At 72.4% G+C, this 57,204-nt stretch carries 53 protein-coding genes, 1 tRNA gene and 2 pseudogenes (1 of these 56 only partly in view); 30 read left to right on the top strand and 26 right to left on the bottom strand.

What is annotated here, in order from left to right; translation table 11 throughout:
- From BGP03_RS34720 to BGP03_RS34695, 6 genes are all read right to left on the bottom strand, one after another.
- Nucleotides 1–760 carry the 5' portion of an alpha/beta hydrolase gene (locus BGP03_RS34720; protein WP_298799197.1) on the bottom strand. It extends 161 nt beyond the left edge of the window, so the window shows 760 of its 921 coding nt (coding positions 1–760); it begins with the start codon at nt 758–760; the stop codon falls past the left edge of the window.
- A 1-nt stretch (nt 761) separates the two neighbouring features.
- The gene (locus BGP03_RS34715) at nt 762–1,262 is read right to left on the bottom strand and encodes a phage holin family protein (RefSeq protein ID WP_296376669.1); all 501 of its coding nucleotides are present in this window, start codon (nt 1,260–1,262) and stop codon (nt 762–764) included.
- Between the two features lie 69 nt (nt 1,263–1,331).
- Complete coding sequence (gene nhaA / locus BGP03_RS34710) at nt 1,332–2,567, bottom strand: Na+/H+ antiporter NhaA (RefSeq protein ID WP_298799196.1); 1,236 nt, start codon at nt 2,565–2,567, stop codon at nt 1,332–1,334.
- 85 nt (nt 2,568–2,652) lie between these two features.
- Complete coding sequence (gene arfB / locus BGP03_RS34705) at nt 2,653–3,081, bottom strand: alternative ribosome rescue aminoacyl-tRNA hydrolase ArfB (protein ID WP_296376666.1); 429 nt, start codon at nt 3,079–3,081, stop codon at nt 2,653–2,655.
- A gap of 28 nt (nt 3,082–3,109) precedes the next feature.
- Nucleotides 3,110–5,083, bottom strand: a complete 1,974-nt coding sequence (gene acs / locus BGP03_RS34700) for an acetate--CoA ligase (RefSeq protein ID WP_296376664.1) — start codon at nt 5,081–5,083, stop codon at nt 3,110–3,112.
- Nucleotides 5,084–5,224: 141 nt separating this feature from the next.
- A complete protein-coding gene (locus tag BGP03_RS34695; protein WP_298799195.1) occupies nt 5,225–5,869 on the bottom strand; it encodes an acetate uptake transporter in 645 nt (214 codons plus the stop codon).
- Nucleotides 5,870–6,176: 307 nt separating this feature from the next.
- Between BGP03_RS34695 and BGP03_RS34690 the strand changes: the two genes are divergently transcribed.
- Nucleotides 6,177–6,950: an oxidoreductase gene (locus tag BGP03_RS34690; protein WP_298799194.1), complete on the top strand. Its 774-nt coding sequence runs from the start codon at nt 6,177–6,179 to the stop codon at nt 6,948–6,950.
- A gap of 346 nt (nt 6,951–7,296) precedes the next feature.
- On the opposite strand, the gene BGP03_RS34685 is transcribed toward BGP03_RS34690, so the two are convergent.
- Nucleotides 7,297–8,118, bottom strand: coding sequence for an HAD family hydrolase (locus tag BGP03_RS34685; RefSeq protein ID WP_296376658.1), 822 nt, complete (start codon nt 8,116–8,118; stop codon nt 7,297–7,299).
- Between the two features lie 390 nt (nt 8,119–8,508).
- Between BGP03_RS34685 and ssd the strand changes: the two genes are divergently transcribed.
- The 7 genes and pseudogenes from ssd to BGP03_RS34650 form a co-directional block, all read left to right on the top strand.
- The gene (gene ssd, locus BGP03_RS34680; protein ID WP_296376656.1) at nt 8,509–9,633 is read left to right on the top strand and encodes a septum site-determining protein Ssd; all 1,125 of its coding nucleotides are present in this window, start codon (nt 8,509–8,511) and stop codon (nt 9,631–9,633) included.
- Nucleotides 9,630–10,802 carry a TadA family conjugal transfer-associated ATPase gene (locus BGP03_RS34675; protein WP_296376653.1) on the top strand — a complete coding sequence of 391 codons (1,173 nt, stop codon included), beginning with the start codon at nt 9,630–9,632 and terminating at the stop codon, nt 10,800–10,802. The genes ssd and BGP03_RS34675 overlap by 4 nt, the downstream gene beginning before the upstream one ends.
- Nucleotides 10,799–11,599, top strand: a complete 801-nt coding sequence (locus BGP03_RS34670; protein WP_296376651.1) for a secretion system protein — start codon at nt 10,799–10,801, stop codon at nt 11,597–11,599. Before BGP03_RS34675 ends, BGP03_RS34670 begins: the two co-directional genes overlap by 4 nt.
- Nucleotides 11,596–12,321, top strand: coding sequence for a type II secretion system F family protein (locus BGP03_RS34665; protein WP_296376649.1), 726 nt, complete (start codon nt 11,596–11,598; stop codon nt 12,319–12,321). The genes BGP03_RS34670 and BGP03_RS34665 overlap by 4 nt, the downstream gene beginning before the upstream one ends.
- A 32-nt stretch (nt 12,322–12,353) precedes the next feature.
- Nucleotides 12,354–12,542 (top strand): DUF4244 domain-containing protein, encoded by a 189-nt coding sequence (locus tag BGP03_RS34660; RefSeq protein ID WP_296376647.1) that lies wholly within the window; start codon nt 12,354–12,356, stop codon nt 12,540–12,542.
- Entirely contained in the window at nt 12,542–12,955 is a 414-nt protein-coding gene (locus BGP03_RS34655; protein WP_296376645.1) for a TadE family type IV pilus minor pilin, read from the top strand. The genes BGP03_RS34660 and BGP03_RS34655 overlap by 1 nt, the downstream gene beginning before the upstream one ends.
- Nucleotides 12,952–13,287, top strand: a pseudogene (locus BGP03_RS34650) (Rv3654c family TadE-like protein); the annotation flags it as partial. The gene BGP03_RS34655 and the pseudogene BGP03_RS34650, both read left to right, overlap by 4 nt.
- Nucleotides 13,288–13,806: 519 nt before the next feature.
- Here BGP03_RS34650 and BGP03_RS34645 read toward each other — a convergent pair.
- Together BGP03_RS34645 and BGP03_RS34640 are read right to left on the bottom strand one after the other, a co-directional pair.
- A complete protein-coding gene (locus tag BGP03_RS34645; RefSeq protein WP_298799192.1) occupies nt 13,807–16,221 on the bottom strand; it encodes a DEAD/DEAH box helicase in 2,415 nt (804 codons plus the stop codon).
- 30 nt (nt 16,222–16,251) lie between these two features.
- Nucleotides 16,252–16,926, bottom strand: coding sequence for a hypothetical protein (locus BGP03_RS34640; RefSeq protein ID WP_298799191.1), 675 nt, complete (start codon nt 16,924–16,926; stop codon nt 16,252–16,254).
- A gap of 509 nt (nt 16,927–17,435) precedes the next feature.
- Between BGP03_RS34640 and BGP03_RS34635 the strand changes: the two genes are divergently transcribed.
- From BGP03_RS34635 to topA, 4 genes are all read left to right on the top strand, one after another.
- Nucleotides 17,436–19,799 (top strand): sodium-translocating pyrophosphatase, encoded by a 2,364-nt coding sequence (locus BGP03_RS34635; RefSeq protein ID WP_296376689.1) that lies wholly within the window; start codon nt 17,436–17,438, stop codon nt 19,797–19,799.
- Between the two features lie 115 nt (nt 19,800–19,914).
- The gene (locus BGP03_RS34630; RefSeq protein ID WP_298799190.1) at nt 19,915–20,511 is read left to right on the top strand and encodes a hypothetical protein; all 597 of its coding nucleotides are present in this window, start codon (nt 19,915–19,917) and stop codon (nt 20,509–20,511) included.
- Nucleotides 20,512–20,573: 62 nt separating this feature from the next.
- Nucleotides 20,574–21,167, top strand: coding sequence for a hypothetical protein (locus BGP03_RS34625; protein WP_296376635.1), 594 nt, complete (start codon nt 20,574–20,576; stop codon nt 21,165–21,167).
- 338 nt (nt 21,168–21,505) lie between these two features.
- Entirely contained in the window at nt 21,506–24,268 is a 2,763-nt protein-coding gene (gene topA, locus BGP03_RS34620; protein ID WP_298799256.1) for a type I DNA topoisomerase, read from the top strand.
- A gap of 64 nt (nt 24,269–24,332) precedes the next feature.
- Here the strand turns inward: topA and BGP03_RS34615 are convergent, their stop codons facing one another.
- Nucleotides 24,333–24,803 (bottom strand): GatB/YqeY domain-containing protein, encoded by a 471-nt coding sequence (locus tag BGP03_RS34615; RefSeq protein WP_296376633.1) that lies wholly within the window; start codon nt 24,801–24,803, stop codon nt 24,333–24,335.
- Between the two features lie 35 nt (nt 24,804–24,838).
- Between BGP03_RS34615 and BGP03_RS34610 the strand changes: the two genes are divergently transcribed.
- Together BGP03_RS34610 and BGP03_RS34605 are read left to right on the top strand one after the other, a co-directional pair.
- Nucleotides 24,839–25,780 (top strand): metallophosphoesterase, encoded by a 942-nt coding sequence (locus tag BGP03_RS34610; protein ID WP_296376631.1) that lies wholly within the window; start codon nt 24,839–24,841, stop codon nt 25,778–25,780.
- A 35-nt stretch (nt 25,781–25,815) separates the two neighbouring features.
- Nucleotides 25,816–25,892, top strand: a tRNA-Pro gene (locus tag BGP03_RS34605).
- Between the two features lie 518 nt (nt 25,893–26,410).
- Here BGP03_RS34605 and BGP03_RS34595 read toward each other — a convergent pair.
- The 5 genes from BGP03_RS34595 to BGP03_RS34575 are packed head-to-tail and all read right to left on the bottom strand — an operon-like array spanning nt 26,411 to nt 30,046.
- A complete protein-coding gene (locus tag BGP03_RS34595; protein ID WP_296376627.1) occupies nt 26,411–26,734 on the bottom strand; it encodes a putative quinol monooxygenase in 324 nt (107 codons plus the stop codon).
- A 52-nt stretch (nt 26,735–26,786) separates the two neighbouring features.
- Nucleotides 26,787–27,122 carry a DUF1636 family protein gene (locus tag BGP03_RS34590; protein ID WP_296376625.1) on the bottom strand — a complete coding sequence of 112 codons (336 nt, stop codon included), beginning with the start codon at nt 27,120–27,122 and terminating at the stop codon, nt 26,787–26,789.
- A gap of 7 nt (nt 27,123–27,129) precedes the next feature.
- Complete coding sequence (locus tag BGP03_RS34585; protein ID WP_296376623.1) at nt 27,130–28,371, bottom strand: amidohydrolase family protein; 1,242 nt, start codon at nt 28,369–28,371, stop codon at nt 27,130–27,132.
- Entirely contained in the window at nt 28,368–29,159 is a 792-nt protein-coding gene (locus tag BGP03_RS34580; RefSeq protein ID WP_296376621.1) for an alpha/beta hydrolase, read from the bottom strand. The genes BGP03_RS34585 and BGP03_RS34580 overlap by 4 nt, the downstream gene beginning before the upstream one ends.
- Entirely contained in the window at nt 29,156–30,046 is an 891-nt protein-coding gene (locus BGP03_RS34575) for a fumarylacetoacetate hydrolase family protein (RefSeq protein ID WP_298800980.1), read from the bottom strand. The genes BGP03_RS34580 and BGP03_RS34575 overlap by 4 nt, the downstream gene beginning before the upstream one ends.
- A 105-nt stretch (nt 30,047–30,151) precedes the next feature.
- On the opposite strand from BGP03_RS34575, the gene BGP03_RS34570 reads away from it, so the two are divergent.
- A complete protein-coding gene (locus BGP03_RS34570) occupies nt 30,152–30,808 on the top strand; it encodes an FCD domain-containing protein (RefSeq protein ID WP_296376685.1) in 657 nt (218 codons plus the stop codon).
- A gap of 13 nt (nt 30,809–30,821) precedes the next feature.
- Here BGP03_RS34570 and BGP03_RS34565 read toward each other — a convergent pair whose 3' ends face one another.
- On the bottom strand, nt 30,822–31,391 hold the full coding sequence (locus tag BGP03_RS34565; protein ID WP_298800978.1) for a TetR/AcrR family transcriptional regulator: 570 nt from the start codon (nt 31,389–31,391) through the stop codon (nt 30,822–30,824).
- 91 nt (nt 31,392–31,482) lie between these two features.
- Between BGP03_RS34565 and BGP03_RS34560 the strand changes: the two genes are divergently transcribed.
- Nucleotides 31,483–32,340 carry an LLM class flavin-dependent oxidoreductase gene (locus BGP03_RS34560; RefSeq protein WP_296376615.1) on the top strand — a complete coding sequence of 286 codons (858 nt, stop codon included), beginning with the start codon at nt 31,483–31,485 and terminating at the stop codon, nt 32,338–32,340.
- Here the strand turns inward: BGP03_RS34560 and BGP03_RS34555 are convergent.
- A complete protein-coding gene (locus BGP03_RS34555; RefSeq protein WP_298800976.1) occupies nt 32,330–32,497 on the bottom strand; it encodes a DUF1479 family protein in 168 nt (55 codons plus the stop codon). The genes BGP03_RS34560 and BGP03_RS34555 overlap by 11 nt on opposite strands.
- 29 nt (nt 32,498–32,526) lie before the next feature.
- Nucleotides 32,527–33,600, bottom strand: a pseudogene (locus BGP03_RS34550) (YbiU family protein); the annotation flags it as partial.
- 87 nt (nt 33,601–33,687) lie between these two features.
- Here BGP03_RS34550 and BGP03_RS34545 point away from each other — a divergent pair.
- Nucleotides 33,688–34,836 (top strand): ROK family protein, encoded by a 1,149-nt coding sequence (locus BGP03_RS34545; RefSeq protein WP_298800975.1) that lies wholly within the window; start codon nt 33,688–33,690, stop codon nt 34,834–34,836.
- Between the two features lie 21 nt (nt 34,837–34,857).
- Here the strand turns inward: BGP03_RS34545 and BGP03_RS34540 are convergent, their stop codons facing one another.
- Complete coding sequence (locus BGP03_RS34540) at nt 34,858–35,904, bottom strand: alpha/beta fold hydrolase (protein ID WP_296376610.1); 1,047 nt, start codon at nt 35,902–35,904, stop codon at nt 34,858–34,860.
- The gene (locus tag BGP03_RS34535) at nt 35,901–37,529 is read right to left on the bottom strand and encodes an NAD(P)/FAD-dependent oxidoreductase (protein ID WP_298800973.1); all 1,629 of its coding nucleotides are present in this window, start codon (nt 37,527–37,529) and stop codon (nt 35,901–35,903) included. Before BGP03_RS34535 ends, BGP03_RS34540 begins: the two co-directional genes overlap by 4 nt.
- A 180-nt stretch (nt 37,530–37,709) precedes the next feature.
- Here BGP03_RS34535 and BGP03_RS34530 point away from each other — a divergent pair, with 180 nt between their 5' ends.
- Nucleotides 37,710–38,597 carry an AraC family transcriptional regulator gene (locus tag BGP03_RS34530; RefSeq protein ID WP_296376606.1) on the top strand — a complete coding sequence of 296 codons (888 nt, stop codon included), beginning with the start codon at nt 37,710–37,712 and terminating at the stop codon, nt 38,595–38,597.
- A 1-nt stretch (nt 38,598) separates the two neighbouring features.
- Here BGP03_RS34530 and BGP03_RS34525 read toward each other — a convergent pair whose 3' ends face one another.
- On the bottom strand, nt 38,599–39,021 hold the full coding sequence (locus BGP03_RS34525; RefSeq protein ID WP_296376604.1) for a TOBE domain-containing protein: 423 nt from the start codon (nt 39,019–39,021) through the stop codon (nt 38,599–38,601).
- A 215-nt stretch (nt 39,022–39,236) separates the two neighbouring features.
- Here BGP03_RS34525 and BGP03_RS34520 point away from each other — a divergent pair, with 215 nt between their 5' ends.
- The 6 genes from BGP03_RS34520 (at nt 39,237) to BGP03_RS34495 (ending at nt 44,442) form a co-directional block, all read left to right on the top strand.
- On the top strand, nt 39,237–41,072 hold the full coding sequence (locus BGP03_RS34520; protein WP_298800972.1) for a biotin/lipoyl-binding protein: 1,836 nt from the start codon (nt 39,237–39,239) through the stop codon (nt 41,070–41,072).
- The gene (locus BGP03_RS34515) at nt 41,069–41,830 is read left to right on the top strand and encodes an ABC transporter ATP-binding protein (RefSeq protein ID WP_298800971.1); all 762 of its coding nucleotides are present in this window, start codon (nt 41,069–41,071) and stop codon (nt 41,828–41,830) included. Before BGP03_RS34520 ends, BGP03_RS34515 begins: the two co-directional genes overlap by 4 nt.
- Nucleotides 41,827–43,173 carry an ABC transporter permease gene (locus BGP03_RS34510; protein WP_298800970.1) on the top strand — a complete coding sequence of 449 codons (1,347 nt, stop codon included), beginning with the start codon at nt 41,827–41,829 and terminating at the stop codon, nt 43,171–43,173. The genes BGP03_RS34515 and BGP03_RS34510 overlap by 4 nt, the downstream gene beginning before the upstream one ends.
- A 13-nt stretch (nt 43,174–43,186) precedes the next feature.
- Complete coding sequence (locus BGP03_RS34505; protein WP_298800969.1) at nt 43,187–43,747, top strand: DUF5666 domain-containing protein; 561 nt, start codon at nt 43,187–43,189, stop codon at nt 43,745–43,747.
- 13 nt (nt 43,748–43,760) lie between these two features.
- Complete coding sequence (locus tag BGP03_RS34500) at nt 43,761–44,159, top strand: hypothetical protein (protein WP_298800968.1); 399 nt, start codon at nt 43,761–43,763, stop codon at nt 44,157–44,159.
- A 124-nt stretch (nt 44,160–44,283) separates the two neighbouring features.
- Nucleotides 44,284–44,442 (top strand): DUF6307 family protein, encoded by a 159-nt coding sequence (locus tag BGP03_RS34495; protein WP_296376593.1) that lies wholly within the window; start codon nt 44,284–44,286, stop codon nt 44,440–44,442.
- Nucleotides 44,443–44,502: 60 nt separating this feature from the next.
- Here the strand turns inward: BGP03_RS34495 and BGP03_RS34490 are convergent, their stop codons facing one another.
- Nucleotides 44,503–45,327, bottom strand: a complete 825-nt coding sequence (locus BGP03_RS34490; protein ID WP_298800967.1) for an acyl-CoA thioesterase domain-containing protein — start codon at nt 45,325–45,327, stop codon at nt 44,503–44,505.
- A 453-nt stretch (nt 45,328–45,780) separates the two neighbouring features.
- Nucleotides 45,781–45,960, bottom strand: coding sequence for a hypothetical protein (locus tag BGP03_RS34485; RefSeq protein WP_296376587.1), 180 nt, complete (start codon nt 45,958–45,960; stop codon nt 45,781–45,783).
- 28 nt (nt 45,961–45,988) lie between these two features.
- On the opposite strand from BGP03_RS34485, the gene BGP03_RS34480 reads away from it, so the two are divergent.
- On the top strand, nt 45,989–47,827 hold the full coding sequence (locus BGP03_RS34480) for a prolyl oligopeptidase family serine peptidase (protein ID WP_296376585.1): 1,839 nt from the start codon (nt 45,989–45,991) through the stop codon (nt 47,825–47,827).
- Nucleotides 47,828–47,842: 15 nt separating this feature from the next.
- Here BGP03_RS34480 and BGP03_RS34475 read toward each other — a convergent pair whose 3' ends face one another.
- Complete coding sequence (locus tag BGP03_RS34475; protein ID WP_296376583.1) at nt 47,843–48,265, bottom strand: organic hydroperoxide resistance protein; 423 nt, start codon at nt 48,263–48,265, stop codon at nt 47,843–47,845.
- A 120-nt stretch (nt 48,266–48,385) separates the two neighbouring features.
- Between BGP03_RS34475 and BGP03_RS34470 the strand changes: the two genes are divergently transcribed.
- Nucleotides 48,386–49,426, top strand: coding sequence for a GNAT family N-acetyltransferase (locus tag BGP03_RS34470; protein ID WP_298800965.1), 1,041 nt, complete (start codon nt 48,386–48,388; stop codon nt 49,424–49,426).
- Nucleotides 49,427–49,560: 134 nt separating this feature from the next.
- On the opposite strand, the gene ugpC is transcribed toward BGP03_RS34470, so the two are convergent.
- Entirely contained in the window at nt 49,561–50,646 is a 1,086-nt protein-coding gene (ugpC, locus tag BGP03_RS34465; RefSeq protein WP_296376579.1) for a sn-glycerol-3-phosphate ABC transporter ATP-binding protein UgpC, read from the bottom strand.
- A 96-nt stretch (nt 50,647–50,742) separates the two neighbouring features.
- The gene (locus BGP03_RS34460; RefSeq protein ID WP_296376577.1) at nt 50,743–51,795 is read right to left on the bottom strand and encodes a LacI family DNA-binding transcriptional regulator; all 1,053 of its coding nucleotides are present in this window, start codon (nt 51,793–51,795) and stop codon (nt 50,743–50,745) included.
- A 265-nt stretch (nt 51,796–52,060) separates the two neighbouring features.
- On the opposite strand from BGP03_RS34460, the gene BGP03_RS34455 reads away from it, so the two are divergent.
- The 4 genes from BGP03_RS34455 (at nt 52,061) to BGP03_RS34440 (ending at nt 56,976) form a co-directional block, all read left to right on the top strand.
- Nucleotides 52,061–53,335, top strand: a complete 1,275-nt coding sequence (locus tag BGP03_RS34455; RefSeq protein ID WP_296376575.1) for an ABC transporter substrate-binding protein — start codon at nt 52,061–52,063, stop codon at nt 53,333–53,335.
- A gap of 111 nt (nt 53,336–53,446) precedes the next feature.
- Nucleotides 53,447–54,415, top strand: coding sequence for a sugar ABC transporter permease (locus BGP03_RS34450; RefSeq protein WP_299738882.1), 969 nt, complete (start codon nt 53,447–53,449; stop codon nt 54,413–54,415).
- Nucleotides 54,412–55,311 carry a carbohydrate ABC transporter permease gene (locus BGP03_RS34445; RefSeq protein WP_296376571.1) on the top strand — a complete coding sequence of 300 codons (900 nt, stop codon included), beginning with the start codon at nt 54,412–54,414 and terminating at the stop codon, nt 55,309–55,311. Before BGP03_RS34450 ends, BGP03_RS34445 begins: the two co-directional genes overlap by 4 nt.
- On the top strand, nt 55,312–56,976 hold the full coding sequence (locus tag BGP03_RS34440) for a glycoside hydrolase family 13 protein (protein ID WP_296376569.1): 1,665 nt from the start codon (nt 55,312–55,314) through the stop codon (nt 56,974–56,976).
- Nucleotides 56,977–57,204 lie beyond the last annotated feature (228 nt).

The raw sequence follows: 57,204 nt of genomic DNA, 5'->3' as shown, positions 1-57,204 counted from the left end.
GCAGGCACGGGTCGTCGGCGCCGTGGATCTGCAGCACCGACACCTCCGGCGGGCGCGCGACGGCGGCCGCGAACCGGCGTCCCTCGATCCGCACCTGCGACCGGAACGCCCAGCGGTAGTACTCCATCGCGCCGTACGCGACCCCGGGCAGCTGGATCGCCCGCCGGTTGTGCTCGACGGCCGCCGCGAAGTCGTCCGAGTCGATCCAGCCCGGTCCGGCCCAGTCGCGCATGATCGTCTCGATCCGCGCCCCGTCGTGGGCCCGCAGGGAACGCTCGGGCCAGCGGGGCAGCTGGAACCCCACCGCGTAGGACGAGGCGACGAGCTGTCCGCGGGGATCGTGCAGCAGCGCCGACCGGACGGCCAGCGGGTGCGGCGCCGCGAGCACCGCAAGTGACCGCACGAGCCGCGGGTGCAGCGCCGTGAGCGTCCAGCCGATCAGTCCGCCCCAGTCGTGCCCGACGACGTGCGCGCGCGGCTCACCGAGCGCGCGGATCAGCCCGGCGACGTCCCCGGCGAGGGTCCACAGGTCGTAGCCGCGCGGTGGCTTGTCTGACTCACCGTAGCCGCGCAGGTCCACCGCCACGGTCCGGTAGCCGTGGTCGGCGAGGGCGGTGAGCTGGTGGCGCCACGACCACCAGAACTCGGGGAACCCGTGCAGCAGCACCACGAGCGGCCCCTCACCGCACTCGGCGACGTGCAGCCGGATGCCGTTGGCCGAGATCTCGCGGTGGGCCCAGGGCCCCGGCGGCCGCACCACGTCAGTTGAGGCTGTGGCCGTTCAGGTCGGGTGAGGTGGCCCCACGGCCGCGCTGCGACAGCACCTGCGCGGAGTCCTTGAGGCTGGAGATGGTGCGCTCGGGCTTGCGGATCTTGCGCACCCGCAGGTAGCCGAGGAACCCGAACAGGCCCGCCACCAGGAGCATCAGGGCGAACGTGATGCCGAACGCCGCCGATCGTGGCAGCCAGATGGCGATCACCTCGGCGATCGTGAAGAACAGGTAGAACAGGCTGAACAGCGCGATCACGAGCGCGACGATGAAGAAGATGCTGCCCTGCAGCCCCTTCTTGACCTCGGCGGTGACCTCGGCGCGGGCGAGCTCGACCTCCGCGCGCACGAGCGTGGAGACGTGCGCGGTGGCCTCCTTGACGAGGCCTCCGATGGACTGCTCGCCCACGGGGGTGACCGGCTCCTTGGAGAGCGGGATCGAGGGCAGCACCGGAGGGACCTCCGCGCCGCCTGCGCTGGTCGGGGTGGCCACAGTGGTCCTCCTTCTCGCTGCTCAGGTGATCGCTACGCATCCTTCCACGGCCGTCCAGCGGACGCCCGGTCAGGCGGCGGCGCGCCCGGGTTCTCCACCGGACGTGTGGTCGTCGGCCAGCGCCGCGTGCACCCGGCCCCGCCGCACGAGCATCGCCGCCCCGAGCAGTGACGCCACCGCCGACGCGATGAGCACCGCCGCCTTCGCGGCGTCCAGGACCGAACCGGTCAGCGACAGCTCCGCGATGAGCAGGCTCACGGTGAACCCGACGCCGCCGAGCATCGACACGGCCGCCATGTCCCGCCAGCCCAACCCCCTGGGCCGGCAGGCGGGCGTCAGCCGGATCGCGAGCCAGGACGCCCCGAGGATGCCCACGACCTTGCCCACCAGCAGCCCGACGATCACCGCCAGGGGCACCGGGTTGCCGACCACCTCCCGCAGCGCCGACGGCCCCACCGGCACGCCCGCGGCGAACAGCGCGAACACCGGCACGCACACCCCGGCCGACCAGGGCTGCAGCCGGTGCTCCAGGCGCAGCGCGGGGGCGAACCGCTCGTCGTCGTCCGGGCGGACGCGGGTGAGCAGACCGAGCAGCACCCCGGCGACGGTGGCGTGGATGCCCGCGTCGTGCACGGCGATCCAGACCGCGACGCCCAGGGGCACGTAGATCCACCAGGCCCGGACGCGCCGGCGCTGCAGCCACCAGTACAGGAGCGCGCCCGCCGCGGCGACGCCGAGCGCGAGCAGGTTCAGCCCACTGCTGAAGACGATGGCGATGACGGCGATCGCCCCCAGGTCGTCGGCCACCGCCAGCCCGAGCAGGAACACCCGCGCGGTGACGGGCAACGCCGAGCCGGCCAGGGCGAGGACGCCGAGGGCGAACGCGATGTCGGTGGCCACGGGGATGGCCCAGGCCTGCTCCATGCCGGGCGCACCGCCCCCGACCAGCAGCGCGAGCCCCGCCGGCACGATCATCCCGCCGAGCGCGGCCGCCACCGGGAGCAGCGCCTGGCGCGCGGAGGACAGCTCCCCGGTGACGAGCTCGCGCTTGAGCTCCAGCCCCACCACGAGGAAGAAGACCGCCAGCACCCCGTCGGTGGCCCACTGCGCGAGCGTCAGGTCCAGGTGCAGCGCCGCCGGGCCCACCACGGTCTCGCGCATGATCCGGTAGGCGTCGGCGAAGGGCGAGTTGGCCCACAGCACCGCGATCGCGGCCGCCACGAGCAGGACGACGCCACCGACGGTCTCGGTACGGAGGTAGCGGGCGAACTCACCCGAGGTGGCGATGAGGTGACGTGCGATCACGGGCGGCTCCGGGCGGAGGTGGGTACGGCGATGACATTGCCGACCAGACTTCCCGGCGCACCTTCACACGACCCTAACGGACATCTCACTCGTCCGGGCGGCCGCGCAGCTTCTTGATCGCCCCGCGGCGGGTCTTGGCGTCCACCCGTCGGCGCCTCGCGTTCTTGGACGGCTTGGTGGGGCGGCGCTTCGGCGGCTCGGGGGCCGTGGCCCCGCGCAACGTCTCGGCGAGGCGCTCGCGCACGGCGTCGCGGTTGCGGAGCTGGCTGCGGAACTCCTGCCCGGTGATCGTCAGGACGCCGTCGACGAGGCGGGGGGCGAGCCTGGCCAGCGCGCGTTCGCGCAGGTCCTCGGGCACCGACGGCGAGCGGAGCAGGTCGAACGACAGCTCCACCCGCGAGTCGGTGGTGTTCACACCCTGGCCACCGGGCCCCGACGCGCGCGAGAACCGCCAGTGCAGCTCGCTCGCGGGCAGCACCAGCGGTCCCCGTACGTGAAGATCGCCCTCGGCCATGCGTAGAGCATGCCCGAGGGAGCGGTGATCAGTCCTCCGACTTGCTGCTGTCCCTGACCCCCGAGGAGATCAGGTCCATCACCGTGGAGTCGGCCAGCGTCGAGACGTCACCGACCTCACGGTTCTCCGCGATGTCCTTCAGGAGCCGGCGCATGATCTTGCCGGAGCGGGTCTTCGGCAGCTCCTCGACGACCAGGATCTTCTTCGGCTTGGCGATCGGCCCGATCTCCTTGGACACGTGGTCGCGCAGCGCCGTGATGGCCGCCTCGCCGCCGTCCTTGGCGGCACTTCCGCGCAGGATGACGAACGCGACGATGCCCTGACCCGTCGTCTCGTCCGCGGCCCCGACGACCGCGGCCTCGGCCACCGTCGGGTGGCTGACCAGCGCCGACTCCACCTCGGTGGTGGAGATGCGGTGCCCGGAGACGTTCATGACGTCGTCGACGCGGCCGAGCAGCCAGATCGCACCGTCGTCGTCGTACTTCGCACCGTCGCCCGCGAAGTAGTAGCCCTGGTCGGCAAAACGCGACCAGTAGGTCTCGCGGTAGCGCTCCTCGTCGCCCCAGATGCCGCGCAGCATCGACGGCCACGGCTTGTCGAGCACCAGGTAGCCACCTCCACCGGGGCCGACCGGCGTGGCCTCCTCCGTGACGATCTCGGCACTGATGCCGGGGATCGTGCGCATCGCCGAGCCCGGCTTGCTGGCCGTGACGCCCGGCAGCGGCGCGATCATGATCGCGCCGGTCTCGGTCTGCCACCAGGTGTCGACGATCGGGCAGTTGTTGTGCCCGATGTTCTCCCGGTACCACATCCAGGCCTCGGGGTTGATCGGCTCACCGACGCTGCCGAGCACCTTGAGGGAGGAGAGGTCGTACCTCTCCGGGATCTCCTTGCCCCACTTCATGAAGGTGCGGATCAGCGTGGGCGCCGTGTAGTAGATGGTGACGCCGTACTTCTGGATGATCTCCCAGTGCCGACCCTCGTGCGGGGTGTTGGGCGTGCCCTCGTACATCACCGACGTGGCGCCGTTGGCCAGCGGCCCGTAGACGATGTAGCTGTGGCCGGTGACCCAGCCGATGTCGGCGGTGCACCAGTAGACGCTCTCGCCCGGCTTGTGGTCGAACACCACGTTGTGGGTGTACGCCGTCTGCGTGAGGTAGCCGCCGGAGGTGTGCAGGATGCCCTTCGGCTTCCCCGTGGTGCCCGAGGTGTAGAGGATGAACAGCGGGTGTTCGGCGTCGAACGCCTCGGGGGTGTGCTCGGCCGACTGCTTGCCGACCACGTCGTGCCACCAGACGTCGCGGCCCTCGGTCCAGGGCACCTCGGTCTCGGTGCGCTTGACCACGAGTACGTGCTCGATCGACGGGGTCTCCTTGACCGCCTCGTCGGTGTTCTCCTTCATCGCGGCCGGCTTGCCGCGACGGAACTGCCCGTCGGAGGTGATGAGCAGCTTGCACTCGGCGTCCTCGATGCGGGCCTTGAGCGCGCCCGGCGAGAACCCGCCGAACACCACGCTGTGCATGGCGCCGAGACGGGCGCAGGCCAGCATGGAGATGACGGCCTCGGGGATCATCGGGAGCTGGATGGCCACCCGGTCGCCCTTGCCCACACCGAGCTCGGTGAGCGCGTTGGCCGCCCGGCTGACCTCGTCCTTGAGGTCGGAGTAGGTGATGGTGCGGGTGTCGCCCGGCTCGCCCTCCCAGTGGAAGGCCACGCGGTCGCCGTTGCCGGCCTCGACGTGCCGGTCGACGCAGTTGTAGGCGACGTTGAGCGTGCCGCCGACGAACCACTTCGCGAACGGGGGCTGCCAGTCGAGGACGGTGTCCCACTTCGTCGCCCAGCTCAGCCGATCGGCCTGCTCGGCCCAGAAGGCCTCGCGATCGGCGTCGGCCCGGTCGTACCACTCGGCGGTGGCGTTGGCCTGCCCCGCGAACTCCTCACTCGGTGGGAAGCTCCGGCTCTCGGTGGACAGGTTGCTCAGCGTCGCTCCGGACTCTGCCATCTCTTCGTGCCCTCCTGGTGCTGCACTGCACACCGGACGGCCTCGACCGGTGGCTTTCGTCGTGGTCGAACGCTAGTGGCCGACGACCCCGAGCGCACCGTCAGTACGGGCAGGGTCGTCGGCCCGGACGGGCGAACCGTGCTAGCTCAGCGGCATGACGGGGAGCACGGAGCGCTTCCACGTCGCGTTGACCACGCCCGCCGCGGAGGCGTACCAGGCCAGGAAGGCCGTGACGAGTCCGAGGTACCCGCCGATCTGACCCGCGCCGGCGGAGCCGCCCAGGGTGCCGAACACGAGCAGGATGAGCGTCGCGAGCAGCACCACGAACACGGCGGCGATCGCGCCGGTCGTCCGCAGCGAGGCGACGGTCATGTACGCGGTGAAGATCGTCCACGCGAGCAGGAAGAGCCCCGTGGCCGTACCGGCACCGGCCGCGGGCAGTCCCGGCGCAATGAACTTCACGTAGGCCGCGAAGGACAGCCAGAAGGCACCGTAGGAGGTGAACGCCACGGCCCCGAACGTGTTGGCCTTCTTGAATTCCCACATGCCGGCGAGCAGCTGGGCCGTCCCGCCGTAGAACAGCGCGAGCGGCAGCACGACCGCTTCCAGCGTCTTCGGCACGATACCCGCGTTGAACGCGCTCAACACGAACGTGGTGGTGGCGAAGGCGGCGAGCCCGAGGGGTCCCGGGTCAGCGACGTGGTCCGCGGGACTGACCGCCCGCTGCTCCAACGGCTCCTCGACGAAGTGGGCACCATGTTGACGATCCTCGACCGAGCTGGACATGCGCTTTACCCTCCACAGCCACGCTGACCTGGTGCGACACGGTGCCGACCGGACCGTCCGAGCGGGTGGGAGGGCCTCGACGGCATCCGTCCCGGCCGCTCTGCCGGTACGTGACTCGGCGAGCAAGCTAGGAGCTGTTCCACTCGAATTGCGATTCGCGTCACCCACACGAGCGATGGGTTCGTGACCAGTGTCACCCGCATTGCTCGCTTATCCACCATGCCCGACATTCGTCGACAAATAGTGGAAAACGACATTTCGCCGAACCGCCCGCGGATGCCCGGTGCCGGGCTGAGACGATGGTCGGATGGCGCTGAGGTCCGTCTCCGATCCGCTCGCCCCGCTGGTCGGACTGCCCGGGGTGGCCGACGCGGTCGCCCGCGCCCGCGACGCGCTCGTCGCCGTCCACAACCACGCCGTCAACCGGCGGGGCTGGGCGGCCACGGCCGCCGAGGCGAGCCTGCGGGCGGCCAGGGCGTCGGCGGCGCTGGACGGGGCCCCGATCGAACCGGCCCGGACCGGGCCGGACGACGACGAGACAACCGTGACCGACCCGGTGCTCGCCGGCGCGGTGCGGGTCGCCGAGGAGTCGGGCCGCATGCTCGGGGTCTGGCGCACCTCGCCCCTGCAGGCCCTCGCCCGGCTGCATGTCGTCGCCGCGTCGGATCTCGTGCCCGGCGAGCGCCGGGACGCCGAGCTGGGCCGCCCCGCGAACAGCGCGGGCGTGTCGGCCCGGCTGTCGCTGCTCGCCGACCTGGTGACGGGCGCGACGACGGTGCCGGCACCGGTGCTGGTGGCGGTGGTGCACGGCGAGCTGCTGGCCCTCGCCCCGTTCCCGTCCGCCAACGGCGTGGTGGCCCGGGCCGCCGCCCGGCTGACCGCCGTCGCCGTCGGCCTGGACCCCAAGGGCCTCGCGGTGCCCGAGGTCGGGCACCTGCGTCGGGCCCAGGAGTACCGCACCGCGGCCGCGGGCTTCGCCGCGGGCACCACCGACGGACTCGCCACCTGGATCGTGCACTGCTGCGCGCAGTGGGAGGCCGGGGCCACCGAAGGCCTGTCGATCGCGGAGGCCCGCACGTGAAAGACGGGCGGCGCCCCCGTGAGGGAGCACCGCCCGCCGACGCGACGACCGGGATCCAGCGTGCACTACGTGTCGTGGTCGGTGGCCTCGGCGCCCGGCATCCCGGTACGCAGGCCCCACGACGACATGCCTCCCGCGGCGTGCTGTGCGTGGAGTGCCCGTCCTTCGCGTACGAAGCCCTGACCGGGGAGGACGGGTGCTTCTCTGCCGCACCGCCCCTGGCCGTCCAGGAGTTCGTGGGTCCGTTTGTAGTCGGTGACCGGGGCCACATCAAGGGCCGACGGCGGTGCACCGGTTCAGGCACGCAGCGTGTCGATCACCGCCTGGGCGGTCACGCACAGGTCGACTACGGCCGCGTGAGCAGGCGATGGCCGAACCAGCCCGCGCCCACCAGGGCCGCGGCCGCGCCCCCGGCGACGGCCATCGTTGCGCCGGACGGTCGGAACCGGGACCGCAGCGCCACCGGATCGGCGAAGGTCAGGATCGGCCAGCCGCGGCCGACCGCCTCGCGGCGCAGGGCCCGGTCCGGGTTGACGGCCGTCGGGTGCCCGACCGCCTCCAGCAGCGGCAGGTCGGTGATCGAGTCGGAGTAGGCGCGGCAGTCCGCGAGCCGGTAGCCGCGCTCGGCGGCGATCTCCCGGGCCGCGGCCGCCTTCTCATCGCCGTAGCAGTAGTACTCGATCACCCCGGTGTAGCGGCCGTCCGCCACGCCCATCCGCGTCGCCAGGCACCGGTCCGCCCCCACGAGCGCGGCGATCGGTTCCACCACCTCGAGCCCCGACGCGGACAGCACGACGATCTCGTCGCCCTCGGCCCGGTGCTCCGCGATCAGCGCGGTGGCCTCCGCGTAGACGAGCGGCTCGACGATCTCGTGCAGGGTCTCGGCGACGATCGCCCGGATCTGCGCCACCTCCCAGCCGGTGCACAGCGCCGTGATGCGGCGGCGCAGCAGGTCCATCGTGTCGGCGTCGGCGCCCGAGAGAACCAGCAGCAGCTGCGCGTAGACGCTGCGCAGCGCGGCCCGTCTGCTGATCAGCCCACGTCGCCGGAACGGCCGGCTGAACGCCAGCGCGCTCGACCCCGCGATGATCGTCTTGTCGAGGTCGAAGAACGCCGCGGCCGACGACAGCGGCGGCGGCGGAACGGACTCACCGGGGGCACTGGGCACGTCGCGCGAGCTTGCCAGAGCACCGCCTCCCCCGGACGGCCGACCGGCACGCCAGAGATGCTCCGTCCAGGGGCGCGCATTGCGGCTCGTGACCGGCTACAGTTGACGTGTTCGGACAGTGTCCGGACGTGGTTCAGCTCGACCCCCCGGAGCTGAACCGACGACGACCCCCGCCAATCCCCCCTGGCGGGGGTCGTCCTATGTCCGGGGTACCCCCGGAGTCCATTCTTCCCCAGCGCACCGACAGAACCGGTGGACAGCGGGCCGGCGGCGTCGAGTTGTCCCCATCGCACCCCGGCCATCCACAGTTTCGCGATCGCTCCACCACGCCTCCCCGCACCGCCGCACGCTGGTCGGTGTCGCTCCACCCGGAGCGCGGAGGAGGCGGATGTGCACCCCGACGACAGCCACGCGAGCGGGCCCCCGGTGCGCGGGCTCGTGATGATGTCCGATCCCGATCTGCTCGACGCCGTGCTGCGCCTCGCCGCAGCGGCCGGCTGCGAGCTGCACCGGGTCCTCGACGCCGCGCAGGCCCGTCCGCACTGGACGGCCGGCCCGCTGGTGCTGCTCGACGCGCCCGCGGCGCAGCACTGCGCCACGGCCGGGCTCCCCCGCCGGGGCGCGGTGGTGGTGGCCGCGCGGGGTGCCCCCCCGCCCGACATCTGGCGCCACGCGGTGGCCGTCGGTGCCGAACACGTCGTGTCACTCCCCGACGCCGAGTCGTGGCTGGTCGCCGCGCTCACCGAGGCCTCCGAAGGGCACCACCGCGGTGGTGGTGGGGTGGTCGCCGTCGTCGGCGGTCGGGGCGGTGCGGGCGCGTCGGTGTTCGCCGCGGCCGTGGCCGTCACGGCGGTGCGGGAGGGCCACCGGGCGCTGCTCGTCGACTGCGATCCGCTCGGTGGCGGTCTGGATCTCGTGCTCGGAGCGGAGGATCTCGGCGGGCTGCGCTGGCCCGACATCGGGGTCGGCGGCGGCCGGGTCCCGGCCACCGCCCTGCATGCCGCGCTCCCGGCCCCCGACGTCGGGCGGGGCCGGGGTGAGCTGGGCGTGCTGTCCTGCGACCGCTCGGCCCACGGCCCCACGCCGGCCGCGGTCACCTCCGTGCTCGACGCCGGTCGCCGCGGCGGCGACACCGTCGTGTGCGACCTGCCCCGCTACCCCACCGACGCGGCGGTCGCCGCGCTCACCGCGGCCGACCTCACACTGCTGGTCGTCCCGGCCGACGTCCGGTCCTCAGCGGCGGCCGCCCGCGTCGCGGCGGTGCTCGCCGAACACGGCGGCGCCGTGCGGCTGGTGGTGCGCGGGCCGTCCCCGGGCGGCGTGGAGGCGCAGGAGATCGCCCGGGCCCTCGGCCTGCCGCTGCTGGTCGCGATGCGTCCCGAGCCGGGCATCGAGCGGGCCCTCGAGCGCGGCTCGGCGCCCGGCCGGCCCCGTGGCCCGCTCACCGGCGCCGCCAGGGCCGTGCTCGCCGAGCTGCGCACCGTCACCGGTGCCCGGGTGGGGAGTGCGCCGTGAGCATCCTCGACGCCCGGCCCGCCCTGGTCGACCGCGTGCGGTCCCGGCTGGCCGCGTCCGGCGCCGGCACCAGCCCGGCGGCGGTCGCCGCGGCCGTCCGGGCCGAGGCCGGCGGCGTCGCCAGCGACCTCGACGTCCTGGCCGCGCTGCGCAGCCTGCGCCAGGAGTTCGTCGGCGCCGGCCCGCTCGACGAGCTCCTGCGCGATCCCCGCACCACCGATGTGCTCGTCTGCGGCCCCGACGCCGTCTGGGTCGACCGCGGCACCGGCCTGGAACGCAGCACCGTGCGCTTCCCCGACGAGGCCGCGGTGCGCCGCCTCGCCCAGCGCCTCGCGCTCGCCGCCGGGCGCCGGCTCGACGACGCGAGCCCGTACGTCGACGGGTGGCTCTCCGACGTCGGCGTGCGGCTGCACGCCGTGCTCCCGCCGGTGGCGGCCGACGGCACCTGCCTGTCGTTGCGCGTCCTGCGGCCCGCCGCCCACGACCTCGCGACGCTGCGCACGCTGGGCACGGTCGACACCGAGGGCGAGGCCGTCCTGCGCGCGGTGCTGGCCGCGCGGCTCGCGTTCCTCGTCTCGGGCGGCACGGGCACCGGGAAGACCACGATCCTCGGGGCGCTGCTGAGCGCCGTCGATCCGACGGAACGGATCGTCTGCGTGGAGGACGCGGAAGAGCTGCGGCCCCGCCACCCCCACGTGGTCCGGCTCGTGTCGCGGCCCGCCAACATCGAGGGCGCGGGCGGTGTCGTCCTGCGCGACCTCGTCCGGCAGGCCCTGCGGATGCGACCCGACCGGCTCGTCGTCGGGGAGGTCCGCGGCGCCGAGGTCTGCGATCTCCTCGCCGCGCTCAACACCGGCCACGACGGTGGCGCCGGCACCGTCCACGCCAACTCGGCACGGGAGGTGCCGGCCCGGATGGAGGCCCTCGCCGCGTCCGGCGGTCTGCCTCGCGCCGCCCTGCACAGCCAGCTGGCGGCGGCGGTCCAGGTGGTGCTGCACATGCGGCGGCTCCGCACGGGTGCGCGGGTGCTCGACGTCGTCGGGTCGTTGCGTCTCGAGGGAGAGACCGTCGTCGTGCGCCCGGTGTGGGCCCGCGGAACGGGCTGGAGCTCCGAGCGCGACGGGTTCGGCGCCCTGCTCGCCGAGCGGGAGGTGCGGGCACCGTGGTGACGTCGCCGGTCCTCGCCCTGCTGGCCGCGGCCCTGCTGTGCGCGCCCGGCCCGTGCTCCCGCGCCCGGCTCGCCGGTCTGCACCCGGCCGCCGCCACCACCCGCAGGCTGTCACCGGGCACCGCGGCTCCCGTCGTCCTGGCCGGGCTGGTGGGGCTGCTCGTCGCCGGCCCGGCGGGCGCGGGAGCGGCCGCGCTGCTGGCCGTGGTGGTCCGGGGCAGGCGCCGCCGCACCCGGGCGGCGCGGGACGCTGCCGCCGCGGCCGAGCAGCTCGCCGACGCCCTGCGCCGCATCACCGACGAGCTGCGTGCCGGTAGCCACCCGACGGCCGCGCTCTCGGGCGTGGACGCCGACGGACCGCTCGCGCGGGCGATCCTCGCGCCGGCCGCCGCGGCCGCCCAGCTCGGCGACGACGTGCCGGCCGCGCTGCGCCGGGCCGCCATCGCGCGGCCGGACGTGGCCGCCGACGTCGAGCGGGTGGCCGGGGCCTGGGCCCTGGCCGAACGCCACGGCGTCCCATTGGCCGATCTGCTCGCCGGCGCCCAGGAGGACATCCGCTGGCGCTTCCGCTTCGGCAACACCGTCCGCGCGCAGCTGGCCGGGCCCCGGGCCACTGCCACGGTGCTCACCGCGCTCCCGGTCGTCGGGATCGGGCTGGGCCAGATGCTCGGCGCCGATCCGGTCGCGGTGCTGCGAGGTGGGGTGCTGGGCCAGGTCCTGCTGGTGGTCGGGGTCGCGCTGGCGGCCGCGGGCAGTACGTGGACCGACCACATCCTGCGCTCGGCGGTGCCCCGATGAGCGCGACGGCCGCCGCCACGGCACTGCTCGCCGCCGCGCTGGTCGTCACCGGTCCCCCGGCCGGGCGCCTGCGCCTGCGGTCGCTCTCCGTGCCCCCGCCGGTCGCGCGGGCGCCCGCCCCGGTGCTGCGGCCCGCCTGGGTCGCCGTCGGCGCCGCGGGCCTGGGCACGCTGGCGTTCGCCGTGTCGGGTGCGGTGGCCGGCGCCGTCGTCGCGGCGGTGGCCGGCGCGGCGGGCGTCGTGGTGATGCGGCGCTCGGCCGCGGGCTCGGCCGGTCCGGCTGATGCCGCCGAGCTGGCCGGACGGTGGGAGCTGCTGGCGGTCTGCCTCGAGGCGGGCCTGCCGGTGGCGTCCGCCCTGTCGGCCACGGCCGCACCGCTGACCGGTGCCACCGGCACCCTGCTCCGCCGGGTCACCGGGCTGCTGGAGCTGGGCGCCGATCCCGGTGACGCGTGGCGGGTCGCGGCCGACACCCCCACCCTCGCCACGTTCGCACGGGCCGCAGGGCGCTCGGCCGGCACCGGCTCCGCGCTCGCCCAGGTCGCCAGGGTCGAGGGCGCCCGCATCCGGGCCGAGCTGATCGACACCGCGCAGGAGCGGGCCCAGCGCGCCGCGGTCCTCATCACCGGGCCGCTGGGCCTGTGCTTCCTGCCCGCATTCCTGGTCCTCGGTATCGCCCCGGTCGTCGTCGGCCTGGCGGGCGAGGCCCTCGCACGGTGGTGACCACCGCCGTGCTCCCACGAAGGAGGAGTCCGATGTCCCCGACCGCCCCGCCCTGTTTCCTCTGGCCCACGGAGGACGACGGCATGTCCACAGTGGAGTACGCGATAGGCACCATCGCAGCGGCCGCGTTCGCCGCGGTGCTCTACGCCGTCGTCAGTGGCGACTCCGTCGTCACCGCGCTCACCGATCTCGTGCAGCGCGCCCTGACGGCCACCTTCTGATGACGGCCGGGAGGGCGCCGGGGGCAGAGCGCCCTCCCGGCGCCGGTGCCGACGTCCGGGACCGCGGGGCCGTCACCGTCGAGGCCGCGCTCGCACTCGGCACCCTCGTCGTCTTCCTCGCGCTCGCGCTGGGGGCGCTGGCCGCGGTCACCGACTCCCTCCGGTGCGTCGACGCCGCTCGTGAGCTGGCCCGGTTCGCGGCCCGGGGCGAACCGGAACGCGGCCGGGCCGTGGCCGCCCGGCTCGCCCCGGCCGATGCCCGGTTCGACCTCACCCACGACGGTGACACCGTCTCGGTCGAGGTATCCGCTGTGCTCCTGTCGCCGTTGCCACTCCGGATCGGCGGCCGTGCGGTGGCCGCCGTCGAACCGGGCGCGGAGCCGGGCCCGGAACCGGGCGGGGACCTGCCATGAATCCGCCACGGGACCGGGACGACGGCCTGGCCACGGTCTGGGCGACGGGCGCCGTGGCGGTGCTCGTGGCGGTGCTGGTCGTCGGCCTGCACATCGGGTCCGCGGTGCTCGCCCGCCACCGCGCTGAGGCGGCCGCCGATCTGGCGGCACTCGCCGCCGCCCAGGTCGCGGTGCGGGGCGAGGGTCCGGCGTGCGAACGGGCCGCCGCCGTCGCCGCCGGCATGGGCACCCGCACGGTGCTGTGCCGGCTCTCCGGATGGGATGCGCTCGTCGAGGTCGCGGCCCCCGTCGCGCTCGCGCTGCCCGGCTTCGACGCCGCGTCCGGACGGGCCCGGGCCGGTCCGGTCGTCGAGTCCTCATCCGCGGCATCGCCGCGCGCGACCACAGCGGGACCATCCGGCTCACCGTGGATCATGCCGGTCGTCCACCGGCCGTCCGACGGACCAGGACGGCCGCCCGGCGCCGACAGCACCCGGAACGGCAGCGGTCGCGCCTTCTCCGCATTCGCGGGAGTGCCTGCGACGAGCGGTCGGCGCGTCCCGACCGGCGGGCCGATCCGTCGGTCGGGAGCTCCTGCAGCCCGACAACCTGTCCGTCCGGCGACTCGGCGCAGCCAGAATGCGCTCGTCGTGGCAGCCGCACCGATCGGCGACAGCACCTGGATCCGTCGGCCGGGCCGGGGCTTACTGTTCCTGCTCCCCGCCGGCCAGGGTCGGCGGGGAGCTACGAACTCGCTCCCCAGACTGCGGTGGGGCCGGCGCGTCCCCCCGACGCCCACCCCGCAACCGGTTCCACCGCACTACGGCCGCCACCGGCCCGCCCGCCCCCCGACTGGGCCGGCCGGTGGCGGCCTACCCCACCAGCCGCATCCGGTGGGTGGCGGGCTCGGCCAGCGCGGCCAGCGCCACGCCGAGCACGAGCAGCGCACCCGCCTTGTCCAGCGGCGCGTTCCCGTTGCCGCACTTGGGCGACTGCACGCACGAGGGGCAGCCGGAGCGGCACTCGCATCCGGCGATCGCGTCACGGGTGGCCGCCAGCCAGGCCTCGAGCACGGCGTGCCCGCGCTCCGCGAAGCCCGCGCCGCCCGGGTGCCCGTCGTGCACGAACACGGTGGGGCGTCCGGTGTGCGGGTGCAGGGCGGTCGACATGCCGCCGATGTCCCAGCGGTCGCAGATCGCGAAGAGCGGAAGCAGCCCGATCGCCGCGTGCTCGGCCGCGTGCAGGGCGCCGGGCGCGAGGTCGTGGTCCACACCCGCGGCCTCGAGCGCGCGCTGGTCCACGTCGTACCAGACGCCGCGGGTGCGCAGCGTCTGCTCGGGCAGATCCAGCGGCACCGTCTCCAGCACGGTGCCGTCGGGGGCGCGCCGCTGGTAGGCCACCACCTGCGAGGTCACGGTCACCTCGCCGAACGACACCGACACCGGTCCGTGGTCACGCTGGGCGAGCACCCGGGCCACCTCCACGTCGGCGGTGCTGCGGGCGTCGGTGCGCCAGTCGGGGTCGGCGGCGCGCACCAGCGCCACCCCGGCGTCGAGATCGAGCTCGTCCACCAGGTAGCTCTCGCCCCGGTGCAGGTACACCGCGCCCGGGTGGGCGGTGGCCGGGGCCGAGGTGCCGTCCACCGTGCCGAGCATCCGCCCGGTCGCCCCCTCCACCACGGCCACCTGGCGGAGGCCGGAGCCGCGGATGTCCACCGACGCCGCGGGCCGATCGCTCGTCGACGGCCAGAACCACCCGGCCGGCCTGCGCCGCAGTACCCCGTCGGCCACGAGCTCGTCGAGCACGTCGCGGGCCGGCTGGCCGCCGAAGCGCCCGTCCACGTCGAGCTCGGTGAGCGGGAGCTCGGCGGCCGCACACACCAGCTGCGGCGCCAGCACGTAGGGGTTGGCGGGATCGAGCACGCATCCCTCCACCGGCGCGCCGAGCAGCGCACCGGGATGGTGCACGAGATAGGTGTCCATCGGGTCGTCGCGGGCCACCAGCACCACCAGCGCTTCGTCGGCGGCCCGGCCCGCCCGCCCGGCCTGCTGCCAGAACGACGCCCGCGTGCCGGGGAACCCGGCCACCACCACGGCGTCGAGGCCGGCGATGTCCACGCCGAGCTCGAGCGCGTTCGTGGTGGCCACGCCCAGCAGCCGCCCGTCCACCAGCGCCGCCTCCAGGGCCCGGCGCTCCTCGGGGAGGTAGCCGCCGCGGTAGGCCGCCACGCGCTGCGTCAGGTCCGGGTCCACGTCGGCCAGCACGCGCCGGGCGCCGAGCGCCGTCACCTCGGCCCCACGCCGCGAGCGCACGAAGGCCAGCGTGCGGGCCCCCTCCAGCACGAGGTCGGCGAGCATCCGCGCCGCCTCGGCCCCGGCGGCCCGGCGCACCGGGGCGCCGTTCTCGCCGGTCAGCTCGGGCAGCAACGGGGGCTCCCACAGGGCCACGGTCCGGCCGGCGCTGGGCGAACCGTCGACGGTCACGGCGGTCACCTCCCGCCCGGTCAGCCGCCCGGCGAACGGTCCGGGATCGGCCACCGTGGCCGAGGCGAGCACCACCGTGGGATGCGCCCCGTAACGCTCACAGATCCGCAGGAGCCGGCGCAGCAGCAGCGCCACGTGGGAGCCGAACACCCCGCGGTAGGTGTGACACTCGTCGATCACCACGAACTCGAGCCTGCGCAGGAACCCCGCCCAGCGCGCATGCCACGGCAGCAGCGAGCGGTGGAGCATGTCTGGGTTGCTGAACAGCAGCCGCCCGTGGCGGCGGGCCCAGTCGCGGTCGTCCATCGGCGTGTCGCCGTCGAGCGGGGCCGGCCGCACGTCCGGCAGCCCCAACGACGTGATGGCCCGCAGCTGGTCGGCGGCCAGCGCCTTGGTCGGCGAGAGGTAGAGCGCGGTGGCGCGTGGATCGGCGGTGAACGCCGCCAGCACGGGCAGCTGGTAGGCCAGCGACTTGCCCGACGCCGTGCCGGTGGCCACCACCACGTCCACTCCGGAGTGGGCCAGCTCCGCGGCCTGGGCCTGGTGGCTCCACGGCGAGCTCACCCCGTCGCGGACGAACGCCTCCCGCACCTGGTCCGGCACCCACCCGGGCCACTGCGCGGGCACCCCCGCGCGGGCGGGGAGCCGCACCGCGTGGCGCAACGGGCCGTCGGCGTCGAGCCCGGAGGCGCTGTCGGGCGACGACTCCCCCGCGACCGACACGGACCAGTCGGGGCCGGGCTCGGCCCCGCAGCCGGCGAGCACCCGGCGCAGCAGCCGTTCGCCCCGTCCGTCGTCGCCCACACCCCCGAGGTTGGCACACCGCCCGGCGGCTCAGGCCAGGGGCGCCACGGCGGCGGCGGCGATGCGGTCCAGCTCCCGGCGCGCGGCCTCCCGGCCACCGGATCGGGGCACCCCGGTCAGCAACGCCACCACGAACCGCTGGTCGGAGCCCACCGCGCCGGCGCTGTGCATGGAGGAGATCCCCGAGAAGCAGCACATCCAGCCCTGCTTGGCCACCGCGCCCGGCCCTCCCCCGCCGTCGACGCCCGGGAACAGCAGCCCGAAGGCCTGGTCGAACCCGTCACCCGCCCGGGGCGGGGCGGCCTCCATGTCGGCCACCAGCAGGTCGCGGTCGGCGGCGGGCATCTCGTCCAGCACGTGCTCCCAGATCCGCGCGGTGCCGGCGGCGGAGACCGTCATCGCGCCCCACTGCGACGGGTCACGCGGGTTGCTCGTGCCGGTCAGGCCCAGCCGGCTGCTCACCCGCCCGGCCGCTCCCGCGCCGTCGAAGCGGCTCCACAGGGCGTTCATGGCGCTGTCGTCGCCGCGGCCCAGCGCACGCCGGAAGAGATCGAGATCCGCGTCGGTGACGGCGAGGCCCTCGAGGCGCCTGCGGTCCAGCACGTCCACGGCCACCACCACCTTCGACAGCGACGCCGTGAAGAACGACTCGCCGCCCCGGCCGCCCACCACCTTCTCCCCGGCGACGCGGTCGAGCACGGCCACGGCGAGCTGGGTGGAGTCGCCGGCGGCCTTCTCGCGGCCGCGACGGCCGCCGGGGCGAGTCCGGCGCGGAGCGCGGGAGCGGTGCTGGGAGCCGGCGTCGAGGCCCGAGCGGGTCGGGGAGTGGGCATCGACGTGATGGGGGCCGCGGCCCGGACCACCTCGTCGCCGCTGCTCCGAGCGGCGCGGAGGCCGATTGTCAGCGCCGGCACGACACCGACGACCGCCACCGTGCGGCGCGAGCGCGGGCGGTGCGGGGCGGCCGTCACCCCCCGTATGACGACCGGGGGCCGGGAAAGTTCAGGACGATCACCGATCCGCCTGATCTGCAACGAGATCGTTACGCAAGTGACAAACACCACCTCCCCGTATGGGAGGTCTCCGTCACACTCCTACACTGCACACGCCCGGCACCGCGCTCACCTGCGGCGACGGGCTTGTCGAGACGCCAGGGCTGCCGTCCGAGTGCCCCTGGCCCAAGTGAACGACTTGATCCAGGAGGACGGATGTCCCTGTCCACCACCACACTCGCCCAGGGCGCGGAGAACTCTCTGCAGCTCAGCGGGAGCGACTACACGATCGTCATCGTGGTCGCGGTGGTCGCCCTTGTCGCATTGGCCATCGGGTTCATCCTGCGCAGGGAGGTACTCGCGGCCGACCCGGGGACCTCCAAGATGCAGGAGATCGGCCGAGCGGTCCAGGAAGGCGCCACGGCCTACCTCAACCGGCAGTTCAGAACCCTCGGTGTGTTCGTCATCATCGTGTTCCTCCTGTTGTTCGCGCTCCCCGCGTCGACCATCGGTGAGCGCATCGGACGTTCCATCTTCTTCCTCATCGGGGCCCTCTTCTCCGCCACCATCGGCAGCCTGGGCATGCGCCTGGCCACCGCCGCCAACATCCGCGTCGCCTCGGCGTCGCGCGACGACGGCGGCCGCGAGAAGGCCACCCGCATCGCCTTCCGCACCGGCGGCGTGGTCGGCATGTTCACCGTCGGCCTGGGCCTGCTCGGCGCCGCGGTGGTCGTGCTCGTCTACGCAGGCGGCGCTCCCCGCGTGCTCGAGGGCTTCGGCTTCGGTGCCGCCCTGCTCGCGATGTTCATGCGTGTCGGCGGCGGCATCTTCACCAAGGCCGCGGACGTCGGCGCCGACCTCGTCGGCAAGGTCGAGCAGGGCATCCCCGAGGACGATCCCCGCAACGCCGCCACCATCGCCGACAACGTCGGCGACAACGTGGGTGACTGCGCCGGCATGGCCGCGGACCTCTTCGAGTCCTACGCCGTCACGCTCGTGGCCGCGCTGATCCTCGGCAGTGCCGCGTTCGGTCTGCACGGGCTGCTGTTCCCGCTGATCGTGCCGGCCATCGGGGTGATCACCGCGGTGATCGGCGTCTACATCACCCGCACCCGCCCGAACGAGGGCAGCCTCAAGACGATCAACCGCAGCTTCTACATCTCCGCGGTCATCTCGGCGGTGCTCTGCGCCATCGCGGCTTTCGTCTACCTGCCGAACACGTTCGCCGGATTCACCACCCCGGAGGGCAAGAACGGCCCGACCGACGGATCGGTCGTCGCGGCCATGGGCTCCAGCGACCCGCGCCTCATCGCCACCATCGCGGTGATCATCGGCATCGTGCTGGCCGCGGCCATCCTGCGGCTCACCGGCTACTACACCGGCACCGAGGACAAGCCCGTCCAGGACGTCGGCAGGTCCTCGCTCACCGGTGCGGCCACCGTCATCCTCTCGGGCATCTCGATCGGTTTCGAGTCGGCCGTCTACACCGCGCTCGTCATCAGCGCGGCCGTGTTCGGCGCGTTCGCGCTGGCCACCGGCTCCATCACGATGTCGCTGTTCGCGGTGGCGCTGGCCGGTACCGGCCTGCTCACCACGGTCGGCGTCATCGTCGCGATGGACACCTTCGGTCCCGTCGCCGACAACGCCCAGGGCATCGCCGAGATGTCGGGCGACGTCGAGGGCGCCGGCGTCGGCATCCTCACCGAGCTCGACGCGGTCGGGAACACCACGAAGGCCATCACCAAGGGCATCGCGATCGCCACGGCGGTGCTCGCGGCCACCGCGCTGTTCGGGTCTTACCGCGACGCCATCACCACGGCGCTGACGGATGCCGGTCAGGCGGTCGACCCGACCAAGCTGCTGTCGAGCCAGTTCGGCACGGGCTTCGCCAACGAGGTCTTCTCCCCCAACACCCTGGTCGGCGTGATCATCGGTGCGTCCGTGGTGTTCATGTTCTCGGGCCTGGCCATCAACGCGGTCACCCGCGCGGCCGGGGCCATCGTCTTCGAGGTGCGCCGCCAGTTCCGCGAGCACCCCGGGATCATGGACTACTCGGAGAAGCCCGAGTACGGCCGCGTCGTCGACATCTGCACCCGCGACTCGCTCCGTGAGCTGGCCACCCCCGGCCTGCTCGCGGTCTTCGCCCCGATCGCCGTCGGCTTCGGCCTCGGGCTGGGCCCGCTCGCCGGCTACCTGGCGGGCGCCATCGCCACCGGCACCCTGATGGCCATCTTCCTGGCCAACTCCGGTGGCGCCTGGGACAACGCGAAGAAGCTGGTCGAGGACGGCAACCACGGTGGCAAGGGATCGCCCGCCCACGAGGCGACGATCATCGGTGACACCGTCGGCGACCCGTTCAAGGACACCGCTGGCCCGTCGATCAACCCGCTGATCAAGGTGATGAACCTGGTCTCGGTGCTGATCGCGCCGGCCATCGTCGTGTTCTCGGTCGGCCCCTCGGCGAACACGCCGGTCCGGCTCGTGATCGCGCTCATCGCCGTCGCGATCATCGTCGCGGCAGTCGTCGTGTCGAAGCGTCGGTCCACCTCCATCACCGACACCCCGGCGGAGACGACGGTCGCCTGACCGCCCCGATCCGCTCGACGGAGGCCGTTCACCCGCGCGGGTGAGCGGCCTCCGTCGTTTCGGGGCCCGAGTACGGTCCGTCCGGTCCGCACCTCCGTTCCGCCGGGAGCCACGCATGCACCGCAGTATCCGCACCGCCCTGATCGCCGCCGGCGCCGCCACGGCGATGCTCGTGACGGGGTGCTCCACCACCGTGACGGGCTCGCCCGCAGCCGTCGGCGCCTCGTCCGCCGCACCGTCCGCGCCGGCCACCGGCGACCCGGTGGCGTGGATCAACGGCGTCTGCGGGTCCCTGCTCGGATTCGTGCGTACCGTCTCCGCCCCACCCGCGATCGACTCCTCCAGCCCGCAGAAGGCCGTCACGGGCCTCAGCACCTACCTGGGTACCGCCGTCACCGCGATCGACAAGGCCACGACGGACATCAAGGGGGCCGGCCCCTCACCCGTGGAGGGCGGCGACAAGGCCGTCACCACGATCACCGACGCCCTGGGCAAGGCCCGCACGTCGTTCCAGTCCGCGAAGACCAAGATCGACGCCGTGAACACCTCGGACCTCAGCCAGGTCGCCACGGCGCTTCCCGAGGCGCTGGCCCCGCTGCAGGACCTCTCCACGCTGACCAACACGTCCACCGACCTGCAGAGCACCCCCGAGCTCGACAAGGCCGCGCAGCAGGCCCCCAACTGCCGGGCGCTGCAGACCACCGGGGGCTGACTTCCCGACCGTTCGGCGAGTCGATGAGCCGATGATCGAACATGTGTTCTACGGTTCGGTCCGTGTCGCAGCTCTCGCTGTTCTCCGCCGACTCACGTCCGGCCCGGCTCGCCGATCTCGGTGGGCTGCTGTGCGGCCCGGGCCGGATCACCCGCTTCGGCGCCGGTGACCAGGCCCGGCTCTCCGTCGACCTCCCGGACGCGGCCCGCGCGCCCGCCGTGGTGGCCGCCTGCGCCGCCGTCGGCATCGCCGCACAACCCGTCGTCACCGAGTCGGGCGGCGTCTCCGTCCGCACCGCCTTCCGCTGTGACCTGGTCGGACTCGCCCGCACGTGGACCGATGGCACGGTGAAGGCGGTACCCGCGGAATGGCAGCTCGACGGCCCGGCGTTGCGGCTGTGGGCCATGTCCGCGGGGTGGCCCGACGGGCGCGGCGGCTACCTCCTCGCGCTCGACCGGGACGCCCCGCAGACCCACCAGTCCCTGATCGCCGCGGCCACCCGGGCGGGCATCCCGCCGGCCCGCGTCGGGGACGGCGCGGCGTTGCGGATCAGCGGTACCCGGCGGGTCCAGCGGCTCGTCGAGCTGGTCGGCCCGGTGCCTCCCAGGCTGTCCGGGGAGCACTGGCCCAGGTACTGGGGTCGCCACGCGTCTTGACAACCATGGTTAGGCTCTCGCGGCGCGGGCTCGGCGGAATGAGACAGTCACGACGTGGGGCCGCGAAGCGTGATGAAGGCAACACGGCGTGTGGTGTGCAACCGTGAGGCTCCGGAGAACGTCCGGAGCGACGGGACGCATACTCGATGACACGGCCGGGGCCCGCGCGGTCGTCGACGATGGAGTAGGACCAGGTGACAACCGGAACGACGAGCTCGAAGCCCACCGCCACAGGCGGCGAGGGCACCGACGGCGTGCCCACCCGCAGGACGGGTGGCGGCAGCCGGCGCTCCGGCACGCCCGCCGCCACCGCCACGAGCCGCCCGTTGCGCCGGCTCGTGATCGTCGAGTCGGGCACCAAGGCCAAGAAGATCCAGGCCTACCTCGGCAAGGACTACGTGGTGGAGGCCTCCGTCGGCCACATCCGCGACCTGCCGCGCGGTGCCGCGGACGTGCCGGCGAAGTACAAGGGCGAGGCCTGGGCGCGGCTCGGCGTCGACGTCGACAACCAGTTCGCGCCGCTCTACATCATCACGCCGGAGAAGAAGAGCAAGGTCGCCGAGCTCCGCGAGGCGCTCAAGGGCGTGGACGAGGTCCTGCTCGCCACGGACCCCGACCGCGAGGGCGAGGCCATCGCCTGGCACCTGCTCGACACGCTCAAGCCGAAGATCCCCGTGCGTCGCATGGTGTTCCACGAGATCAGCGAGCCGGCCATCCGCGCCGCCGTGGAGAACCTGCGCGACCTCGACCAGGACATGGTCGACGCCCAGGAGACGCGCCGCATCCTCGACCGCCTCTACGGCTACGAGGTCTCCCCCGTGCTGTGGAAGAAGGTCATGCCGAAGCTCTCGGCGGGCCGGGTGCAGTCGGTGGCCACGCGCATCGTGGTGGCGCGGGAGCGCGAGCGCATGGCGTTCGTCTCGGCGTCGTACTGGGACATCGCCGCTCAGTTGGATGCCGGACCCGCCGCGACACCACGCCAGTTCCCGGCCCGCCTGGTCGGCATCGACGGGCACCGCGTCGCCACGGGCCGCGACTTCGGCGCCGACGGCCAGCTCAAGACCACCGGCAAGGACCCGGCCCGCGCGCTCGACGAGGCGTCCGCCCGGCAGCTGGCCGAGGCGCTGCAGGACCGCGCGCTGGCCGTCGAGTCGGTGGAGTCCAAGCCCTACACACGTAAGCCCTATGCGCCGTTCATGACCTCCACGCTGCAGCAGGAGGCGGGCCGCAAGCTGCGCTTCTCGGCCGACCGCACCATGCGCAGCGCCCAGCGCCTCTACGAGAACGGCTACATCACCTACCTCCGCACCGACTCCACCACGCTGTCGCCGTCGGCGATCGAGGCGGCCAGGAGGCAGGCGCGCGAGCTCTACGGTGACGCCTACGTGCCCGCGCAGCCCCGGCAGTACACGAGGAAAGTCAAGAACGCGCAGGAGGCCCACGAGGCCATCAGGCCCGCTGGAGACACCTTCCGCACGCCGGGCGACATCGCCCGGGAGGTCGACGGCGACGACTTCCGCCTCTACGAGCTGATCTGGCAGCGCACGGTGGCGTCGCAGATGGCCGACGCGCGGGGCACCACGGTCAGCGTCCGCATCGCGGGCACCGCCGCCACCGGCGAGGCCGTCACGTTCGCCTCCTCGGGCCGCACCATCACCTTCCCCGGCTTCCTCAGGGCCTACGTCGAGACCGTCGACGACCAGGCCGGCGGCGAGGCCGACGACGCCGAGTCGCGGCTGCCCGAGCTCACCGAGGGCCAGTCGCTCACGGCGGCGTCACTCACGCCGGAGGGCCACTCCACCAACCCGCCGTCGCGCTTCACGGAGCCCAGCCTCATCAAGCAGCTGGAGGACCTCGGCATCGGCCGCCCGTCCACCTACGCCTCGATCATCAAGACGATCCAGGACCGCGGGTACGTGTGGAAGAAGGGCCAGGCGCTGGTCCCGTCGTGGATCGCGTTCGCCGTGGTCGGGCTGCTGGAGCACCACTTCGGCCGGCTCGTCGACTACGACTTCACCGCCGCGATGGAGGACGAGCTCGACGCCATCTCGCAGGGCACGCAGCACCGCACCGACTGGCTCACCGGCTTCTACTTCGGCGCCGACCAGGGCACCGAGGGCTCGGTGGCGCGCGCGGGCGGGCTGAAGAAGCTCGTCGGTGTCAACCTCGAGGAGATCGACGCCCGGGAGATCAACTCCGTTCCGGTGTTCGACGACGTCGTAGTGCGCGTCGGCCGCTACGGCCCGTACCTGGAGCGCGTGCGCGACGGGCAGAGCCAGCGCGCCAACCTGCCCGAGGACCTCCCGCCCGACGAGCTCACCCGCGAGGTCGCCGAGCAGCTGTTCTCGGTGCCGCAGGAAGGCCGCTCGCTGGGCGTCGACCCCGTCACGGGCCACGAGATCGTCGCGAAGGAGGGCCGCTACGGGCCCTACGTCACGGAGATCCTGCCCGACGAGGCCGAGCCGGAGCCCGAACCCGCACCGGCCCCGAAGACCACCCGCGCCAGGACGGCCGCGACCACGGCGACGGCCACCACGGCCAAGGCCCCGGCGCGCAAGAAGGCGCCGGCCAAGCCGAAGCCGCGCACGGGGTCGCTGTTCAAGGGAATGTCCACCGAGACGGTCACGCTCGAGGAGGCGCTGCGGCTGCTGTCGCTGCCGCGCCTGGTGGGCCAGGACCCGGAGAGCGGCGACGAGATCACCGCGCAGAACGGCCGCTACGGCCCCTATCTGAAGAAGGGCACGGACTCCCGCTCGCTCGCGGAAGAGGAGCAGCTGTTCACGGTCACCCTCGACGAGGCGCTGGAGATCTACAAGCAGCCGAAGCAGCGCGGCCGGCGCACGGCCGCGGCCACCCCGCCACTGCGCGAGCTGGGCGTCGACGCCAACACCAAGAAGCCGATGGTGATCAAGGACGGCCGCTTCGGCCCGTACGTCACCGACGGTGAGACCAACGCGAGCCTGCGCAAGGGCGACAGCGTCGAGGAGCTCACCGACGAGCGAGCGAGCGAGCTGCTGGCCGAGCGCCGCGCCCGCGGCCCGGCGCCGAAGAAGCCCACGGCGCGCAAGCCCGCGGCCCGCAAGCCCGTGGCGAAGAAATAGCGGCTGACGCCGCCCGTGCGCGGATAACGGTGTTCCCACACCGTTATCCGCGCACGACCTCTGATCAGGGGACCAGCAGCGCCTTGACCGCCGCGGCCACCCGGCCACCGTCGGCCCGGCCGGCCGCCGCCGCGTTGGCCTTCTTCATGACCTGCCCCATCTGCCGCGGGCCGGGCTTCTCCCCCAGCTCGGCGGTGGTCTCCTCGACCGCCGCGGCCGCGATCACGGCCAGCTCGTCGTCGGAGAGCTGGGTGGGCAGGTAGCGGTCGAGCACCTCGCCCTCGGCGCGCTCCTGGGCCGCGAGCTCCTCACGCCCGGCGGCGGCGAACGCCTCGGCCGACTCCGCGCGCTTCTTGGCCTCCTTGGCGATGACCTTGAGCACCTCGTCGTCGGAGAGCTCGCGCGCCTCGGTGCCGGCGACCTCGGCGTTGCCGATGGCGGTCAGCGTCATGCGCAGGGTGGACTTCACCAGCTCGTCACGGGCCTTCATCGCGGCCGTGAGGTCGGTGCGCAGCTGTGCTTTGAGGGTGCTCACACCGGGCGACGCTAGTCCACACGTACTCTGGCCTCGTGAAGAGCTGGGCTCGGCTCGCGCTCGGCGCGACCACCACAGGGGCGGCCACGGTCGTCTACGCGGCCGGCGTGGAGCGTCGGCGCTGGACGTTGCGCGAGGCCACGTTGCCGGTGCTGGCCGCCGGCGCCACGCCGCTGCGCGTCCTGCACGTCTCCGACCTGCACATCACGCCCACCCAGAAGAGCAAGCAACGCTGGGTGACGGCGCTGGCGGAGCTGGAGCCCGATCTCGTCGTCAACACCGGCGACAACCTCGCGCACCCCCGCGCCGTGCCCACCGCCGTCGCCGCGCTGGGCCCGCTGCTGGACCTGCCGGGCCTGTTCGTCTTCGGCAGCAACGACTACTTCGGTCCCACCCCGAAGAACCCCGCCCGCTACCTGACGAAGAGCAAGAAGCGCCACCATGGGGAGAACCTGCCCTGGCGCGACCTGCGGGCCGCGTTCGTCGAGCACGGCTGGGTGGACGCCACGCACGAGCGGGTCAGCATGGAGGTCGCCGGCGTCACGATCGCGGCGGCCGGCGTCGACGACCCGCACCTGGGCCTGGACCGCTACGACCGCATCGCCGGCCGCGCCCGCGGCGACGCCGGCCTGCGCCTGGGCCTCACGCACTCGCCCGAGCCCCGCGTGCTCGACGCGTTCTCCGGCGACGGCTACGACCTCGTCCTGGCCGGCCACACCCACGGCGGCCAGCTGCGGCTGCCCGGCTACGGCGCCATCGTCACCAACTGCGGCATCGACCGCTCCCGCGCCCGCGGCGCCTCGCGCTGGGGCACCCACACCCGCCTGCACGTCTCGGCCGGGCTGGGGACCTCCCCGTTCGCCCCGGTGCGCTTCGCCTGCCCGCCGGAGGCCAGCATCCTGACGCTGGTGCCCCGCCTGACCGCCGTCGACGCCGAGGGGGCCACCCCCGCAAAGGCCGTGGCGGACGTCAGCTAGACTTCACCACGGCTCGCAGCACGATCGCGAGCCATCGGGGTGTGGCGCAGCTTGGTAGCGCGCTTCGTTCGGGACGAAGAGGTCGCAGGTTCAAATCCTGTCACCCCGACCACACGCAAAGGCCCTCTGACCAGCCGGTTCAGGGGGCCTCGCCCGTGGAGGGGCCACGTCGTCCACGACCGACTTCAAGCGCGAGCTGCCCTGCTACACGGCCAGGCGCAATTCCCCGCAACTCGTCGACCGTGCCCGACCTGCGCTACGTCATGATCAACGGCCACGGCGACCCGAACACCCCCGGCCTGGCCCACACGACGGGCGCGACCACGTCGTGATGCCGCTCGAGGGTCTCTGGTGGGCCGAGGACACGGCCACCTTCACCAGCGCACGGGACACGACGCGGTGGGACCGGACGCTGATGATCATGGTGCCCGACTGGATCACCACGGAGATGTTCGACGCCGCCGTCGAGAAGATCGGGCCTCGCGAACGGGTGGCGGCCGTCCGGCTGGAGACGCTGTCCGAGGGCCGTTGCGTCCAGGGCTCCGACGTTCCGGGCTCCGACGTTCCGGGCTCCGACGTTCCGGGCTCCGACGTTCCGGGCTCCGACGTTCCGGGCTCCGACGTTCCGGGCTACGGCATCTTCACCTCACCCATCTCGGACCAGCCCGCCCCGGGCAGCTCCTGGTAGACGATCCTCGGGACGGACGCCACGACGGACGGCAGCCAGCCGAAGAACCACTGCGCGTGCTCGGACGAGACGTGTGCCTCGCCGGCCGCCTGGTCGACGTAGTTGGCGATCACGGAGAACTCGTCGGGGTTCTCGACGCCGGCGAAGCAGCTGAACACGAGGTTGCCGGGCTCGTCCCGCACCTGCGCCGAGTACCGGGTGATGCCGGCGAGGAAGTCGTCCCGCTTCTCCGGGCGGACGTCGATCCTGATCACGATGAAAATCACACCGCCATCGTCCACCCGATCGGCGCCGGCGGGTGTCCCAACGCGAGACGGTTCAGAGCGGCAGGCGCTTGTAGGTCACCGCGCTGATCCGCTCCATCAGCTCTACGGGCACCACCCAGTCCCCGGGTGACCCCGACGCGCTGGCGTCGTGGGCCCGCGCCGCCCGCACCACCGCGTCGGCGTCCCCCACGTCGAGACCCGTGAACCGGACGCGGGTCTTGCCCGGCCCGTCCACGGCGACGACGCCGTGCTCGGGGCAGCCGCCGAGGCACTGCACGCCCCGCACGGCCACCCCGGACGCCGCGACCGCCGCCGACATCACCGCGCCGAACGTGCCCGTGGCGCGCATGTCGTACCGCGGGCACGTCCGGCAGATGAGCAGGGTCACGGCGCCGTCAGACGGCGGTCGCGGTGGTGTCGTCGCCCGGCTCCTTGTGGAACCGGCCGTCCTTCATGATCGCGTTGATCCGGTCGCGGTCCTGTAGGACGGTGATGTCGGCGATCGGGTCGCCGTCGACGAGGATCAGGTCGGCCAGGTAGCCGGGCTGGACCTTGCCCAGCTCGTCGGGGCGCAGCATGATCTCGCCGCCGAGCGCGGTGGCCGACAGGATGGCCTCCATCGGCGTGAACCCGAGCAGCTCGACGAAGTGCTCCAGGTCGCGGGCGTAGGTGCCGTGCGGCGTCCACGCGAAGCCGTAGTCGCCGCCGGGCAGGATCCTGACGCCGCGCCGGTGCATCTCGCGCAGGCCCTTGATCGCGGTCTCCAGCTCCTTCTTGTACCCGACGGCCTCGGCGGCCTCCTGCGGGAAGCCGAAGGACTCCGCCTCGTAGAGGGTGGCGACGAGCCAGTTGATGCCGGGCGCGACGAACACCCAGTCCTTGGCCTCCTCGAGCATGTCGAGGCCCTCGTCGTCGGTGAAGCTCGCGTGGTAGATGATGTCCAGCCCGTTGCGCAGACACATCTTCACGCTCTCCGCGGAGCGGGCGTGGGCGCAGACGCGCTTGCCACGGCGGTGGGCCTCGGTGACGGCGGCGGCCACCTCCTCGTCGGAGAAGTAGGTGTCCTCCGCGCGTTGGGTGCCGGTGATCTCCTCGCCGGTCATCGAGAGCTTGATCTGGTCGACACCCAGGTCGATCAGCTCCCGCACGGCCTTGCGCATGCCCTCCGGGCCGTCGGCGAACTTGGTGATCGACTTGATGAGCGCGCCGCCGGTGACCGCGATCTCCGGGCCGTTGGCCAGGTAGCGCGGGCCGGGGATCCTCCCGGCGTTGATGGCGTCGCGGCAGACGACGTCGAGGCGGTCCTTCGCCGACGCGGCGCCGAGACACATGGTGTAGCCGGAGTCGATGTAGGTCTTCGCCGACTCGACACTCGCCAGCAGGTGCTCCTCGACCGGCATCGTGCCCAGGCCGTCGAGGTCGGCGCTGTTGATCCAGCTGAAGTGGGTGTGGGCGTCGCAGAGCCCGGACATCAGGGTGCGGCCGCGGCCCTCGACCACGCGGGCGCCCTCGGCGCGCGCGGGATCGACGGTGCCGACGGCGGCGATGCGGTCGTCCTCGACGAGGACGTCGCCGGGGTAGGGGTCGGCTCCGGTGGAGTCGAGGATGCTGACGTTGCGGAACAGGGTCGAGCTCATCGGGCGATCTCCTCGGCGGTGAGGGGTAGGAGGAACTTGAGCAGGAGTTCGGTGACGGGTCCGGCCGCTTCGAGCGCGGTCCAGTGCCCGATGCCGGGCACGATCTCGACGGTCGCACTGGCGGTGGCCAGCGCCTCGCTGACCACCGGCGGGCCGACCTTGTCGTCGGTGCCGGTGACCAGCAGCAACGGCACGGCGGGATCGATCGGGCCGGGGTCGGTGGCGGCGGCCAGCGCCTCGCAGTTGCGGGCGTAGCCCTCCGCGTCCTGGCGCATGACCAGCTCGCGGACGAACGCGGCCACCTCCGGCTTGTCACGGCGGGTGGTCTCCGACAGCGCGTTCGCGACCACCCCGGGTGCGACGGCGGCGGTGCCCTTGTCGCGCAGCACGCCGGCGCGGTCGCGCTGGGCCTGGCGGCCGGCCTCGGCCGGTTCGGCGACCGCGCCGAGCAGCGCCAGCGCGGTGACCTTCTCCGGGTACCGCGCGGCCAGCGACCGGACGACGAGCGTGCCCATCGAGTGCCCGACGACGGCGGCGCCGTCGACGTCCAGCGCGTCGAGCACGGCCGCGAGGTCGTCGGCGTGCGAGTCGATGCTGATCCCGTCGGCCACCGGCGAGCGACCGGCGCCCGCGGAGTCCACCCGGATCACGGTGTGCGACGGCGCGAGGGCGTCCGCCTGCACCTGGTAGAAGTTCGACGTGCCGCCCAGGCCGTGCACGAGCAGGACCGCTGGGCCCTCCCCCTCGACCTCGACGGCCAGTTCTCTCCCGTTGACCTGCATTCTCATCCGATCCTGTTCTTCTGGGTGCCGAGGCCGGTGATCGAGACCTCGATGACGTCGCCGGTGGCCATGAACTTCGGTGGGTCGAACCCGATGCCGACACCGGCCGGCGTGCCGGTGGCGATGATGTCGCCGGGCTGCAGCGTGATGCCGGCCGAGAGCGTGGCGATCAGCTCCGGGATGTCGAAGATCAGGTCCTTGACCGGCGCGGACTGCCGCGGTTCGCCGTTGACCCAGCTCTCCACCTGCAGCGCCGTGACATCGGCGATCTCGTCGGCCGACACCGCGTAGGGCCCCATCGGGCAGTGCGTGTCGAGTCCCTTCCCGAGGAGCCACTGCTTGTGCTTGCGCTGCAGGTCGCGGGCGGTGAAGTCGTCGATGATCGTGTAGCCCCACACGTGGTCGACGGCGTCCTCACGGCTGATCCCGCGGCCCCCGACCCCGATGATCACGCCGAGCTCGGCCTCGTAGTCCAGCTCGCTCGTGACGTCGTGGTGGGGCTCGATGACGTCGAACGGGCCGGTCACCGAGGTGGTGGCCTTCGAGAAGATCACCGGGAACTCCGGCATGTCCTGCGAGCGGTCGGGCTGGTCGTAGCCGCTGCGGCCGAACTCCAGCACGTGGTCGCGGTAGTTCTTGCCGACGCAGAAGATGTTGCGCCGGGGCGTGGGGATGGGGGCGTGCAGGCGCACGGCGTCCACGGGGACCGAGGGCGCGGTCGCGGCGTCGCGCGCCAGCACCGGGCCGAGCTCGGCCCACCCCTCCACGACCTCGAGCACCCCGGCCCCGGCGGGCAGCAGCGCGGTCACGTCGTGCACGACGTCGACGTCGACGTCGACGTCGACGACCCCGACCTTCTGCGGACCCCCGTGGGAGAACGTCACCAGCCTCATGGCTGCACCAATCTGAACCAATAGAACCAATCTGACCAGCGCCGAAAGTACCCGCCCCTATACATGCTGTCGAGAGGCAACTCAATGGTCTAGATTGGTCGCGTGATGCTCGTAGAACGGTCCCTCCGGGAACTGCTGGCCGAAGGCAGCCGCAACGGCACGCTCGTGCCCGGCTCCAAGCTGCCCACCGAGCGCGACCTCGTGCAGCGCCTCGCCGCCCCGCGCAGCGCCATCCGTCAGGCCCTCGACGTGCTCGAACGCGACGGCCTCGTCATCCGTCACGTCGGGCGCGGCACCTTCCTCACCGACCACGCCCAGCAGGTGGACGGAGCCTCGGCCGACACCAGCCCGGCCGAGATCATGCAGGTCCGGCTGCTGCTCGAACCCCAGGTCGCGGCGCTCGCCGCGCGCGTGGGCACCCAGGCCGACCTCGACCGCATCGTCGAGTGCCTCGACGGCGGCGGCGCGAGCGACGACTTCGAGGGCTTCGAGGCCTGGGACGCCAAGCTGCACCGGGCCATCGCGCAGGCCGCCCACAACGGGCTGCTCATGAGCATGTTCGACGTGCTCAGCACGGCCCGTGCGCTACCGATCTGGGGCACCCTCAAGCGCCGCACGTCCAGCCCGGAGCGACGCCGCTGCTACCACGCCGAGCACACCGCGATCGTCGACGCGCTGCGCGACCGCGACCCCGACGCCGCCGCCGACGCCATGCGCACCCACCTGCGCGCCGTCTCCGACAACCTCCTGGGCAGCCCCTGACTCGAGCCGCCCGTCACGCACCTCCGCCACCGGATCCCAGCCCGGCGACGAGCAGCCCGACCAGGCGGCGGGCGTCGTAGCGGGGGTCGACGCCCGCGCAGAGGTTGCCGACGCCGAACATCAGCTCGAAGGCCGCCACGTCGGAGCGGATCTCCCCGGCGGCGGCCGCGGCGGCGAGCAGCTCGGCGCAGACGGGCACGAGGCGGTCGAGGAAGTAGGCGTGCAACGGGCCGGCGTTGTCGGACCGGATCGCCGTGGCCAGCCCGTGCTTGGTGACGAGGAAGTCGACGAACAGGTCGATCCACGCCGCCAGCGCGGCGTGCGGTGTCCCACTGCTCGCCAGCAGGGCCGGACCCGCCTCGGCGCAGGCCTCCACCTGGTGCCGGTAGACGGCCACGACGAGATCCGCGCGCGTCGGGAAGTGGCGGTAGATCGTGCCCATCCCGACGCCGGCCGCGGCCGCGATGTCGCGCACCGGCGCCTCCACGCCCGACCGGACGAACACGGCGGCGGCCGCGTCCAGCAGGGCCTGCTGGTTGCGCCGCGCGTCGGCCCGCTTGCGCGGGGCCTCCTCCTCGGACACTGCACCCCTCCCGGGCTAAGCGGAACATTGCTCCGTATCGTGGGCGGAGCAGTGTTCCACTTAGCAGGATGCCACAGCGAGGAGACCGACCATGACCACGAGCTTCGGGATCATGACCGCGCCGATGCAGGTCGACTACCAGGACGTCCAGCGGGTGTGGCGCGAGGCGGACGCGATCCCCGAGATCGGGCACGCGTGGCTGTTCGACCACCTGATGCCCATCGGCGGCGACCCCGACGGGCCGATCCTCGAGGGCTGGACGCTGCTCGGGGCGCTGGCCGCGCAGACCGAGCGGCTGCGGCTGGGCCTGCTCGTCACCAGCAACCGCTTCCGGCCGCCGGCGATGCTCGCGAAAATCGCCACGACCGTCGACATCGTCTCCGGCGGACGGCTCGACTTCGGCATCGGCGCGGGCTCGCGGCCGAGCGTCCCCATGGCCCGGCGCGAGTACGAGGCCCACGGGCTGCCCTACCACGACGCCGCCCACGCGGTGGGCAGTCTCGCCGAGGCGTGCACGATCATCCGGCGGCTGTGGACCGAGGCCGCGCCGTTCGACTTCCCGGGCACCCACCACCAGCTCACCGGAGCGTTCGGCAACCCGAAGCCCGTCCAGCGCCCCCACCCGCCGATCGTCATCGGTGGACGGGCGGCCTCGACGCTTCGCGTGGTGGCCGAGCACGCCGACGTCTGGAACATCCCCGGCGGCGACCTCGACGACGCCGTGGCCCGCAGCGCGCTGCTGGACCGCTACTGCGCCGAGATCGACCGCGACCCCGCGTCGATCACCCGGTCGATCCACCTCGGGGTCTCCTACGAGAAGCCGGAAGACACCCGCGACGCGATCGCCCGGGCCGTCGACGCCGGGTTCTCGCACCTCGTCCTCGGGCTGTCGGCGCCCTATCCCGTCGGTGTCGCGCAGTGGGTGGCCGACGAGCTCATCACCGGCTGACCAGCCCGAGTCCGCGCCGGCCGGTGTCGTTGAGGTCGTCGACGGAGAAGCGGTCGGGCCAGGTGCGTTCGTAGTGCTCGGCCGGGAAGTCGCCCGGGCTCGATCCGGTGCGGAAGGCGTCACGGACTTCGCGGCGTAGGTCTCGTTGCGGGGGCACCACGGGGCGGCGGGGATGTACATGACGTTGCCCCAGCCCTTCTGGTCGGTCACCGGGTCGACGCCGTGGATCATGTCGCAGTGCCACCAGACGGAGTCGCCGGCCTCGACGTCGGGGATGCCGGAGACGGCCTGCATGAGCAGCGGGTGCCACGTCGCGTTCGCCGGGAAGACCTGGTTGACGGTGACGCCGCACATGTCGTCGTCGGGCACGTCGGCCAGCAGCGGGCGGAGCATCAGGTACGCCATGGCCTCCGGGATGGGCACGGTGTGCAGCACGCCCTGGTCGTGGTCCATGTCCGACAGCGCCGTCCAGCCCTGGAAGGTGCGGAACGCCGAGCACATCGTGGTGCCGGGGTACTGCGGGCCGGCGGTGCGGTGGGCGGCGTCCCAGGGGTCGTACTGCTCGACGGTGCCGTCGAACAGGTGCCGGAACGCCCGCTGGTAGGCCTCGGTCATCCACAGGTCGAGGTTGCCGGGGTCGAGGTGGGTGCCGAGCCCGCCCGAGTCGGCGCCCGGTGGACGGCGCCGGATGCGGTCGGGATAGAGCGAGTCGCGGTCGGGGTCGAACCACCGCACGCCGTCGGACTCGCTGCGCCACTGGGCGTTGAGGAAGGCCTGCACCCGGGCCATCCGGTCGCTCTGGCGGGCCTGCATCTGCGGGGGTGACCAGTAGACGGGGTAGATCTCGGGCCGGGAGCCGACGCTGCCGAAGAAGTCGTCGGCCGGGCCGCGGTAGTTCTCGAAGAACCGGTTGTTCTCGACGTAGTCGACGACCTCACCGTCCCAGCCGACGGCCTGCTCGTGCGGGAAGTGGCCGCGCACGACCAGGCACCCACGGCGGTGGAGCCTGGCGAGCGCGTCGGCGGGCACGGTGCCGGCATCGATGTCGGCGTAGTCGATCACGGGCCAGACGGTCTCGCCGCGTTCCTTCTCCGTCACGATCTCCGCCACCCGCTGGGCGACCCGGGCCTCGACGACGGCGAAGACCTCCTCGACCGTGCGCCCGGACGCTGTGATGCGGGCCCGCAGGGCCGCCTTGATCTCCCGGACCGCCGCCTGCAGGTCGGCCGGCGGGGTCTCCCAGTGAGGCAGGGGCGTCATGCCGTCTCCTTTGGTGAGGACTCCTTACTAGAACGACGTTAGACTGCCGGCCGAGGTTCAGGCAAGAGTCCTTACTAGAATGCCGCCGTGCCCCCCGCCAAGCCGTCGCTGGACCTGCTGCGGTCGTTGACCGACGAGCACGTGCTGCGCGCGTTGACCGAGGTGCGGCGGCTGACCCGGGCCGAGCTCGCCTCGCGGACCGGCCTGTCCAAACCCACGGTCTCCGACAGCGTGCGCCGCCTGTGCGACGCGGGACTGCTGGTCGACACCGGGGAGCGGACGACCGGGCGGGGGCGGGTCGGCTCGTACTACGGCCTCGCCGACGACGTCGGCCACGCGCTGGTGGTCGGCGTCGCGCCGGAGGGGATCGTGGCCGAGGCGGTCGACGTGCACGGTGACGTGATCGCCACGGCGACCACCGGGATCACGCGCCCGGCCCGGGCGGCGCAGGTCGTCGCGGCGCTGACGACGGCGGCCCGGGCGGTGCGGGACGACGTCGGAGCGCGGCCCCGGCTCGCGGTGGTCAGCGCGGCCGACCCGGTGGACCGGGCCACCGGGCGCCTGGTCCACCTGCCCGACTCCCCGTTCCTGCTCGGTGAGCTGTCCCCGGCCGAGGTGCTGGCGGGGCTCGTCGACGGTCCGGTGTCGGTCGACAACGACGTGAACTGGGCGGCCCGCGCCGAACGTGACGCCGCCGACGACCCGGACCTCGACGACCCCTCGCCCGAGGACCTCGCCTACGTCCACCTCGGCGAGGGTCTGGGCTGCGCCGTGGTCAACGACGGCGTCGTCCGCCGCGGACACGGCGGCCTCGTCGGCGAGATCGCGCACGTCCTGGTCGACGGCCCGGCGGGCCGGGCCATGCCGCTGATCGACGTGTTCGGCGCGGTGGGCCTGCGCCGTCCCGGCTCGACGGCGGTCGACGTGCCCGCGCTGCTCACCGCGGTCCGCGGTGGCGACCCGCGGGCGGACGAGGTGACGACGACCATCGCCCGGGCCGTCTGCGGCGTGCTGGCTGCCGCAGTGGCCTTCGCCGACCCCGCGCTCGTCGTCGTCGGCGGCTCCTGGGGCACCGAGCCCGCCGTCCTCGGCGCCGTCACCGCCGCGTTCGGGCGGTTCCCCCGGCACGTCCCGATCCGCCCGGCCCGGCTGGTGGACGGCGCCGCCCTCGCCGGCGCCCGGAACCATGCCCTCGACCAGCTCCGGACGGCCGTCGCCACCGCGACCCGGCCGTGAGCACGACCGGGCCGCGTGCCCTCAGCGGGCCAGCAGCTCCCCGAGGTGCCGGTCCACCTGCTGCATGAACGTCGGGGCGACGCCGAACAGGCCGAGGTGGCCCAGCACGTCGTCGATCACCCGCAGCTCGCTGTTCGCGATGAGCGCCTGCTCGGCCTCGTGGTCGCGCACGGGGAAGAACATGTCCTCGTTGATCGGGAGCACGAACGTCGTCGCGGTGATGCGGCCCAGCGCCGCGGCGAGATCACCGCCGGTGTGCCGCGCGACGTCGCCGCGCTGCCACTTCCACGCCATGCACAGCAGGTCGTTGGGGTCCATCGCGGTGAAGTAGGGCTCGAGGAACCCGGCGAGGAACTCCTCCTTCGACCCGAACTCCAGCGCCCGCCACACCTCCTGCTTCCAGAACTCCGTGGAGAAGCCCATCACCGCCCAGATCCCGGCGTGCCGGGTGAGGCCGGCCACCACGTCGGCGTTGCTCTTGTACTCGCCGTCGGCGAACCCGGGATCCGACGTGATCGCCTCCACCAGCGCCTTCCCGAACAGGAAGTCGTGCGGGGTGTTCTGCGCGGTGCCCGCGATCGGTGCCGCCCGCTTCACCTTGTCCGGGAACCGCACGGCCCATTCGTAGGTCTGCTGGGCACCCATCGACCCACCGACCACCAGCTGCAGCGTCTCGATCCCGAAGTGCTCGCGCAGCAGCCGTTCCTGGGCCACCACGTCGTCGCCGATACGGACCTTCGGGAAGTTCGACATCGCGATCTCGTCGGGCGCGTTGTGGGGTGACGTCGAGAGCCCGGAACCGATCTGGTCGATCACCACGATGAAGTAGCGCTCGGGATTCAGCGCGTGGTCCGGGCCGATGTAGACGTCGCGGAAGATCTGGTGGGTGCCCGAGTACCAGGTGGTCACGAGAATGGCGTTGTCGCGCGCGTCGTTCAGGGTGCCGAACGTCGCGACCGCGAGTTGGCAGTCCGCGATGGAGCCGCCCTCCTCCAGGTCGAGCCGGCCGATGCTCACGAGGTCGTAGTCGCCGTGGAACTCGTGGGAGTAGAACGGGTTGTCGATCATGCGGACGCACCTTCCCTGGTGATCGTGAATCCCTCGTAGTCGTTCGCGACGACCTCGTCGCACTTCGCCCGGTACGGCCCGACGAAATCGAGGTTGGGCATGAACACGCGCGGTTTGCCGGGGATGTTGGCGCCCATGTACCAGGTGTCGGCCTGCTGGAACAGCGTCGGCGCGACGACGTCCTGGCAGTGCTGCACCCAGGCGTCCTCGGCCTCGCGGGTGGGCTCGATGGTGGCGGCGGCGCGCTCACGCAGGTCCCCGATGATCCGGGCCACGAGGTCGACGTGCTGCTCGATCGAGACGGGCATGTTCGACAGCACCGACGGGCTCTGCGGCCCGGTGATGGTGAACAGGTTCGGGAACCCCGCGCTGGTCAGGCCCAGGTAGGTGCGCGGTCCCTCGACCCACTTGTCGCGCAGCAGCTCGCCGCCGCGACCACGAATGTCGATCTTGTTCATCGGTCCGGTCATGGCATCGAACCCCGTCGCGTAGACGATGGCGTCGAACGCGAACTCGGCCCCGCTCTCCAGCCGCACCCCGGTGGGCGTGATCTCGGCGATCGGGTCGGACTTCACGTCGACGAGGTGCACGTGCGGCTCGTTGAAGGTCTCGAAGTAACCGGAGTCGAGCGGGTTGCGCTTCACGCCGAACGGATAGCCCTTCGGCGTCAGCAGTTCCGCGGTCGCCGGATCCTGCACCTTCTCGCGGATGCGGTCGTGCAGGAAGTTGCGGACCTTCGCGTTGGCGTCGTCGTCGAAGAAGATGTCGACGTAGCTGCCGAGCCAGATGCCGAACCCGCCCTCGTCCCAGCGGGGTTTGAGCGTCTCGTAGATCTCCTCGTCGGTGGCGTCCGCCGCGTTGCTCTCCAGCAGGTTCAGCTCGAAGCCGAAGTAGGAGTTCTGGATCCGCTCCCGGATTCCCTCGTAGTCGTCGAGGCGGGCCTTCTTGACCTCGTCGGGAACGGGGCCGTTGTTGGCCGGGATGATGTAGTTCGCGGTGCGCTGGAAGACCGTGAGGTCCGAGGCCTCCTTCGCGATCAGCGGAATGGCCTGTACGGCGCTCGCGCCGGTGCCGATGATGCCGACGCGCTTTCCGGTGAAGTCGACGCCCTCGTGCGGCCACAGCCCGGTGTGGAACGTCTCTCCGGCGAACGAGTCGATTCCGGGGAACGGCGGCGTGTTCGACGACGACAGCGCACCGACGGCCGTGATGACGTAGCGGGTCACCACCGTCTCGCCGGTGTCGGTGGTGACCGTCCAGGTGTTCGCGGCCTCGTCGAAGGTGGCGCCGGTGACGCGCGTGTCGAACGTGATGGAGCGGGTGAGGTCGAAACGGTCGGCCACGTGTTCCAGATAGGCGCGGATCTCGTGCTGTTCGGGATAGCGCTCGCTCCACTCCCATTCCCGCCACAGTTCCTCGTCGAACGTGAAGCCGTAGACGTAGCTGTCGGAGTCGCTGCGGGCACCCGGATAGCGGTTCCAGTACCAGGTGCCGCCGACCCCGCCGCCGGCCTCGAACACCCGGACCGTCAGGCCCATCTGGTTGCGCAGCTTGTGCAGCATGTACAGACCGGAGAACCCGGCCCCGATCACGACCGCGTCCACGGTCCCGGTGTCGTCCGCCATGAGGCCACTCCCCGCTCTCGGTGTGACCCAGGACACTGCCCCGCCCTCACCGGTCGAGGCTTGAACGGCAGGTCGTGGCCGTAGAAGGAACTTGCGGTGTTGGGCCGAACGCGCGCCGGGAGCCGGGGTACCGCGCCTACCCTGGGAGAACGCCCGTCAGCGAAGACGCGGAGGTTCACGGTGGCCGCGGAGTTCATCGTCCCGGACGAGCTCACGACATGGGTCCCCGGCCATCTCACGGTCCGCAGTCCCGAGGTGGGCTGGGACGGTGTCTCGGTCCGCGGGTACCGCTACGCGGGCTCGGACGTCGAGGTCCCCGCGATGCGCGACTACATGGTGGTGGCCTACCGCAGGGGCCGGACCGCGATGCGGCGGCGCATCGACGGCGCCTGGATCGACGAGACCCTCGGCCCCGGCGACGTCTCCCTGCTCACCCGCGCCGCGGAGTCGCACTGGGTGTGGCCCGAGGACATCGAGGTCGTGCACGTCTACATCACCGAGGACGAGCTCGCCGCCACCTGCCGCCAGATGTACGAGCGCGACGTCTGCGAGGTGGAGCTGCACGACACCATCAAGGCCGACGACCCGGCGCTCCACCACACCGCGATGCAGATCGCCCACGAGGCCGCGCAGGGGGCGTCGGGGAGCAGGCTGATGGTCGACTCGCTGTCCTGCCAGCTCGCCGTGCACATCCTGCGCCGGCACGCGCACGTGCTCTTCCGTGAGACCGGGGGTCCCGACGGCCTGTCGTTCCGGCAGGAGCGCGTCGTCCGCGACTACATACAGCAGCACCTCGGCGAGAGCCTCTCCCTCGACGACCTCGCCGGCGTGGTCGGCCTGAGCCGCTACCACTTCGCCCGCCGGTTCCGGGCGAGCACCGGCGCGCCGCCCCACGAGTTCCTGCTCCGCCAGCGCGTCGAACGGGCCCGGGCGTTGCTGGAACGCACCAACTCCCCGCTGCTCGACATCGCGTGCGTCTGCGGTTTCGCCGACCAGAGCCACATGACGCGCGAGTTCAAGAAGCGCGTGGGCGTGACGCCCGGGCGTTACCGGGCGCGGAGCCGCTGACTCACGGCACCGCGTCGAGCGAGGTGGCGCGCACCGGCGTCTCGATCACGACGTTGGTGGACTTCACGACGGCGACGGCCAGCACCCCCGGCGCCAGGCCGAGGTCGCGCGCGGCCTCGCTGCTCATCAGCGAGACCACCCGGTGCGGACCGCACTGGATCTCGACCTGCGCCATCACCCGGTCCATCACCACCGCGGTGACCAGGCCGACCAGGCGGTTGCGGGCCGAACCCTGGACGCCCGACGGGTCGGGCGCCGCGCTGGCGTGCTCGCGCGCGAACTCCGCGAGGGCCGCGCCGTCGATCACCTTGCGGTTCGACGCGTCCAGATGGGACGGCAGCTTCTCGGCGTCGACCCAGCGCCGCACGGTGTCGTCGCTGACGCCGAGGAGCCCGGCTGCTTCGGAGATCCTGAACTGGGGCACCTCACGGAGCATACGGCCCGCCCATGTGTGATTTATCCGAACCCCTCGTGATCTGCGACCTGCAGAATAAAACCATTCCTTTACCAGCTAGCGTGCGCATTCTCGGCGCAGGGGCTCCGAGATCCGCACAGCCCGTTCCCATTCTATTCACAGGCAATTCCTAGCTTCACGGCGCACGGTCCGCGCCGGGTGGGGACCTGGTCGAGGAGGACCTCATGAGTGAGATGATGACGACCGAGATCCCGGTGCAGGGATCTGCGGCACCTCCGCCACCGCCGTCGCGGTGGGGGAAGCTGCGCGCCCGTTTCGACTCGATGACGCCCCGGGCGCGCTGGCTCAACCTGATCCTCGCCCTGCTGTTGATTCTCGCGATCGTGCTGGCCTTCACGCTGATCGGGAACCCGAGCACGCCGACGGTGGCGGTGCGGACGGTCGCGGTGACCCGCGCGACCGTCACCTCCAGCGTCACGGGCAGCGGCAACGCCGCCTCCTCGGCCAGTACGCCGGTGAGCTTCCAGACGGCCGGGACGGTCACGGCGGTGAACGTGAAGGCGGGTGACACGGTGACACTCGGCGAGGTGCTGGCGACGATCGACCCCACCAGCTCCAAGGCATCCCTGCGGACGGCCCAGGCCCAGCTCGACAGCGCCAAGGCGGCGCTGGGTCAGGCGGCCTCCGGCCCCACGGCGGTGAAGAAGCAGCAGGACCAGCAGGCCATCACCACAGCCCAGCAGGGGGTGGCCAACGCCAACGCGGCGGTGACGGCGGCGCAGAACCAGCTGGCGCTGGACACCACCTCCACGGCGAGCGCGATCGACAACGCCCAGACCAAGTTCAACGACGACAAGGACTCGACGAACACCGCGGTGGCGAACGCTCAGGCTAAAGAGCGGTCCGACGAGAACACGCAGAACGTCGCAGTGAGCAACGCGGAAGCGTCCTGCAACGTCGTGCAAACCAGTGCGGCGCCGTCGATGGCACCCAGCGCAGCCGGACAGAGCCTGCCTGCCCCGACGGACTGCGCCGCTGCGAAATCAGCTCGGGCGACCCGTGACGCGACACTCCAGTCGGATCGCCAAGCCATCACCACCGCGGAGGAGTCCCAGCAGACGACCCTCGACCTAGACCAGCAGGCCATCACCACCGCCCAGCAGACGCAGTCGTCCACCCTGCTCAAGGACAACACCACCATCGCGACCGACAAGCAGCAGGTGACCACCGCCCAGGGCCAGGTGACGACCGCTCAGCTCACCGCGCAGGCCGACCTCCACCCCGAGACCCCCGACCAGATCGCCCAGGCCAAGGCCCAGGTCGACCAGGCCCAGGTCCAGGTGGACACCGCCCAGAACGGCGTGGACGAGACCGAACTCAAGGCCCCGCAGACCGGCGTGGTGCTGGTCGTCAGCGGCAAGGTGGGCGAGTCGTCCTCCGGCGGGTCGGGCGGCTCCTCCTCGACCTCCTCCAGCGGCTCCACCGGCAGCGGCGCCGCCAGCGCGGCCAGCTCGTCGGCCACCTCCGCCGGTTCCGGGTTCGTCACGATCGCCAACCTCAGCCAGCTCGCCGTCACCGCCAACATCGCCGAGGCCGACGCCGCCAAGATCAAGCTCGGGCAGACCGCCACCGTGACGTTCCCGGCCACCAACCAGACGGCCACCGGCTCGGTCACCCAGATCACGCCGCAGAGCACGGTCACCAACAACGTGGTGCTCTACCCGGTGCAGGTCTCGCTCGACACGGCACCGCCCGGGGTCGGCATCGGCTCCACCGCCAGCCTCACGATCGCGGCCGCCGCCGCCACCGACGTGCTCTCGGCCCCGAATCTCGCGATCACCTCGCTCGGCAACCGGCACACCGTCACGGTGCGGCGCAACGGCACCGACACCACGGTGCCGGTGGACATCGGCCTCGTCGGCGACACCACCACCGAGATCACCAGCGGCGTCCAGGAGGGCGACGTGCTGGTCCTGCCGAGCACCGGAGGCACCGCCACGGGGTCGACCACGCCGTCGGGCACCAACAGCGGCGCGGGCTTCCCCCGGACCGGCGGATGACGCGCCCGGCCCGGCCGGTCATCGAGCTGCGGGCGGTCTCGAAGATCTACGGGAGCGGGGACACGGTGGTCCGGGCCGTCGACGGCGTCGACCTCGTGGTGGAGCGCGGCGACTACGTGGCCGTGATGGGCGCATCGGGGTCGGGCAAGTCGACGCTGATGAACATCATCGGCTGCCTCGACGCGCCCACCCGCGGCCGCTACCTGCTCGACGGCGTCGACACGCGGCTCCTCGACGAGAAGCGGCAGGCGATCATCCGCAACCGCAAGATCGGGTTCATCTTCCAGTCGTTCAACCTGATCCCGCGGACCTCGGCGGTCAGCAACGTCGAACTGCCGCTGGCCTACGCCGGCATCCGGCCGGGCGAACGGCGACGGCGGGCGCTGGCCGCGCTGGACCAGGTCGGGCTGACCGCGCGCGCGAACCACGGGCCGTCGCAGCTCTCCGGCGGGCAGCAGCAGCGCGTGGCCATCGCCCGTGCGATCGCGACGAACCCCGTCCTGCTGCTCGCCGACGAGCCGACCGGCGCGCTCGACAGCCGCAGCACCGCCGAGGTGCTGGATCTGTTCGACGAGCTCAACGTGGCCGGCCGCACCGTCGTGGTGATCACCCACGAGGAGGAGGTCGCCGCCCACGCCAAGCGTGTGCTGCGGATGCGCGACGGCAAGGTCCTCTCCGACGAGCGCGTGGCCGGTCCGGCCGGACGGCCGCCACGGTGGTCGGCCGAGCACGCACCACAGGCCCGGGTCACGTCGTGAACCTCCGCGAGAGTGCCCGGTTCGCCGTCCGCGGGGTGATGGCGAACAAGCTGCGGTCGCTGTTGACCATGTCGGGGATCCTCATCGGCGTCGCGGCGGTGATCATCCTGATCGCCGCCGGCACCGGGGCGAGCGCGTCGGTGCAGAAGTCGGTCAGCAGCCTCGGCAGCAACACGCTCACGATCACCTCGACCACCACCGGCGCCGGCAGCCGCGGAGGCGGCGCCCGGGGTGGGGCGGGCGGCCTCGGCGCACTCGGCGGCGCCGCCCGGGCCGGCGGAGGTGGGTTCGGCGGGGCGGGCGGCGCCGGAGGAGCGGCGTCCTCGTCCACGGTCAACAACGGCACGCTGGTCCAGCAGCCCCAGCTCACCCTCGACGACGCACAGGCCCTGGTCGACGAGACCCAGGCCCCCGACGTGGCGTCCGTGGCACCGGTCGTCACCGCACCGTCGGTGACGGCGACCTACGAGGGCGCCTCGCACACGGTCGGCACGTTCACCGGCAGCACGCCGAGCTACCTCACGAACGACAACGACTCGCTCCAGGCGGGCGTGCCGATCTCCGACTCCGACTACACCGCCCGCAAGCGGATCTGCCTGGTGGGCACCACCGTGGCCGTCGACCTGATCGGCGGCGACGGCTCGGCGATCCTGGGGCAGACCGTGCAGTTCAACGGGATCGCCTACCAGGTGGTCGGCATCCTGACCGCCAAGGGCAGCAGCGGGCCACAGGACCAGGACGACCGCGTGGTCGCCCCGCTCACCGCCGTGCAGGACACCCTCACCGGCTACGGGACCATCAGCAGCATCTCGGTGAAGGCCGCCTCCTCCACCGAGGTCACCGCGGCGCAGGACGAGGTGACCTCGATCCTCAACCAGCGCCACCACGTCACCGCGGCGAACGAGGACTTCTCGATCTTCAACCCGACGTCGATTCTCTCCGCGCTGGGCACGATCACCGGCGTCTTCACCATCCTGCTGGGCGGCGTGGCGGGGATCTCGCTGCTCGTCGGGGGCATCGGCGTCATGAACATCATGCTGGTGACCGTCACCGAGCGGACCCGGGAGATCGGCATCCGCAAGGCCATCGGAGCGCAGAAGTCCGACATCGTGGGCCAGTTCCTCATGGAGGCCGTGATGCTGTCGGTGTTCGGCGGCCTGATCGGCGTGGTCATCGGGGTGCTGGTCGGGCAGCTCCAGTTCGGCACGTTCCAGCTGGTGGTGGCGCCCTACTCGGTCGTGCTCGCGTTCGGCGTCTCCGTCGCGATCGGTCTGTTCTTCGGGATCTACCCCGCCAACCGGGCCGCCTCGCTGCGCCCGATCGACGCCTTGAGGTACGAGTGAGAGCAGTCGCCCGATGACCGTCCCCGCACCCGACGACACGACCACCGACGGGTGGTCCACCGGCCCCGTCGCGACCAACGGCGTGCAACCCGCGCCGGCCCAGGACCCCGACGACGATCTCTTCGAGCCCGACTGGAACCGCCCCAGGCGCACCAACAGGTTGACGTTCGTGCTGCTCGCGGCTCTGCTGGCGGTGCTCGCCTTCGCGGGGGGCGTCGCCGTGCAGAAGCAGCACGACGCCGGCCTGGCCGCCGCAGCCACCGCGGGTCGCACCCGGGGCGCCGGCGGGTTCGGCGGTGCGGGTGGGTTCGGCGGCGCGGGCGGCGCCACCGGCCAGGCGGCGGGCGGTGGTACCCCCGTTGCCATCGGCACGGTGAAGTCGATCAGCGGCACCACCCTGACCATCACGAACTTCGCGGGAACGGTGGTCACCGTGACGGTGCCGCCCACCGCCACCGTCACCACCTCCGGGCTCGGCGGTCTCGCCGTCGGCGCCACCGTGTCGGTGGCGGGTACCCCGAACCCCGACGGGACCGTCACAGCCACGTCCGTCACCAGCCGCAAGACCGCGTGAGCGAAAGGACACCATGAGAACCACCACCATCCGGCGCGGAGGTGCCGCGATCGTCCTGACCGCTGCCGCCGTCGTCGGCGGGCTGACCGGTTGCGGCAGCTCAGCGAGCACCCCGACCGCAGCGGCGAGCACCGCGGCCCCCGGGGCCGGCGGCGGCAACGCCCGCATCGACCCGGCCCTGCGCCAGAAGATCACCGCCTGCCTGCAGGCCGCCGGGATCACGGTGCCGACGTTCACGCCGCGGCCGTCCGGGCAGCCCCGCCCCACCGGTCAGCCCCGGCCCACCGGCGCACCGGGTGGTGGCGGTTTCGGCGCCGCGTTCACCTCGCCCGAGGCGAAGGCCGCGCTCCAGGCGTGCGGCATCACGCTGCCCACCCGCGGCCCGCGGCCCACCCCGCCCACCGCGGCCTGACCTGCGGTTTCGGAGTAGGCTGTGGGGGTCGGGCGCACCTCGCACGCGGACGTTCGAGTCCACGTCGTCCCCGACGTCAGCTCACCCCCGGCGCGTCGCTGCCCGGGAGACTCGGAGCACCACCATGGCCAGCCCCACCACCTACGTCTCCGTCCACGACCAGCGCGTCGCTCTCGTCGCCGCAGCACTCCGAGCCAACTCGAAGCTGGACGAGAAGGCCGCCACGAAGCTCGCCCGCCACGCCCTGGACGCCCTCGACCACATCCCGGAGAAGGTCCGCTAGGTCACCGGCCCACCGAGGCCATGATCGCCGGAATCGGGACACCACCTGCACATGTGCAGCTCATGTCCCCGTTCCGGCGATCATGACGTCCCGCCGGCCGCGCCACTGGGACGCCGAGGCCACCACCGCCAACCGCCCTCGGCCGTCCCGCAACTCGGCTCTGGCACTCGCGAAGCGGGACCCGGCGTGCAGCACCTCCGCCCGGACGGTGAAGCGCGCGCCGTCGGCCGGTATCCCCCGCACGAACGTGACCTCGAGGTCGCACAGGGCCCCGGCGAGTCCTGACCGGACCGCGCCGATCGCCTCGTCCAGGGCGTGGGCGGCCACGGCGGCCAGCACCCCGCCCTGCACGGCACCTCCGGAGTTGGCCGTCGCCGGGTCGGCGGTCGCCCGTCCGGCCCGCAGGGCCAGCACGGAGAACGGTGCGGGCACGGGGCGCCGCTCGTGGGCGGGACGGCCGTTCCGCGACGGTTCGCCCACGATCGCGCAACGGCTGGTCAACACCGCCACCGTGCGGCCTGCACCGTCGTCGATCTCGGCGGAGCTCACCGCGTTGTCCGGATCGGCGCTGATCAGGCGGCCGGACGCGTGCAACGGCGCGCCGGCCGGGGGCAGCGGGCCGAGGGTGGTCACGTGCATCGTCAACGTGGTGACGAAAGCCCCGGCGGGCAGGTTCGTCGACACGGCCCCGCTCAGGACCAGGTCCGCGAGCACCGGGATCGGGCCGACGCCGCGCAGCTCCCCCATGGGCAGTCCCGGTACGTGCGCACGGACGTGGCCCGGCTCTGCGTGGTCGACCACGGTGCCCAGCGCACTGTGCACCGGGGCCAGCGACTCCCCCGCCGCCGCGATGGCGCGCAGCCGCTCCAACGGCGTGATCCCCATACTCCGCACCCTACGATCAGGACCGTGTTCGACCACCTCCACCACACGCAGCTCGCCATGCCCTCCGGCGAGGAGGACCGTGCCCGCGCCTTCTACGTCGACGCGCTGGGCATGGCGGAGATCGCCAAGCCACCGGTGCTCGCGGCACGGGGAGGTGCGTGGTTCCGGGCCGGTGGCGTGGAGCTGCACCTCGGTGTCGAACCCGACTTCCGGCCGGCCCGCAAGGCGCACCCGGGCATCCTCGTCACCGATCTCGACGAGCTCGCCGGCGGTTGGTGGACGCGGGCGTGGAGCCGGACTGGGACGGCGAGTTCCCCGGACACCGCCGCTTCTACGCGGCCGACCCGTTCGGCAACCGGCTCGAGTTCCTTCAGCCCCTGTCCGGCCGTCCGATCCCCGCCGCGTAGAGCACGGCCGGCACCGCCCCGGGCGGCCCCGGAACCCACGGGTAGGTCAGCTCGGCGTTGGTGATGGAGACGAGCCCCGCACCACCAGGATCACGGCGACGAGCGACGCCCAGATGATCGTCAGCACGCGCATCGTGGCGCCGCCCGCGCTGTCGGAGAAGATCCCCGGGGCGGAGACTCGCCTGTCGTCGGGATGCACAGCCTCGGGACGCACGGGCTCGGCCACGTCCTCGATGATGGCACCATCGGGACCCGTGAGCCCGCATCCCGTTGCCCCGGTCCCCGAGCACCTCTTCGACGACGAGCGCGAGCAGCGGTGGCGGGCGCGGTTCACCGCCGCGCGGATGTCGAGACCGGCGTGGGCGCGCGACGCCCCGGACCGCAACCTCTACACGTCCAACGCCAGCGGCACCACCGAGATCTACGCGTGGGACCGGGCCACCGACCTGCACCGCCAGGTCACCGACCGCAAGAGCGGCACCCACTCCGCCACGCTCCCGCCCGACGGCGAGACGATCTGGTGGTTCGACGACACCGACGGCGACGAGTTCGGGCGCTGGGTGAGCGAGCCGTTCGGGGGCCTGCCCGCCGACGCGGTCGCGGAGCCGGCGGTGCCCGGCGTCGAGGACGGCTACCCGGCCGGGCTGGAGATCGGCCGCACCGTGGTGGTCGCCGGCACCTCCACCGACGACGGCACGAAGGTCTGGGTGCGGCGGGGCGACAGCCCGGTGGAGGTGGTCTACGCCCACGCCGAGGACGGCGGCGTCGGGGCGCTGTCGGAGGACGAGACGCTGCTCGCGATCAGCCACTCCGAGCACGGCGATTCGCGGCACCCCGCGGTGCGGGTGATCCGGGTGGCCGACGGCGCCACGGTGGCGGAGAAGCACGACGGGCCCGGCCTCGGGCTCGGCGCGCTCGCGTTCGCCCCGGTCGCGGGCGACGGGCGGCTGCTGATGGTGCACGAGCGCCACGGCCGCGAGGAGCTGCTGGTCTGGGACGTCCTCGCCGACACGGAGACCGAGCTGCACCTGGACCTGCCCGGCGAGATCGTCGCCGACTTCTCCCCCGACGCGTCGTTCCTGCTGGTCTGGCACACCCACGCCGCCCGCACCCGGCTGCACCGCTACGACCTGGCCACCGACGCACTCACCGAGCTGCCGGTGGCGCCGGGCTGCGTCGGGTCCGCGGACGTGCGGCCGGACGGCACCGTCGAGTACTCGTGCTCGTCGGCCGCCGAGCCGTCGACGATCCGGGCGCTGCACCCCGACGGCACCGACCGCGTGCTGGTCACACCGCCCGGGGAGCGCCCGCCGGGGTCGGTGCCGGTGGAGGACGTGTGGGTCGGCGACGTGCACGCGCTGGTCGCCCGCCCGGCCGGTGACGGGCCGCTGCCCACCGTGTTCTCCCTGCACGGCGGCCCGCACGCCGCCGACGAGGACCGCTTCTCGCCGGTCCGCGCGGTGTGGGTGGACGCCGGGTTCGTCGTCGTCGAGGTCAACTACCGCGGGTCGACGGGCTACGGCTCGCCGTGGCGCGACGCGATCGAGGGCCGGCCCGGGCTCACCGAGCTGGAGGACGTGGCCGCCGTGTACGACCACCTCGTGGCCGCGGGGATCAGCGACCCGTCGAGGTGCGTGGTGGAGGGCTGGTCGTGGGGCGGCTACCTGGCGCTGCTCGCCGCGGGCACGCAGCCGCAGCGCTGGGCCGCGTCGCTCGCGGGCGTGCCGGTGGCCGACTACCTCACCGCCTACGCCGACGAGATGGAGCAGCTGCGCTCGTTCGACCGAGCCCTGTTCGGCGGCTCGCCCGAGGACCAGCCCGAGCTGTACCGCACGGCGTCACCCCTCACGTACGTCGACGCCGTGCGGTCGCCCGTCCTCGTGCTCGCCGGGGAGAACGACCCCCGCTGCCCGATCCAGCAGGTGGACAACTACCTCGACGCCCTCGCGGCCCGCGGCGACGTCACCTACGAGGTGTGCCGGTTCGACGCGGGTCACGGGAGCCTGGTGGTGGAGCAGACGCTGCAGCACATCGCCACCGAGGTGGATTTTGCGCTGCGCGCCTGTGCGCGGAAGTCGGTGTCGGAGCACTGATTTCCACGCACGACCTCAGACGGTGGCCTTGAGCACCACGTCGACGTTGCCGCGGGTGGCCTTCGAGTACGGGCACACCTGGTGGGCGCCCTCGACGAGCTCGTCGGCCTGGGTCTGGTCCAGCCCGGGCAGGTGCGCGGTGATCACCGCACTGATCCCGAAGCTGGTGTCGTCGGGGGCGAGGCTGACCGACGCGTCGACGGTGGCGTCGTCGGACACCTTCACGCCCTTGCTCCTGGCCACCATGCGCAGGGCGCCGTGGAAGCATGTGGCGTAGGCCGCCGCGAAGAGCTGCTCGGGGTTGGTGGCGCCACCCGGGCCGCCCAGGGCCGGGGGCATCTTCAGGTCCTGGTCGATGATCCCGTCCGAGGTGCGTACCCGGCCGTCCCGGCCGCCGCCCGACGAGGTCGCCTCTGCCGTGTAGATCGCTTCTGCCATGGTGATCTCCTCACTCGACTATGTTGTGTACAACCTATCCCGGCTCCGCTGTCACCACCCGGTAGCAATGACGAAACACACCCCTAGCAGGATGGGGGCGTCCCCGGGGAGGTGGTCGTCGTGGTGCTGTGGCGCGTACACGTCGAGCTGGAAGACCGGCCCGGACGGCTCGGTGAGCTCGCCACCGCCGTCGGTGCGGCCGGGTGCAACATCATCGCCCTGCACATGGTGGGCGAGCCCGCCGACGACGGCTCGGTCACCGACGAGCTGCTGGTGAAGGTGCCCGACCCGATCGACGCCACCGCGCTCGTCGACGCCGTGGAGCGCGCGGGCATCCCGTGCACGCTGCTGGTGCGGGCCGACGCCACCGAGCTGTCCGACCCCGCCACCACCGCGCTCGCGCTGGCCCGGATGGTGGCCGCCGACCCCGGCAGCGCGCCCCGCGCCGTGGCCACGATGCTCCGGGCGCGGCTCGTCGACCCCGCAGCGGCCGACCCCACCGGCCACATCCACACCCTGCGCGTGGGCACCCACCAGCTGCGGCTCGGCCGCGCCTGGCCCTTCACCGCCACGGAGCTGTCCCGCGCCGCGGCGCTGCTCGAGCTCGCGGCACAGCTGGCCATGAGCGCGCCCGCCCGGGTGGCCGCGAACGACCGGATCCTGCTCCTGCGCGACGGCTCCGAGGTGCGCATGCGCGCCGCCGGCCCGTCGGACGCGCCGCTGGCGGCCGCGCTGCACGCGCGCTGCTCACCCGAGGCCCGGCGCTCCCGGTTCCTGAGCCCCACCCCGCGGCTCGCCCCCGGGCAGCTCGACGCGCTGCTGCACGGCGAGACCGGCACGGGCCAGGCCGTCATGGCCGTCACCGCCGACGGCGGCAGCGCCGTGGGCCTGGCCAACCTCGACATCCACGGCGACGGCGTCGCCCGTTTCGCCGTGCTCGTCGAGAACGCCTGGCACGGCCGCGGACTGGGCACGGCCCTGCTGCGTCGCGTGGCCGACCTGGCCACCGAGCAGGGCATCACGGAGCTCACGGGGATCGCGCGCCCCGAGGACCTGGGCATCACGAAGCTGCTGCGCCGGGCCGGCCTGCGCCCGTCGGCCGAGATCGTGGACGGCGAGGTCCGCCTCCACGCCGCCCTCCCGGCGCCCGTCGCCGGCTGACCGCTCTCCCACCGCGACCCACACGCACCCTGACCCCGACTCGCGCGCACGGAGGCCCCGACTCGCGGAACGCTCGCGAGTCGAGGCCTCGGTGCTGCTGGGTCGGGGGCTCCGTGCGATCCGGGCCCGGGGCGTCAGAGCTCGATGCGCTCGCCCGTGTCGCCCGCGAACAGGTGCAGGCGGGCGTCGGCCGGGGCGAGGTGCAGGATCGCACCCTTCTCCGGCACGTTGCGGCCGTCGACCCGGGCGATGATCGGACGCCGCTCGCCGCCGAGCTCGGTGCTGCCGTAGATGTAGGCGTCGGCGCCGAGCTCCTCGACGACCTCCACCTCCGTGGCCAGGCCCTGGCCGGAGTCGACGATCTTCATGTCCTCGGGGCGGGCCCCGACCGTGACCGAGCGGCTGCCGGCGACGGCGTCGGCGGCCTGGCGCGGCACGCGGATCTCCGAGGAGCCGAACTTCAGGACGTCGCCCTCGATCTGCACGGGCAGCAGGTTCATGGCGGGCGAGCCGATGAAGCCCGCGACGAACACGTTGGCCGGCTTGTCGTACATCTGCCGCGGCGAGTCGACCTGCTGGAGGATGCCGTCCTTGAGCACCGCGACGCGGTCGCCCATGGTCATGGCCTCGACCTGGTCGTGCGTGACGTAGACGGTGGTGACGCCGAGCCGGCGCTGCAGCGACGCGATCTGCGTGCGGGTGGAGACGCGCAGCTTGGCGTCCAGGTTGGACAGCGGCTCGTCCATGCAGAACACCTGCGGGTTGCGGACGATCGCGCGGCCCATCGCGACGCGCTGGCGCTGGCCACCGGAGAGGGCCTTGGGCTTGCGGTCGAGGTACTCGGTGAGGTCGAGGATCTTCGCGGCCTCGGCCACCCGCTCGGCGATCTTCGCCTTCGACTCGCCGGCGATCTTGAGCGCGAAGCCCATGTTGTCGCCGACCGTCATGTGCGGGTAGAGCGCGTAGTTCTGGAAGACCATCGCGATGTCGCGGTCCTTCGGCGGGACGCGCGTGACGTCGCGCCCGCCGATGAGGATCGATCCCTTGTCGATGTCCTCGAGCCCCGCGAGCATGCGCAGGGAGGTGGACTTGCCGCATCCGGACGGGCCGACCAGTACGAGGAACTCCCCGTCGGCGACCTCGAGGTTCAGATCCTCGACCGCGGGCTTCGTGGAGCCCGGGTAGATCCGGTAGGCATGGTCGTACGTGACAGCAGCCATTGCTGGAACATCCTTAGTCTCACCGGCAGGAACGTGCCGGACGATCCGAGTGAGGGCTCCCGCACTGTAGCCACGAATGTGGCGCACGCAACAGCGTCAGTTCGGATGAGGTGCGGCCGTCGTGCCCCGCACCACCAGCCGGGTGGGCACCACGACGTCGACGACCTCGGTCTCCCCCCGGTCGAGCACCTCCAGCAGCAGCCGGGCGGCGGTACCCCCCTGCTCGAGCACCGGCTGGGCCACGGTCGTGAGGTCGACGACCGAGGCCATCTCGTGGTCGTCCATCCCCACCACCGAGACGCGCCCGGGCACCGGGATGCTGGCACGCCGCAACGTGCGCAGCGCGCCGATCGCCAGCTCGTCGTACTCGGCGAACACGGCGGTGGGCAGGGTCGGACCGGCCATCAGCGCCGTCATCGCCCGGGCCCCGCCCTCGATGCCGTACTCGCCCGACACCATGAGCTCCTCGCGGGCGCGCAGCCCGGCCGACGCCATCGCCTGCCGGAACCCCTCGCAGCGGTCCTGCGACGACAGGAAGCCGAACCCCAGGTCGTCCTGGTCGCCCGAGATCATCGCGATGTCCTCGTGGCCCTGGTGGACCAGGTGGTAGACGGCGAGCCGCACGGCCGCCGCGTCGTCGATGCGCACCGACGACACCCCCGGGATCTGCGCACCCAGCGTCACCAGCGGCATGTCGAGCGCCCGCAGGGCTAGCGTGTGCTCCTCGTCGAGCGGCAGCGCGAGCGTGACCACCGCGTCGACGCGGCGGGTCAGCGGCATCCGCTCGAAGAAGCGGTCGCGGGTGGCGGCGCTGCCGAGGTGGTAGAGCAGCACGTCGTAGCCGGCGTCGGCGAGCACCTGGTAGGCGCCCGCCACGGCGTTGGCGAAGAACCACCGCGTGACGAACGGGACGACGAGGCCGATGGTGCGCGTGCGCCCCGACGCCAGACCGGAGGCCTGGGGCGACGCGCTGTAGGACAGCTCCTCGGCGGCCTCGAGCACCCGCTGACGGGTGGCCGGCGAGACGTTGTGGTGCCCGCGCAGCGACCGGGAGACGGTGGCCGGCGAGACCCCGGCGAGCGTCGCCACGTCGATGATGCTGGCGTGCCGCGGGCGCCCGGACCTGACCGGCTGCACGTCGTCCTGCATGTGCCCCCGCCTCCTGTCGTCACACCTTTGCGCCGCCCACCTGCAACCGTTTGCAGTCGGCGTCGGTACATGATCCACCAGCTCGGACCACCTGGAAGGTCACGAATTGGAAACGCACACTTCATCTCTGGCCCACAGAAGTGATTCGTGACACTCTGCGGACCGCAAACGCTATCTCCCAAACGGCATCCGCCGCGGGACATCGCGTCGACATCGACGAAAGGGAACGCCCATGCGCCGCAGGCCACTCGCGGTCGGAGCCTTCGTGGCTGCCACCGCCCTCCTCGTGAGTGCGTGTGGTGGTGGATCAAGCAGCAGCACCAGCTCGGGGAACGCTCCCGCCGCGCTGGACGGGGTCGGCCCGATCACGCTCGTCCAGGGCAAGGACACCTCGAACTTCGTGCAGGGCCGGCTCGACGCCTGGAACCAGCAGCACCCGGACCAGAAGGTCACGCTGATCGAGCTGCCCGAGGACGCCGACGCCCAGCGTGCGCAGATGATCCAGAACGCCAACGCCAAGTCCGACGCCTACGACGTGCTCGCCGTGGACAACGTCTGGACCGCGGAGTTCGCGGCCAACCGCTACATCGTCGAGCTCCCGACCGACACCTTCCCGCAGACGGCCGACTTCCTGCCGCCGGTGATCGACTCGGCGAAGTACAAGGACAAGCTCTTCGCCATCCCCTACGCCTCCGACGGCGGGATGCTCTACTACCGCACCGACCTGCTCAAGGCCGCCGGCATCACCGACCCCCCGAAGACCTGGGCCGACATGCAGGCCGACTGCACGAAGGTCGCCGCCACCCCGGCGGGCGCCGGCGTCAGCTGCTACGCGGGCCAGTTCCAGAAGTACGAGGGCCTCACGGTGAACTTCGCCGAGGCCGTCAACAGCGCGGGCGGCGTGATCACCGACCCGTCGGGCAAGCCCGACGTCAACACCCCGGCGGCCAAGGCCGGCCTCGACTTCCTCGTGAACGGCTTCAAGAGCGGTGAGATCCCGAAGGAGGCCATCACCTACAAGGAGGAGGAGGCCCGCCGCGCCTTCCAGGAGGGCAAGCTCGTCTTCGAGCGCCAGTGGCCGTACATGTACACGCTGGCCGAGAAGACCGACGGCTCCTCGAAGGTCAACGGCAAGTTCGCCGTGGCCCCGCTGCCCGGCCTGAACGGCCCCGGCGTCTCGAGCCTCGGTGGCCACGCGCTGGCGATCTCCACCTACTCGAAGAACAAGAAGACCGCGGCGGACTTCATCAACTTCTACACCAGCAAGGAGTCCAACACGATCCAGGTCCAGCAGGCCTCGCTGGCACCGGTGTACACGTCGATCTACGACGACGCGACCCTGCAGGCCTCGCTGCCCTACCTGACCACCCTCAAGGCGTCGATCCTCGCCGCCCAGGCCCGTCCGAAGGTCGTGCGCTACGGCGACGCGACGCTGGCCATCCAGGACGCCGCCTACGGGGCGATCCAGGGCAACATGACCTCTGACCAGGCCCTGAGCCAGCTCCAGACCAAGCTCGAGGCGCTGACCAGCGGAAGCTGATCGTCGCAGTCCCGCGGGGCGGCGGGCACTTCGCCCGCCGCCCCTTTTTCCCGCCCAAGGAGGGTCAGCATGGCCGTGGTCGAGGCGCCGCCACAGACGCCCGTTCCGATAGTGACCAAGAGCAAGGACACCCGGAAGCAGGGGTCGCTCGCGGCGAAGCTCCTGACGCCGACGATGGGGGTGCTGCTGCTCGTCATCGGCTACCCGATCCTCGCGGCGATCTACCAGTCGCTGTACTCGCAGAACCAGGGCACGGACGCCGACGGCTTCGTGGTGCAGGGCGACCAGTTCGTCGGGCTCGGCAACTACGCCGCGATCTTCTCCGGTGACACCGGGGTCCGGTTCTGGAACGCCTTCTACAACACCACGTTCTTCACCGTGATCTGCGTCGTCATCGAGGTGATCCTCGGCGTGGCGATGGCCCTGATCATGAACAAGGCGTTCAAGGGCAAGGGCCTGATCCGCGCGAGCATCCTCGTGCCGTGGGCCATCCCGACGGTCGTCTCCGCCCTGCTCTGGCGGTGGATCTTCGACTCCAACGGCATCGCCAACAAGCTGCTCGGCCAGCAGATCCTCTGGGCCACCGACGGCTTCCAGGCCAAGGCGGCCGTCATCATCGCCGACACCTGGAAGACCGCGCCGTTCATCGCCCTGCTGGTGCTCGCCGGCCTGCAGGTGATCCCGGCCGAGGTCTACGAGGCCGCGAAGATCGACGGTGCCAACGCCTGGCGCCAGTTCTGGAGCATGACGCTCCCGCTGGTCAAGCCGGCACTGCTGGTGGCCGTGCTGTTCCGGCTGCTCGACAACCTGCGCATGTTCGACCTGCCCTATGTCCTCATCGGCCCGCAGAAGCCGAGCGTCGAGACGATCTCGATCCTCGCCTTCCTGGAGAACACCAACAGCCGGTACGGCCCGGCCGCGGCCTACGCCGTCGTGCTGTTCCTCTACGTCGTGCTCGTGTCGTACGCGTTCGTGAAGCTGCTGGGGGCGGACGTCATCGGGGACAACCGGGCCAAGACCCCCAAGGCGGCCGGACGCCGTCGGGGTCTGCGCACCGTCGCGAAGGGAGACACGCCGTGAGCAGCAGCACGATCGACACGACGAAGACCGCCAGCTCGCCCGCGGTCGACATCCCGACCGTCCCGGCCAAGAAGAACTACGGCATGTGGGCCGCGTACCTCGGCATCGCAGTGATCATCGTCTACTGCCTGGCGCCGTTCTACTGGATGCTGGTCACCGCACTGCGGCAGCCGACCGACACGTTCTCCATCGCGCCGGTGCCGGCACCGCTGTCGTTCCAGAACTTCATCGACGTGTTCAACCCGAAGAACGCCTTCGGCATCGCACTGATCAACAGCATCATCGTGGCCGGCGTCGTCACGGTGCTCACGCTGCTGATCGGCACGATCGCCGCCTACGCGCTGGCCCGGCTGGACTTCCGGTTCAAGAACGCGGCGCTCGGCATCATCATCGCCTGCTCGATGTTCCCGGGCATCGCGATGGTCATCCCGCTGTTCCAGCTGTTCACGAACATCGGGTGGATCAACACCTACCAGGCGATGATCCTCCCGGCGATGTCGTTCGCCCTGCCGCTCGCGGTGTGGAACCTGACGGCGTTCTTCCGCCAGATGCCCGCCGAGCTGGAGGAGGCCGCCATGATCGACGGCTGCACCCAGGGGCAGGCGTTCCGCAAGGTGATCATCCCGATCGCCGCACCGGGCGTGTTCACCACCGCGATCATCGTGTTCGTCGCGGCGTGGAACGAGTACATCATCGCCCTGACCATGACCAACAAGGCCGACATCCGCACGGCCACCGTCGCGGTCACGTTCTTCACCGGCACCACCGGTCGCGACATCCCGACCGGCACGATCATGGCCGCCGGGATCATCCTGACCATCCCGCTGATCATCATGGTGCTGATCTTCCAGCGCCGCATCGTGTCCGGACTGACCGCCGGAGGGGTGAAGTCCTAAGTGAGCTCGGAGAACTGGTGGCGTTCGGCCGTCATCTACCAGGTCTACATCCGCAGTTTCCGTGACGGCGACGGGGACGGGCCCTGCTGTGGTGATGGTCTGGGCGACATCGCCGGGCTCCGTTCCCGGCTCGACCACATCGCGTCGCTCGGGGTCGACGCTCTCTGGATCAACCCGTGGTACCCGTCGCCGATGGCCGACGCCGGGTACGACGTGATCGACTACCGCGACGTCGAGCCCCGGTTCGGCACGCTGAGCCAGGCGGAGGAGCTCGTCGCCGAGGCGCACGAGCGGAACCTGCGGGTGCTGCTCGACATCGTGCCGAACCACACCTCGGACCAGCACCCGTGGTTCGTCGAGGCCCTCGCGGCGGGTCCGGGATCGCCGGCCCGGGAGCGCTACATCTTCCGCCCCGGCCGCGGCGACGGCCCGCCCAACGACTGGGTGAGCAACTTCGGCGGCCCGGCGTGGACGCAGGCCCCCGACGGGGAGTGGTTCCTGCACCTCTTCGCGCCCGAGCAGCCCGACGTCAACTGGGAGCACCCGGAGGTCAGGGCCGACTTCGCCGACACCCTGCGGTTCTGGTTCGACCGAGGGGTGGACGGCTTCCGCATCGACGTGGCCCACTCGCTGATCAAGGAGCCGGGCCTGCCCGACGTCGGCGACCTGGTCTACCCGCGGGAGTACGTCGAGCAGGACGGCGAGCTCGTGCTGCCGCCGTGGCGCCCGCACCCGCACTGGGACCGCGACGAGGTGCACGAGGTCTACCGGGAGTGGCGGGCCATCGCCGACTCCTACTCGCCGCCGCGCGTGTTCGTCGCGGAGGCGTGGGTGGACGAGCCCGAGCGGCTCACGCACTACCTGCGCCCGGACGAGCTGCACACCGCCTTCAACTTCAACTACCTCGTCGCGCCGTGGACCGGGCCGGGGCTGCGCAAGGCCATCGACGAGACGCTGGCCGAGCACGTCAAGGTCGGGGCGCCGCCCACGTGGGTGCTGTCCAACCACGACGTCACACGCCACCTCTCGCGGTACGCGCGGGCGGAGCAGATCCCGGGCCGGCACCGGCTCCAGGACCTGCTGGACATGCCCTACGACCTCGCGGTCGGCACCCGGCGGTCCCGTGCGGCGCTGCTGCTCACGCTCGGGCTGCCCGGCGGCGCGTACGTCTACCAGGGCGAGGAGCTGGGGCTGCCCGAGGTGGAGGACCTCCCCACCGACGTCCTGCAGGACCCCACGTGGGAGCGCTCCGGGCACACCGAACGCGGTCGCGACGGCTGCCGCGTGCCGATCCCGTGGTCGGGCGCCGCCCCGCCCTACGGCTTCACGACCGCGGCGGAGACGTGGCTGCCGCAGCCGAACGACTGGGCGGCGCTGACGGTGGAGGCGGAGAGCGGCGACCCGTCGTCGATGCTGGAGCTCTACCGCCACGCCCTGCACCTGCGACGCGCCACCAAGGAGCTCGGCGACGGGCCCCTGCGGTGGCGGGCCGACGCCGGGGAGGACGTGCTCGCGTTCGACCGCGGCGAGGGCTTCGCGTGCGTCGTCAACATGGGGAGTGCACCGGTCGCGCTCCCGGCGGGGGCGACGGTGCTCCTGGCGAGCGACGCGCTGACGGACGACGGAGCCCTCCCCGGCGACACCTCGGTCTGGCTGAAGCCCTGACCCCCACATGATCAGCGGTTCGGCGCACGAACGGCCAGATCCGGCCGGAAGACGCGCCGAACCGCTGATCACGGCAGGTGGGGCGCCGAGCTGGTCGGATCGCGCCACGTCGGCTCCGATGCCCCGGTGATGTGGGACGACCACTGCGCCGTGATCGTCGGCCCTCGTACGGCAGCGCCCCCACCAGGGCGGCGGATTCAAGGAACGGTCGCAACATCCCTCTGATCT

The organism is Pseudonocardia sp. 73-21, from assembly GCF_001899645.1.
In the GTDB taxonomy this organism is placed as follows: Bacteria; Actinomycetota; Actinomycetes; order Mycobacteriales; family Pseudonocardiaceae; genus Pseudonocardia.
Note: the sequence above shows the minus strand (reverse complement) of the source record. Positions and strands in the feature narration are given on the sequence as shown.

Bases quoted from the DNA above. Each gene is read 5' to 3' on its own strand.
- BGP03_RS34695 (WP_298799195.1), bottom strand. From the start codon at position 5,869: ATGTCCAGCTCGGTCGAGGATCGTCAACATGGTGCCCACTTCGTCGAG.
- BGP03_RS34490 (WP_298800967.1), bottom strand. From the start codon at position 45,327: ATGGGGATCACGCCGTTGGAGCGGCTGCGCGCCATCGCGGCGGCGGGG.
- BGP03_RS34665 (WP_296376649.1), top strand. From the start codon at position 11,596: ATGAGCGCGACGGCCGCCGCCACGGCACTGCTCGCCGCCGCGCTGGTC.
- BGP03_RS34570 (WP_296376685.1), top strand. From the start codon at position 30,152: ATGCTCGTAGAACGGTCCCTCCGGGAACTGCTGGCCGAAGGCAGCCGC.
- BGP03_RS34495 (WP_296376593.1), top strand. From the start codon at position 44,284: ATGGCCAGCCCCACCACCTACGTCTCCGTCCACGACCAGCGCGTCGCT.
- BGP03_RS34500 (WP_298800968.1), top strand. From the start codon at position 43,761: ATGAGAACCACCACCATCCGGCGCGGAGGTGCCGCGATCGTCCTGACC.
- BGP03_RS34520 (WP_298800972.1), top strand. From the start codon at position 39,237: ATGAGTGAGATGATGACGACCGAGATCCCGGTGCAGGGATCTGCGGCA.
- BGP03_RS34655 (WP_296376645.1), top strand. From the start codon at position 12,542: ATGACGGCCGGGAGGGCGCCGGGGGCAGAGCGCCCTCCCGGCGCCGGT.
- BGP03_RS34585 (WP_296376623.1), bottom strand. From the start codon at position 28,371: ATGAGCTCGACCCTGTTCCGCAACGTCAGCATCCTCGACTCCACCGGA.
- BGP03_RS34540 (WP_296376610.1), bottom strand. From the start codon at position 35,904: ATGATCGACAACCCGTTCTACTCCCACGAGTTCCACGGCGACTACGAC.
- BGP03_RS34575 (WP_298800980.1), bottom strand. From the start codon at position 30,046: ATGAGGCTGGTGACGTTCTCCCACGGGGGTCCGCAGAAGGTCGGGGTC.
- BGP03_RS34535 (WP_298800973.1), bottom strand. From the start codon at position 37,529: ATGGCGGACGACACCGGGACCGTGGACGCGGTCGTGATCGGGGCCGGG.
- ugpC (WP_296376579.1), bottom strand. From the start codon at position 50,646: ATGGCTGCTGTCACGTACGACCATGCCTACCGGATCTACCCGGGCTCC.
- BGP03_RS34660 (WP_296376647.1), top strand. From the start codon at position 12,354: ATGTCCCCGACCGCCCCGCCCTGTTTCCTCTGGCCCACGGAGGACGAC.
- arfB (WP_296376666.1), bottom strand. From the start codon at position 3,081: ATGGCCGAGGGCGATCTTCACGTACGGGGACCGCTGGTGCTGCCCGCG.
- BGP03_RS34460 (WP_296376577.1), bottom strand. From the start codon at position 51,795: ATGCAGGACGACGTGCAGCCGGTCAGGTCCGGGCGCCCGCGGCACGCC.
- acs (WP_296376664.1), bottom strand. From the start codon at position 5,083: ATGGCAGAGTCCGGAGCGACGCTGAGCAACCTGTCCACCGAGAGCCGG.
- BGP03_RS34505 (WP_298800969.1), top strand. From the start codon at position 43,187: ATGACCGTCCCCGCACCCGACGACACGACCACCGACGGGTGGTCCACC.
- BGP03_RS34515 (WP_298800971.1), top strand. From the start codon at position 41,069: ATGACGCGCCCGGCCCGGCCGGTCATCGAGCTGCGGGCGGTCTCGAAG.
- BGP03_RS34580 (WP_296376621.1), bottom strand. From the start codon at position 29,159: ATGAGAATGCAGGTCAACGGGAGAGAACTGGCCGTCGAGGTCGAGGGG.
- BGP03_RS34475 (WP_296376583.1), bottom strand. From the start codon at position 48,265: ATGGCAGAAGCGATCTACACGGCAGAGGCGACCTCGTCGGGCGGCGGC.
- BGP03_RS34560 (WP_296376615.1), top strand. From the start codon at position 31,483: ATGACCACGAGCTTCGGGATCATGACCGCGCCGATGCAGGTCGACTAC.
- BGP03_RS34630 (WP_298799190.1), top strand. From the start codon at position 19,915: ATGCACCGCAGTATCCGCACCGCCCTGATCGCCGCCGGCGCCGCCACG.
- BGP03_RS34690 (WP_298799194.1), top strand. From the start codon at position 6,177: ATGGCGCTGAGGTCCGTCTCCGATCCGCTCGCCCCGCTGGTCGGACTG.